At 37.2% G+C, this 57,671-nt stretch carries 57 protein-coding genes, 1 riboswitch and 1 other annotated feature (2 of these 59 running past the window's edge); of the genes, 7 read left to right on the forward strand and 50 right to left on the reverse strand.

Features of this window, described 5'->3' with window-relative positions; translation table 11 throughout:
* The 9 genes from ACQKIH_RS10575 to ACQKIH_RS10615 all read right to left on the reverse strand — a co-directional run.
* A protein-coding gene (locus tag ACQKIH_RS10575) for an NYN domain-containing protein (RefSeq protein ID WP_057986346.1) crosses the window boundary here: on the reverse strand, window positions 1–275 show its 5' portion. Its footprint begins 238 nt before the window's first position; only the first 275 of its 513 coding nucleotides appear in the window; the start codon lies at window positions 273–275; its stop codon lies beyond the left edge, outside the window.
* A gap of 4 nt (window positions 276–279) precedes the next feature.
* Window positions 280–1,032, reverse strand: coding sequence for a 23S rRNA (guanosine(2251)-2'-O)-methyltransferase RlmB (gene rlmB, locus ACQKIH_RS10580; protein WP_057986348.1), 753 nt, complete (start codon window positions 1,030–1,032; stop codon window positions 280–282).
* 1 nt (window position 1,033) lies between these two features.
* Window positions 1,034–1,450, reverse strand: a complete 417-nt coding sequence (locus ACQKIH_RS10585) for a Mini-ribonuclease 3 (protein WP_057986350.1) — start codon at window positions 1,448–1,450, stop codon at window positions 1,034–1,036.
* Entirely contained in the window at window positions 1,451–2,854 is a 1,404-nt protein-coding gene (cysS, locus tag ACQKIH_RS10590) for a cysteine--tRNA ligase (protein WP_427765771.1), read from the reverse strand. It lies immediately after the preceding gene.
* Between the two features lie 2 nt (window positions 2,855–2,856).
* The gene (gene cysE, locus ACQKIH_RS10595; protein WP_057986354.1) at window positions 2,857–3,501 is read right to left on the reverse strand and encodes a serine O-acetyltransferase; all 645 of its coding nucleotides are present in this window, start codon (window positions 3,499–3,501) and stop codon (window positions 2,857–2,859) included.
* 82 nt (window positions 3,502–3,583) lie between these two features.
* Window positions 3,584–3,809, reverse strand: a binding site (T-box leader).
* Window positions 3,810–3,868: 59 nt separating this feature from the next.
* A complete protein-coding gene (gene gltX, locus ACQKIH_RS10600; protein ID WP_427765774.1) occupies window positions 3,869–5,329 on the reverse strand; it encodes a glutamate--tRNA ligase in 1,461 nt (486 codons plus the stop codon).
* A 117-nt stretch (window positions 5,330–5,446) separates the two neighbouring features.
* Window positions 5,447–5,923 (reverse strand): 2-C-methyl-D-erythritol 2,4-cyclodiphosphate synthase, encoded by a 477-nt coding sequence (gene ispF / locus ACQKIH_RS10605; RefSeq protein ID WP_057986357.1) that lies wholly within the window; start codon window positions 5,921–5,923, stop codon window positions 5,447–5,449.
* A gap of 313 nt (window positions 5,924–6,236) precedes the next feature.
* Entirely contained in the window at window positions 6,237–6,920 is a 684-nt protein-coding gene (gene ispD, locus ACQKIH_RS10610) for a 2-C-methyl-D-erythritol 4-phosphate cytidylyltransferase (RefSeq protein WP_427765777.1), read from the reverse strand.
* A gap of 14 nt (window positions 6,921–6,934) precedes the next feature.
* A complete protein-coding gene (locus tag ACQKIH_RS10615; RefSeq protein WP_427765779.1) occupies window positions 6,935–8,011 on the reverse strand; it encodes a PIN/TRAM domain-containing protein in 1,077 nt (358 codons plus the stop codon).
* A 306-nt stretch (window positions 8,012–8,317) separates the two neighbouring features.
* On the opposite strand from ACQKIH_RS10615, the gene ACQKIH_RS10620 reads away from it, so the two are divergent.
* Window positions 8,318–8,965 (forward strand): acetate uptake transporter, encoded by a 648-nt coding sequence (locus ACQKIH_RS10620; protein WP_427765782.1) that lies wholly within the window; start codon window positions 8,318–8,320, stop codon window positions 8,963–8,965.
* A 46-nt stretch (window positions 8,966–9,011) separates the two neighbouring features.
* On the opposite strand, the gene radA is transcribed toward ACQKIH_RS10620, so the two are convergent.
* The 7 genes from radA to ACQKIH_RS10655 form a co-directional block, all read right to left on the reverse strand.
* A complete protein-coding gene (gene radA, locus ACQKIH_RS10625) occupies window positions 9,012–10,385 on the reverse strand; it encodes a DNA repair protein RadA (protein ID WP_057986364.1) in 1,374 nt (457 codons plus the stop codon).
* A 148-nt stretch (window positions 10,386–10,533) separates the two neighbouring features.
* On the reverse strand, window positions 10,534–12,981 hold the full coding sequence (locus ACQKIH_RS10630) for an ATP-dependent Clp protease ATP-binding subunit (protein ID WP_057986366.1): 2,448 nt from the start codon (window positions 12,979–12,981) through the stop codon (window positions 10,534–10,536).
* A complete protein-coding gene (gene mcsB, locus ACQKIH_RS10635) occupies window positions 12,978–14,075 on the reverse strand; it encodes a protein-arginine kinase McsB (protein ID WP_057986369.1) in 1,098 nt (365 codons plus the stop codon). Before mcsB ends, ACQKIH_RS10630 begins: the two co-directional genes overlap by 4 nt.
* Window positions 14,072–14,614, reverse strand: coding sequence for a UvrB/UvrC motif-containing protein (locus ACQKIH_RS10640; protein ID WP_057986372.1), 543 nt, complete (start codon window positions 14,612–14,614; stop codon window positions 14,072–14,074). Before ACQKIH_RS10640 ends, mcsB begins: the two co-directional genes overlap by 4 nt.
* 12 nt (window positions 14,615–14,626) lie before the next feature.
* Complete coding sequence (locus ACQKIH_RS10645) at window positions 14,627–15,091, reverse strand: CtsR family transcriptional regulator (RefSeq protein WP_057986374.1); 465 nt, start codon at window positions 15,089–15,091, stop codon at window positions 14,627–14,629.
* A gap of 263 nt (window positions 15,092–15,354) precedes the next feature.
* A complete protein-coding gene (locus ACQKIH_RS10650) occupies window positions 15,355–15,660 on the reverse strand; it encodes a magnetosome magnetite crystal formation protein family (protein ID WP_057986376.1) in 306 nt (101 codons plus the stop codon).
* Window positions 15,661–15,863: 203 nt separating this feature from the next.
* Complete coding sequence (locus ACQKIH_RS10655) at window positions 15,864–16,076, reverse strand: hypothetical protein (RefSeq protein ID WP_057986378.1); 213 nt, start codon at window positions 16,074–16,076, stop codon at window positions 15,864–15,866.
* Between the two features lie 176 nt (window positions 16,077–16,252).
* Here ACQKIH_RS10655 and ACQKIH_RS10660 point away from each other — a divergent pair, with 176 nt between their 5' ends.
* The gene (locus tag ACQKIH_RS10660; protein ID WP_427765789.1) at window positions 16,253–17,566 is read left to right on the forward strand and encodes a protoglobin domain-containing protein; all 1,314 of its coding nucleotides are present in this window, start codon (window positions 16,253–16,255) and stop codon (window positions 17,564–17,566) included.
* A 70-nt stretch (window positions 17,567–17,636) separates the two neighbouring features.
* Here ACQKIH_RS10660 and ACQKIH_RS10665 read toward each other — a convergent pair whose 3' ends face one another.
* From ACQKIH_RS10665 to adh, 4 genes are all read right to left on the reverse strand, one after another.
* Window positions 17,637–18,125, reverse strand: coding sequence for an acyl-CoA thioesterase (locus ACQKIH_RS10665; protein WP_057986383.1), 489 nt, complete (start codon window positions 18,123–18,125; stop codon window positions 17,637–17,639).
* Between the two features lie 66 nt (window positions 18,126–18,191).
* Complete coding sequence (locus tag ACQKIH_RS10670; RefSeq protein ID WP_427765794.1) at window positions 18,192–19,619, reverse strand: aldehyde dehydrogenase family protein; 1,428 nt, start codon at window positions 19,617–19,619, stop codon at window positions 18,192–18,194.
* Between the two features lie 240 nt (window positions 19,620–19,859).
* Window positions 19,860–20,216 carry a DUF779 domain-containing protein gene (locus ACQKIH_RS10675; RefSeq protein ID WP_427765797.1) on the reverse strand — a complete coding sequence of 119 codons (357 nt, stop codon included), beginning with the start codon at window positions 20,214–20,216 and terminating at the stop codon, window positions 19,860–19,862.
* 16 nt (window positions 20,217–20,232) lie between these two features.
* Window positions 20,233–21,777 (reverse strand): aldehyde dehydrogenase, encoded by a 1,545-nt coding sequence (gene adh, locus ACQKIH_RS10680; RefSeq protein ID WP_057986389.1) that lies wholly within the window; start codon window positions 21,775–21,777, stop codon window positions 20,233–20,235.
* Between the two features lie 441 nt (window positions 21,778–22,218).
* Between adh and rluF the strand changes: the two genes are divergently transcribed.
* Complete coding sequence (gene rluF / locus ACQKIH_RS10685; protein WP_427765799.1) at window positions 22,219–22,923, forward strand: 23S rRNA pseudouridine(2604) synthase RluF; 705 nt, start codon at window positions 22,219–22,221, stop codon at window positions 22,921–22,923.
* Between the two features lie 73 nt (window positions 22,924–22,996).
* Here the strand turns inward: rluF and ACQKIH_RS10690 are convergent, their stop codons facing one another.
* From ACQKIH_RS10690 to ACQKIH_RS10740, 11 genes are all read right to left on the reverse strand, one after another.
* A complete protein-coding gene (locus tag ACQKIH_RS10690) occupies window positions 22,997–23,704 on the reverse strand; it encodes an ABC transporter ATP-binding protein (RefSeq protein ID WP_057986393.1) in 708 nt (235 codons plus the stop codon).
* 1 nt (window position 23,705) lies between these two features.
* Window positions 23,706–24,479 carry an ABC transporter ATP-binding protein gene (locus ACQKIH_RS10695; protein WP_057986396.1) on the reverse strand — a complete coding sequence of 258 codons (774 nt, stop codon included), beginning with the start codon at window positions 24,477–24,479 and terminating at the stop codon, window positions 23,706–23,708.
* Window positions 24,476–25,414, reverse strand: a complete 939-nt coding sequence (locus ACQKIH_RS10700) for a branched-chain amino acid ABC transporter permease (RefSeq protein ID WP_057986398.1) — start codon at window positions 25,412–25,414, stop codon at window positions 24,476–24,478. The genes ACQKIH_RS10695 and ACQKIH_RS10700 overlap by 4 nt, the downstream gene beginning before the upstream one ends.
* Before the next feature lie 11 nt (window positions 25,415–25,425).
* Complete coding sequence (locus ACQKIH_RS10705; protein ID WP_057986400.1) at window positions 25,426–26,301, reverse strand: branched-chain amino acid ABC transporter permease; 876 nt, start codon at window positions 26,299–26,301, stop codon at window positions 25,426–25,428.
* A gap of 83 nt (window positions 26,302–26,384) precedes the next feature.
* On the reverse strand, window positions 26,385–27,596 hold the full coding sequence (locus ACQKIH_RS10710; RefSeq protein WP_057986402.1) for an ABC transporter substrate-binding protein: 1,212 nt from the start codon (window positions 27,594–27,596) through the stop codon (window positions 26,385–26,387).
* Window positions 27,597–27,855: 259 nt separating this feature from the next.
* A complete protein-coding gene (locus ACQKIH_RS10715) occupies window positions 27,856–28,455 on the reverse strand; it encodes a class I SAM-dependent methyltransferase (RefSeq protein ID WP_427765804.1) in 600 nt (199 codons plus the stop codon).
* Window positions 28,456–28,465: 10 nt separating this feature from the next.
* Window positions 28,466–28,939: a methylated-DNA--[protein]-cysteine S-methyltransferase gene (locus ACQKIH_RS10720; protein ID WP_427765806.1), complete on the reverse strand. Its 474-nt coding sequence runs from the start codon at window positions 28,937–28,939 to the stop codon at window positions 28,466–28,468.
* Window positions 28,940–29,103: 164 nt separating this feature from the next.
* On the reverse strand, window positions 29,104–30,588 hold the full coding sequence (locus ACQKIH_RS10725; protein ID WP_057986407.1) for a malate:quinone oxidoreductase: 1,485 nt from the start codon (window positions 30,586–30,588) through the stop codon (window positions 29,104–29,106).
* Between the two features lie 344 nt (window positions 30,589–30,932).
* Window positions 30,933–31,439 carry a cupin domain-containing protein gene (locus ACQKIH_RS10730; protein WP_427765809.1) on the reverse strand — a complete coding sequence of 169 codons (507 nt, stop codon included), beginning with the start codon at window positions 31,437–31,439 and terminating at the stop codon, window positions 30,933–30,935.
* Window positions 31,440–31,586: 147 nt separating this feature from the next.
* On the reverse strand, window positions 31,587–32,075 hold the full coding sequence (locus tag ACQKIH_RS10735) for an LURP-one-related/scramblase family protein (RefSeq protein WP_057986411.1): 489 nt from the start codon (window positions 32,073–32,075) through the stop codon (window positions 31,587–31,589).
* A 96-nt stretch (window positions 32,076–32,171) separates the two neighbouring features.
* Window positions 32,172–33,074 (reverse strand): ADP-ribosylglycohydrolase family protein, encoded by a 903-nt coding sequence (locus tag ACQKIH_RS10740; protein ID WP_057986413.1) that lies wholly within the window; start codon window positions 33,072–33,074, stop codon window positions 32,172–32,174.
* A 172-nt stretch (window positions 33,075–33,246) separates the two neighbouring features.
* Between ACQKIH_RS10740 and ACQKIH_RS10745 the strand changes: the two genes are divergently transcribed.
* On the forward strand, window positions 33,247–33,570 hold the full coding sequence (locus tag ACQKIH_RS10745; RefSeq protein ID WP_427765813.1) for a BRCT domain-containing protein: 324 nt from the start codon (window positions 33,247–33,249) through the stop codon (window positions 33,568–33,570).
* Between the two features lie 72 nt (window positions 33,571–33,642).
* Here the strand turns inward: ACQKIH_RS10745 and ACQKIH_RS10750 are convergent, their stop codons facing one another.
* From ACQKIH_RS10750 to ACQKIH_RS10780, 7 genes are all read right to left on the reverse strand, one after another.
* Window positions 33,643–33,813, reverse strand: a complete 171-nt coding sequence (locus ACQKIH_RS10750) for a hypothetical protein (RefSeq protein WP_427765816.1) — start codon at window positions 33,811–33,813, stop codon at window positions 33,643–33,645.
* Window positions 33,814–33,848: 35 nt separating this feature from the next.
* Complete coding sequence (locus tag ACQKIH_RS10755; RefSeq protein ID WP_057986421.1) at window positions 33,849–35,045, reverse strand: class I SAM-dependent rRNA methyltransferase; 1,197 nt, start codon at window positions 35,043–35,045, stop codon at window positions 33,849–33,851.
* Window positions 35,046–35,235: 190 nt separating this feature from the next.
* Window positions 35,236–36,123 (reverse strand): pyridoxal 5'-phosphate synthase lyase subunit PdxS, encoded by an 888-nt coding sequence (pdxS, locus tag ACQKIH_RS10760; protein WP_057986423.1) that lies wholly within the window; start codon window positions 36,121–36,123, stop codon window positions 35,236–35,238.
* A gap of 261 nt (window positions 36,124–36,384) precedes the next feature.
* Window positions 36,385–36,945, reverse strand: coding sequence for a GNAT family N-acetyltransferase (locus tag ACQKIH_RS10765; RefSeq protein ID WP_427765819.1), 561 nt, complete (start codon window positions 36,943–36,945; stop codon window positions 36,385–36,387).
* Between the two features lie 51 nt (window positions 36,946–36,996).
* Entirely contained in the window at window positions 36,997–38,706 is a 1,710-nt protein-coding gene (locus tag ACQKIH_RS10770) for an ABC transporter ATP-binding protein (RefSeq protein WP_427765821.1), read from the reverse strand.
* A complete protein-coding gene (locus ACQKIH_RS10775; RefSeq protein WP_427765918.1) occupies window positions 38,699–39,439 on the reverse strand; it encodes a MerR family transcriptional regulator in 741 nt (246 codons plus the stop codon). Before ACQKIH_RS10775 ends, ACQKIH_RS10770 begins: the two co-directional genes overlap by 8 nt.
* A 211-nt stretch (window positions 39,440–39,650) precedes the next feature.
* Window positions 39,651–40,613 carry a helix-turn-helix transcriptional regulator gene (locus ACQKIH_RS10780; protein WP_427765824.1) on the reverse strand — a complete coding sequence of 321 codons (963 nt, stop codon included), beginning with the start codon at window positions 40,611–40,613 and terminating at the stop codon, window positions 39,651–39,653.
* 110 nt (window positions 40,614–40,723) lie between these two features.
* On the opposite strand from ACQKIH_RS10780, the gene ACQKIH_RS10785 reads away from it, so the two are divergent.
* Window positions 40,724–41,203: a GyrI-like domain-containing protein gene (locus ACQKIH_RS10785; RefSeq protein ID WP_057986434.1), complete on the forward strand. Its 480-nt coding sequence runs from the start codon at window positions 40,724–40,726 to the stop codon at window positions 41,201–41,203.
* Window positions 41,204–41,313: 110 nt separating this feature from the next.
* Here ACQKIH_RS10785 and ACQKIH_RS10790 read toward each other — a convergent pair whose 3' ends face one another.
* Window positions 41,314–41,964 (reverse strand): hypothetical protein, encoded by a 651-nt coding sequence (locus tag ACQKIH_RS10790; RefSeq protein ID WP_427765828.1) that lies wholly within the window; start codon window positions 41,962–41,964, stop codon window positions 41,314–41,316.
* A 297-nt stretch (window positions 41,965–42,261) separates the two neighbouring features.
* Here ACQKIH_RS10790 and ACQKIH_RS10795 point away from each other — a divergent pair, with 297 nt between their 5' ends.
* Window positions 42,262–43,116, forward strand: coding sequence for a 5'-methylthioadenosine/S-adenosylhomocysteine nucleosidase (locus ACQKIH_RS10795; protein ID WP_427765831.1), 855 nt, complete (start codon window positions 42,262–42,264; stop codon window positions 43,114–43,116).
* 60 nt (window positions 43,117–43,176) lie between these two features.
* Here ACQKIH_RS10795 and ACQKIH_RS10800 read toward each other — a convergent pair whose 3' ends face one another.
* The 6 genes from ACQKIH_RS10800 to ACQKIH_RS10825 form a co-directional block, all read right to left on the reverse strand.
* Complete coding sequence (locus ACQKIH_RS10800) at window positions 43,177–44,607, reverse strand: alanine/glycine:cation symporter family protein (RefSeq protein WP_057986449.1); 1,431 nt, start codon at window positions 44,605–44,607, stop codon at window positions 43,177–43,179.
* A gap of 125 nt (window positions 44,608–44,732) precedes the next feature.
* Entirely contained in the window at window positions 44,733–45,599 is an 867-nt protein-coding gene (locus ACQKIH_RS10805; RefSeq protein WP_427765835.1) for a DMT family transporter, read from the reverse strand.
* Window positions 45,600–45,963: 364 nt separating this feature from the next.
* Window positions 45,964–48,015, reverse strand: a complete 2,052-nt coding sequence (locus ACQKIH_RS10810; RefSeq protein WP_427765838.1) for a HAMP domain-containing sensor histidine kinase — start codon at window positions 48,013–48,015, stop codon at window positions 45,964–45,966.
* Entirely contained in the window at window positions 48,002–48,688 is a 687-nt protein-coding gene (locus ACQKIH_RS10815) for a response regulator transcription factor (RefSeq protein WP_427765841.1), read from the reverse strand. The genes ACQKIH_RS10810 and ACQKIH_RS10815 overlap by 14 nt, the downstream gene beginning before the upstream one ends.
* Before the next feature lie 221 nt (window positions 48,689–48,909).
* A complete protein-coding gene (locus tag ACQKIH_RS10820; RefSeq protein ID WP_427765843.1) occupies window positions 48,910–50,961 on the reverse strand; it encodes a methyl-accepting chemotaxis protein in 2,052 nt (683 codons plus the stop codon).
* Window positions 50,962–51,163: 202 nt separating this feature from the next.
* Window positions 51,164–51,275: riboswitch (cyclic di-GMP riboswitch) on the reverse strand.
* A 433-nt stretch (window positions 51,276–51,708) separates the two neighbouring features.
* Complete coding sequence (locus tag ACQKIH_RS10825) at window positions 51,709–52,053, reverse strand: Na-translocating system protein MpsC family protein (protein ID WP_427765846.1); 345 nt, start codon at window positions 52,051–52,053, stop codon at window positions 51,709–51,711.
* Between the two features lie 315 nt (window positions 52,054–52,368).
* On the opposite strand from ACQKIH_RS10825, the gene ACQKIH_RS10830 reads away from it, so the two are divergent.
* A complete protein-coding gene (locus ACQKIH_RS10830) occupies window positions 52,369–53,052 on the forward strand; it encodes a trimeric intracellular cation channel family protein (protein ID WP_427765848.1) in 684 nt (227 codons plus the stop codon).
* Window positions 53,053–53,338: 286 nt separating this feature from the next.
* On the opposite strand, the gene deoD is transcribed toward ACQKIH_RS10830, so the two are convergent.
* From deoD to speE, 5 genes are all read right to left on the reverse strand, one after another.
* Window positions 53,339–54,058, reverse strand: a complete 720-nt coding sequence (gene deoD / locus ACQKIH_RS10835) for a purine-nucleoside phosphorylase (RefSeq protein WP_427765851.1) — start codon at window positions 54,056–54,058, stop codon at window positions 53,339–53,341.
* A 399-nt stretch (window positions 54,059–54,457) separates the two neighbouring features.
* The gene (locus ACQKIH_RS10840) at window positions 54,458–55,111 is read right to left on the reverse strand and encodes an SIMPL domain-containing protein (RefSeq protein ID WP_057986459.1); all 654 of its coding nucleotides are present in this window, start codon (window positions 55,109–55,111) and stop codon (window positions 54,458–54,460) included.
* A 164-nt stretch (window positions 55,112–55,275) separates the two neighbouring features.
* Window positions 55,276–55,494, reverse strand: a complete 219-nt coding sequence (locus ACQKIH_RS10845) for an RNA polymerase sigma factor (protein ID WP_152982963.1) — start codon at window positions 55,492–55,494, stop codon at window positions 55,276–55,278.
* A 909-nt stretch (window positions 55,495–56,403) separates the two neighbouring features.
* Window positions 56,404–57,261, reverse strand: a complete 858-nt coding sequence (gene speB / locus ACQKIH_RS10850) for an agmatinase (protein ID WP_427765920.1) — start codon at window positions 57,259–57,261, stop codon at window positions 56,404–56,406.
* A protein-coding gene (gene speE, locus ACQKIH_RS10855) for a polyamine aminopropyltransferase (RefSeq protein WP_427765855.1) crosses the window boundary here: on the reverse strand, window positions 57,254–57,671 show its end. Its footprint extends 437 nt past the window's final position; the window shows 418 of its 855 coding nt (coding positions 438–855); its start codon lies beyond the right edge, outside the window; its stop codon occupies window positions 57,254–57,256. Before speE ends, speB begins: the two co-directional genes overlap by 8 nt.

The raw sequence follows: 57,671 nt of genomic DNA on the forward strand, positions 1-57,671 counted from the left end.
AGCTCAGTCGATAACTTTTCAATGCGTTCGTCTGCTGTTTCATTTTTACGTGTATAAATAACCTCCACAGCATGACGCACGTATAGCTGTTCGGTACCTGGAACGAGATGTGCATCAAACACAACAATGACGCGCCATCCCGTGTGTGCTTTATATTCCGCCATGCGTTCAATTAAACGATTACGCGCATCCTCAAAATGCGGTTCACGCAACGGACGTAACTCACTCCACGCACCAATCATATTATAGCCGTCTACCAGCAATATATTTCGCATCACCTCATCCGTTAACTTCTTGTCGCTTGCGGTACACTTCGTACATAAGCAATGCCGCTGCTACCGAAGCATTTAAAGATGTTACATGTCCAACCATTGGTAAGTGGTATAAGAAATCACATTTATCTTTTAATAGACGACTCATTCCTTTTCCTTCGCTACCAATAATTAAAGCGAGCGGTAATGTAGCATCCATTTTTCGATAATCCGCCGAACCTTTTGCATCGGTTCCAGCAATCCAGACGCCACGTTCTTTTAACTCATCTATCGTTTGCGCTAAATTTGTAACACGCACAACTGGAACATGCTCAATGGCACCCGTTGATGCTTTCGCTACGACCGCAGTTAAACCAACCGCGCGACGTTTCGGTATAATGATGCCGTGCACGCCAATCGCATCGGCTGTACGCATAATTGACCCTAAGTTATGCGGGTCCTCTAACTCATCTAATACGATAAAGAACGGATCTTCCTTTTTTGCTTGCGCGGCATTGAATAAATCATCTAGCTCTGCATAATCATAAGCAGCAACCGATGCCACCACACCTTGGTGATTGGCATCCGTTAATTGATCTACTTTTTTCTTTGGTACGAATTGCACTAAAATACCGCGCTCTCGTGCTAAATCAAGCAATTCATTAATCCCTGTCTTTTTTACACCTTCAGCAATCCAAATTTTATTCATTTCGCGACCTGAGCGTAATGCTTCTAAAATCGGATTCTTTCCTGCAATCATTTCTCCAGTTTGTTCCGTCATGTTACGACACTCCTTTTGACTGTTCTACGATTTGAATTGCGTAGTCAATAATTTCATTGGCACGATCATGCTGTTTACTTAAAAATAGACTACCTAGTACCGCTTCAAAACCAGAACTATTTCGGTAAGTGCGCACATCGGTATTTTTTGGAACGGAGCCAGATTTGGCATTGCGCCCTCTGCGAAATACTGCCTGCTCCTCTTCTGTTAAAAATTGTTCTTCAATCATACGGTAAGCGATTATTGACTGCGCTTTTGCTGAGACATATTTCGTCGCTTCTTTATGGAGCGTATTCGGCTTTACTTTACCTAGTAATAGTAAATGCTCGCGAATTCTTTGCTCTAGCACGGCGTCTCCCATATAAGCTAACGCTAAAGCATTCAGTTGTTTTACATCTTGCTGTCTTAAATTATGCATTTACTGACCTCGTTTCCAGCGCGTCCCTTGACGAGTGTCTTCTAAAACGATATCCATGCTAAGCAACTGATCACGAATTTCATCAGAGCGTGCAAAGTCTCGGTTTTTACGCGCCGCAATACGTTCTTCTAATAACGCTTCAATTTCTTCGTCAAGTAAGCCTGCTTCTACTTTCACTTGAATGCCTAATACATCCCCGATAATTGTAAATGTATCTAAAATTGCTTGTAACACTTTCGAATCTGTATTCGTTTCTTTTAAATAGACGTTTGCAATACTTGAAAGTTCAAATAATGCTGAAACTGCATTAGCTGTATTGAAGTCATCATTCATTGCTTCTTCAAAATTCGTTTTCACTTGCGCAATTTCTCCGAGCCACTGTTCGCTTCCTTCCGCAAGTCCCGCCGTTGCTGTTAGGCGATGTGCGACATTGGCATAAGCTGTACGAATACGCTCCAGACCATTTTTCGCAGCTTCCACTAAATCTTGCGCAAAGTTAATCGGATGACGGTAATGAACCGATAACATAAAGAAACGTAATACTTGTGGGTCGATTTGTTGACGAATATCATGCACTAAAATAAAGTTCCCTAATGATTTCGACATTTTTTCGTTATCAATATTGATATACCCGTTATGCATCCAGTAATTTGCAAATGTTTTGTCGTTATGTGCTTCTGATTGTGCAATTTCATTTTCATGGTGTGGGAATGTTAAATCTTGCCCACCAGCATGAATATCAATTGTATCGCCCAAATGTTCACGAGCCATTACTGAACATTCAATATGCCAGCCTGGTCGACCCTCGCCCCATGGAGATTCCCATTTCACTTCTCCTGGTTTTGCTGCTTTCCAAAGTGCAAAGTCAAGTGGGTCTTCTTTCTTTTCACCCGTTTCGATACGTGCACCTATTTTTAAATCGTCCACAGATTGATGCGATAATTTTCCGTAGCCATCAAATTTACGTGTACGGTAATAAACATCTCCTTGTGATTCATACGCATATTCTTTATCAATTAATACTTTTATAAACTCAATAATGTCATCCATATGTTCCGTTACACGAGGGTGAGCATCTGCTTTTTGGCAACCTAATGCCGTAATATCTTCAAAATACGCCGCAATAAAACGCTCCGTTAAAGCAGTTGTTTCCTCGCCTAATTCATTGGCTGCTTTAATAATTTTATCGTCAACGTCGGTAAAGTTCGAAACAAACTTTACTTCATAGCCTGCATATTGGAAATAACGGCGAACTGTATCATACACAATTACAGGGCGTGAATTCCCAATGTGAATGTAGTTGTAAACAGTTGGACCACAAACATACATTTTTACCTTCCCTTCCTCGATTGGATGAAAGGGTTCTTTTTGTCTTGTAAATGAGTTGAAAATTTGAATCGTCATTATCATTGCTCCTTTTTCAAATTAGAAATTTCTTGTTGTAATTTTTGGATTGTTTTCTCTAATGAATCGCAACGATCTCCAACTGGGTCGGGAATATTTTGATGGTCTAATTTCTTCGCCCCCGTACGAATACCATCAATCATTACCACTTTCCCAGGAATCCCTACGACTGTTGCATTTGGTGGAACCTCTTTTAACACAACCGAGCCCGCGCCAATTTTACTATTTTCACCGACTGTAATCGAACCAAGCACTTTTGCACCGGTTGCAACGAGCACACCATCTTCTAATGTCGGATGGCGCTTTCCTTTTTCTTTCCCTGTACCGCCTAGTGTTACGCCTTGATAAATCGTTACGTCATTCCCTATTTCACATGTCTCGCCAACAACGACACCCATTCCATGATCAATAAAGAAACGGCGACCTATTTTTGCCCCTGGATGAATTTCAATTCCTGTAAAAAATCGACTTACTTGTGAAATGACACGAGCAAAGAAGAATAATTTTCTTTTGAAAAACCAATGTGCAATACGATGCGACCAAATCGCATGCAAACCAGAGTACGTTAAAACAACCTCAAATACGCTCCGTGCCGCTGGATCATTCTCAAAAATATTATCAATATCTTCTTTCATTCTTTTAAACATACAGTTCCCTCCCCCTTTTTAAAACCCCATTTATTTCTTTTTTTAGCCACTAAAAAAACGCCTCTATCACCCTAAATTAGGTGACAGAGACGCTTGTATCGCGCGGTTCCACTCTGGTTGAAGAAGTACATAGACTCTTCCGCTTAAAATTGCCCGATAACGTGGACAAAGCGATTTAGCCTACTACAACGTTCAACTAAATACTCGAAGGTGCATTTCAGTTTTGCCCTAACCTAGATCACTTTCAGCCGATGATGATCCTCTCTAATAGGCGTGCGCCACGTACTTCTCCTTCTCAACGCGTTATGTTATGTGTAATGTACATTCATTTTACATTTATTCTATGAAAAATCAATGTTTTTGATTACTACTGTGCAAATTTTTCTACGCGAGCAATCGCCTTTTCCTTACCAATTAAGCTAATTGCATCTGCTAGCTCAGGACCATGTGTTTGACCCGTTGTTACAACACGAACTGGCATGAATAAGTTTTTACCTTTTGCCCCCGTGTCTTTTTGAACCGCTTTAATTGCCGCTTTAATAGAAGGCGCATCAAATGCTTCTAATGCTTCTAATTGCAATTTAAATGAAGCCATTACTGCTGGCACCATTTCACCTGCTAATACTTCTTTTGCTGCTTCATCATATTCAATTTCTTCAGTGAAGAATAGGCTAGAAAGTTCTACGATTTCCGAACCAAAGCTCATTTGCTCATGGTAAAGACCGATTACTGCAGAAGCCCAAGCATGTTGCTCTTCTGTTAACGTTTCTGGTAGAACATTTGCTTTTTGTAAATGCGGTAGCGCAAGTGCCACTACTTCTTCATGAGATAACTTTTTAATGTACTGATTATTCATCCAAGTAAGTTTTGTTTTATCAAACATTGATGGTGATTTTGATAAACGTTTTTCATCGAATAATTGAACAAATTCATCATGCGTAAAGATTTCTTCTTCCCCTTCTGGAGACCATCCTAGTAAGCCGAAGAAATTGAACATAGCTTCCGGTAAATAACCCATGTCCTTATACTGTGTAACGAATTGAATAATTGACTCATCACGTTTTGATAACTTTTTACGGTCTTCGTTTACGATCAGCGTCATATGGCCGTATCGTGGATATTCCCAGCCAAATGCATCAAAAATCATCATTTGTTTTGGTGTGTTTGATAAATGCTCTTCTCCACGGAATACATGTGTAATATCCATGAAGTGATCATCTAATACAACCGCATAGTTATACGTTGGGATACCATTTGCTTTTACTAATACCCAGTCACCAATATCCTTCGATTCGAATGATACTTCTCCGCGAACTAAATCTGTGAATTTATACGTGACATTAGCTGGGATGCGCATACGAATTGTATGTGGAATGCCCGCTGCTTCTTTTTGTGCTACTTCTTCAGCTGATAAATGACGGCATTTCCCCTCATACATAGGTGCCGCTACACCATTTGCTTTTTGAGTTTCGCGAGCAGCCTCTAATTCTTCTGAAGAACAGAAACATTTGTAAGCTTGACCTGCAGTAAGCATTTTCTCTGCATGCTCTTTGTAAATATCTAAACGCTCCATTTGACGGTATGGTGCATAAGGTCCGCCAATATCAATTGACTCATCCGGTGTAATACCTAACCAGCGTAAGTTATCAAGCTGTGACGCTTCTCCACCTTCTACATTACGCTCAATGTCTGTATCTTCAATACGCACCACGAAAGTACCGTTATGATGTTTTGCATATAAATAGTTAAATAACGCTGTACGTGCCCCGCCGATGTGTAAAAACCCTGTTGGCGATGGTGCATAACGAACGCGAACTGTTTTAGTCATGATTGTGCCTCCTAAATTTGCTTCTATTCTTATTTTTAATCTTTCTCATTGTTCATTTTACCATTTGCAAATGCTAAATTAAAGTTGCTCTAGCCGAAATTTGGAGCACCTCGCATTTTATGCTTTGATTAATAAAATTGTTACCATTGCAGCAATGCCTTCTTCACGACCAACAAAGCCCAATTTCTCCGTTGTTGTCGCCTTTACATTCACTTGAGACGGCTCTGCATTTAATAATTCGGCAATGCGATTTTGCATCGGTACAATATACGGTGCCATTTTTGGACGTTGTGCCATAATCGTACAGTCAACATTCCCTAATTTGTAGCCGCGCTCCTCTACCATTTTCCAAATATACGCTAGTAATTTGGCTGAATCCGCATCTTTCCACTCTGGATCTGTATCTGGGAAGTGACGTCCAATATCCCCTTCTCCAATTGCCCCAAGCGCTGCATCTGTCACCGTATGTAAAAGTACATCTGCATCTGAATGCCCTAAAAGTCCACGTTCATGCGGGATTGTGATACCCCCAATAATTAATGGGCGACCTTCCGCAAATGCGTGTACATCAAATCCTTGTCCAATTCGAAACATATATCACACTAGCCTATCGAATGTAGATAAACTAGCCTTCACCTTCTTTCTAATTTTCTCTTTAACCTTAGTATAATCAACTTCCGATAAAAGCACTAATTTTTGTGCAATTTAACAAAAACGCTAGCGCATTTTTGGTGCACGACCCAAGTTGTATGATACGGTTGAATCATTTATTCGTTCCCTACTTATCACCGTTCTAATTGGTTTATTCCTCTTAACTACGGTAGGCTAAAATCTTAGACTTTCCGATAAAACCGAAATGAAAAAACACCTCGGAAGTTTAAATCCCTTCCAAGATGCTTATAGTTACTTACACTTTACGATGATTTAATATCGCTTCGCCAAAAATTAAATCTTCTTTCGTTGTCATTTTAACATTTTCATAATCGCTTTCCACAATATGAATTTCATGTCCTAAACGTTCAACGAGCATTGCCTCATCCGTCCCTAAAAAGCCTACTTTTTCTGCGACATCTTGCGCTTCAACAATTAAATCAAAACGAAATGCTTGAGGCGTTTGAATCATCCATAACGATTCCCGGTCTACCGTCTCTTTAATAAGCCCTTCCTTTACAATTTTCATCGTATCTTTCGCACGAACCCCCGCAATAGCCGCGCCCTTTTCAAACGCAACTTGTGCCAGCTTTGTAATCGTTGGTGTCGTAATGAATGGGCGGGCCGCATCGTGGACAAGTACAACTTCCACTGCTGTCATCTCTTTAATACAAGAGTGAACCGAATGCTGACGTTCCAAACCACCTGTTGGTAATCCCTTTACTTTGGTAATTTGATATTGTTCAAGCAATGTTTGAATAGATGCACGTTCTTCATCTTTTACGGCAAGCCAAATTCCTGTGCAATTTTCATCTTGCTCAAAAACCAATAATGTATGCACCAAAATAGGCTTCCCTGCTAATGGTAAAAATAATTTATTTTGCCCAGCTCCCATGCGCTTCCCACTACCAGCTGCTGGTAAAACGACTTCATAACGCAAAAATCTTCACTTCCCTAATCTTCTTTCGGCTTCGCAAAGATCATGCGCCCAGCCGACGTTTGGAGTACACTCGTTACTGTTACTGTAATCGCCTGCCCGATATAGCTACGACCACCTTCTACTACTATCATTGTACCGTCATCCAAATATGCAACGCCTTGATTATGCTCTTTCCCATCTTTAATGACGACAACTTGCATATTTTCACCCGGGATAACAACAGGTTTAACCGCATTCGCTAAGTCATTAATATTCAATACTTGAACACTGTGCAATTCACAAACTTTATTTAAATTGAAATCATTTGTTAAAATTTGCGCGTCCATTTTTTTCGCCAAACGCACTAATTTTAAATCAACTTCTGCTACATCGTCAAAATCAATTTCAGTAATCAAAACTTTTGAAGCACGTTCATCTTGGAGACGCTTTAAAATATCTAGCCCTCGACGACCACGTGTACGCTTTAATGTGTCTGAAGAATCCGCAATATGCTGTAATTCTGTTAGTACAAACTGTGGAACAACAAGTATCCCTTCAACAAATCCCGTTGTAGAAATATCTGCAATTCGACCGTCTATAATGACACTCGTATCAAGTAATTTATAACGCTCCCTTGCTTCCGTTGGAGGTGATTCTGCTGATCTTTTTTTGGAAGAAGCACTTCCCGTAAACATGTTCTGAAGCTCTTCTCGCTTACTAAAGCCAAATCGGAATCCTAAATACCCTAAAATAATCGATAAAATCACCGGAACAACTGCTGTCACCTCGAAAAGGTCCAATCGATTTATCCCGACTCCAATCAATGTTGCAACACTTAATCCAACAATCAAACCAAACGTACCGAATAATAAATCAGCAACAGGTAATTTAAACAATGTTTCCTCAGACCATGTAATGAGCCTCACAAAATAATCGGATAACACAAAGGACAACACAAATAACAAAGCAGCACCTATCGCAACCGAGATATATGGATTAGTAAGCCATGGACTAGATGATAAATTCATAAACTCGTATAATGGCGGTAAGAAATTAAGACCTAATACTCCCCCGATAAATAAAAAAGCTACTTGAATAATTCGCTTTAACATGCTATTCACCTCCTAAAAATAATTATACATGTATCATTCATTTGATGCGACGAACAAGTCCCAAATTTGTACTACAACAGTATTCGATATATTTCATTGATTTACAACAAAATGCGCTACCTTATCTTTATTATTCCTCAAAAATGAGCCTTTTAACGATATTTCCTTTGTTAAATTTGTATTATATTCATTCTTTAATGACACTCTTCCTTCAAAAATATACCATCTTGTAGTTGATTACATTATTTTAGTATATTATCCGTAATATAACAGTTTCGAATACATCATAAGTTAGGAGAATGCGTTTTGAATACAACAAAAGAAATAAAAATTTCGACTGCTGATCCGTCAGCCATAGGTTTATTTGGATTAGCAATCGTGACGTTTGTTGCGTCCACTCAAAAACTTGGATGGACAGACGGGTTAGGTTTAGTTCTTCCTTGGGCAATTTTCTTAGGCGGCATTGCTCAGTTTTATGCATCTGCATTAGATGCAAAACATAATAATACATTTGGTACAACAGCATTCGGTGCTTACGGCTTATTTTGGATGGGTGTTGGTACAAGCTGGTTAGTACAAGCTGGCGTGTTCGGTGAAGCATTACAAGTATCTGCTGATACGCGTCAGCTAGGTGTTGTTTATTTAGGTTACTTAATCTTTACCCTGTTCATGACGATTGGAGCAGCAGAAACGAATAAAGTTTTATTTGCCATTTTCGTTATGATTGATTTCCTATTCGTTGGTTTAGCTTTAAGTTCATTTGGCATTATGGAGAACGGCATGCACTTACTAGCTGCTTATTCAGAACTAATTATTGCCCTTCTATCATTTTATGGTGCTGGTGCAAATGTTTTAAATAAGCATTTAGGCTTTAAGTTTTTACCGATTGGCAAGCCATTTGGTATTTTCACAAGAGAAGCATTCGCGAAAAAAACTTCATCTGCAAAAGCTTAATATAAAGGGAAGTCGCCATTTTGGTGAACTTCCCCTTTTTATTTCTTTATAAATCTCGAAACGATGATTTTAAAGAGTCACTTATCGTTTCGACACCCACGACTTGAATTCCTTCTGGGAAATCCCAACCACCAATATTCGAAGCTGGAATAATTACTCGCTGAAAACCTAACTTCGCTGCTTCTTGTACACGTTGTTCGATACGGGAAACACGACGCACTTCACCTGTTAAGCCAACTTCACCAATAAAACAATCTGTCGGGCGAACTGCCTGGTCTTTAAAACTTGAAACAATACTTGTTAAAACCGCTAAATCAATTGCGGGTTCGTCTAATTTTACACCACCAGCTACTTTAATATACGCATCTTGGGCTTGTAGCATCATGCCCATACGTTTTTCTAACACAGCCATCAGCAATTGCACACGGTTTTGGTCTACACCCGTTGCCATACGCTTTGGGTAATTAAAGCTCGTGGGTGTGACCAGCGATTGAATTTCAACAAGAATCGGACGTGTTCCTTCCATCGAAGCAACAACCGTCGAACCAGGTGCGCCTTGTGAACGTTCCTGTAAAAAAAGCTCAGAAGGATTTAATACTTCCTTCAGTCCGCCCTGTAACATTTCAAAAATCGCAATTTCATTTGTTGATCCGAAACGGTTTTTTTGACTGCGCAAAATACGATGATTATGATGACGTTCTCCTTCGAAATAAAGTACGGTATCAACCATATGTTCTAAAATACGCGGCCCTGCAATTTGCCCTTCCTTCGTCACATGCCCGACTAAGAAAATGGCGATATTTTTTGTTTTCGCAATTCGCATCAATTCCGCCGTACATTCTCTTACTTGCGAAACACTTCCGGGTGCACTTGTCACTTCAGGATGATGCACTGTTTGAATGGAGTCGACAATCACAAACTTCGGCTGAACCTCTTCTATCGTTTGATTTAAAAATTCTAAATTGGTCTCCGAATAAATGTATAGCTCCGGCGACTTAACACCTAGACGCTCTGCACGTAGCTTTGTTTGACGAACAGACTCCTCACCAGAAATATATAATACGCGCTTTCCTTGATTGGAGAGCAATGCCGAAACCTGGAGCAGTAAAGTAGACTTCCCAATCCCTGGGTCTCCCCCAATTAACACTAATGAACCCGGTACAATACCGCCCCCAAGAACGCGGTTAAATTCATTCATTTGTGTTACAATACGCGTTTCTTCTGGTGTGTCTACATTAATGATAGGAATTGCTTTTGTCGTCGTTGAAGAATGCTGAAAAGCTCCTCGTGGTCCCTTTGAAATGACCTCGACTTCTTCATTCATCGTATTCCATTCACCACAACCAGGACAACGCCCCATCCATTTTGCCGCCTCGTAACCGCAGCTATTACACATAAATTTTGATTTTTTCTTTGCCATATATTAAACCTCCGAATGTTTGTTCTTATATTGTACATGAAACCATTCACAGCGCCTATTCTTTTCGCTAAAGTTTCTTTTTGAACAAAAAAACGAGGTAGAAAAATCCTACCCCGCAATTCATTTATAGTGTTATATTTTTGTGAAATTAGTTTGTAGCCACACTACTTTGCTGACTGTGTACCATAAATTCCTCATTTACGTAATCCAACACGATTTTTTGCGTCTTATCAATTTCGCCTTTTAATAGCTCCTCTGATAAGCGGTCCTCTACGTGTTTTTGGATTGCACGACGTAATGGGCGCGCTCCATATTGTGGATCATAGCCTTCCTCGACAATTTTTTGAAGGGCCGCTTCCGTTAGCTCCAATACGATATCCTGCTCTTTCAAACGATTTATTAAAGACTGTGCCATCAGCGTAACGATTTCTTTTAAGTGCTCTTTTTCTAATGAATGGAACACAATCATTTCATCAATACGGTTTAAGAATTCTGGACGGAATGCTTTTTTCAATTCTGCAAGCATCGTCCCTTTCATATCTTTATTTTTCGTTGTTGTATCGCCAACATTAAAGCCAACGTATTTTTGGAATTTAAGGGCATCTGCTCCAACGTTCGATGTCATAATAACCACTGTATTGCGGAAATCTACTGTACGACCTTTCGAATCTGTTAATCGGCCATCTTCCAGTACTTGCAATAAAATATTAAACACATCTGGATGCGCCTTTTCAATTTCATCTAAAAGCACAACAGAATATGGTTTACGACGAACTTTTTCTGTTAATTGACCACCATCATCAAACCCTACATAGCCTGGAGGTGAACCAACTAAGCGAGAAGTTGAGTGTTTTTCCATATACTCAGACATATCGACGCGAATCATCGAATCTTCATCACCGAACATGACCTCTGCTAAAGCGCGTGCTAGCTCTGTTTTACCAACACCTGTTGGACCAAGGAATACAAATGAACCAATCGGACGTTTCGGATCCTTTAACCCCGCTCGAGCACGACGGATTGCACGAGAGATTGCCTCTACTGCCTCACTTTGGCCAACTACACGTTTGTGTAATTCTTCTTCAAGATTCAATAGTTTTGCGGATTCTTCTTGAGCGATTTTTGAAACCGGAATTCCCGTCCACATCGCCACAACTTGCGCAATGTCATCCACATTTACTGTAGACTCTTCTTTCCCTTGTTTCTCTTTCCACTCTTTTTTCATTTGCTCTAATTTCGTTTTTTCCTTTTGTTCTGAGTCACGAAGCGCTGCAGCCTTTTCAAATTCTTGGCTCGATACAGCAGCATTCTTCTCAGACTTGATGCTCTCTAAACTATCTTCTAGCTCTTTTAAATTTGGCGGCACTGTGTAAGAACGTAAACGTACTTTTGAACCAGCCTCATCAATTAAATCGATTGCTTTGTCTGGTAGGAAACGATCTGAAATATAACGGTCTGATAATTTCGCTGCCGCTTCCACTGCTTCATCCGTAATTTTTACACGATGATGCGCTTCATAACGATCACGTAGCCCTTTAATAATTTGGATTGTTTCATCAACAGTCGGTTCATCTACTTTAATTGGTTGGAAGCGGCGTTCAAGTGCTGCATCCTTTTCAATATACTTACGGTACTCATCCAATGTCGTTGCACCAATACATTGCAATTCACCGCGCGCTAATGATGGCTTTAAAATATTCGATGCGTCAATCGCACCTTCTGCACCACCTGCACCAATTAATGTATGCAGCTCATCGATGAATAAAATAATATTACCTGCTTGACGTATTTCATCCATTACCTTCTTCAAACGATCCTCGAATTCACCACGATATTTTGTACCCGCTACAACAGTTCCCATATCTAAAGTCATAACGCGTTTGTCACGTAAAATTTCAGGTACTTCGTTGTTTACGATTTGCTGCGCTAACCCTTCTGCAATCGCTGTTTTACCAACACCTGGCTCACCGATTAATACGGGATTATTTTTCGTACGGCGAGATAAAACTTCAATCACACGAGTAATTTCCTTTGAACGGCCGATAACAGGGTCAAGGGAACCTTCACGTGCTACCACTGTTAAATCACGTGCTAGGCTATCCAATGTTGGTGTATTAACCGTTTGATTCATCGGCGTGCTACTTCCATTAGTTGAATCATTATTCCCTAAAAGTAATAGTACTTGCTGACGTGCCTTATTAATACTAACGCCTGTATTGGCTAATACACGTGCGGCAACGCCTTCTCCTTCACGAATTAACGCTAATAAAATATGTTCTGTCCCTACATAAGCATGACCGAGTTTACGTGATTCATCTAAAGATAATTCAATTACTTTTTTAGCTCGCGGTGTGTAATGAACAATCGGGCCAACTTCTTCTGTTCCTTTTCCTACAAGCTCTTCAATACCCGATTCAATCATTTGTGGGCTAATATTAATCGCCTCTAACGCTTTAGCGGCAATCCCACCACCTTCACGAATAAGGCCAAGTAAAATATGCTCTGTTCCAATTTCTTTATGCTTCCAACGAATTGCCTCTTCTTGAGCAAGTTGTAACACCTTTTGTGCGCGTTGTGTAAATCGATTAAACATCATATAGAATCCTCCCCTTTTTCCCCATTATTAACACTTTCATCTTGTTCACTTAGTTTATCTTGTAACAGCTTCGCACGATACATATCGCGTTCAGCTGGTTGCAACGTAGTACCGACATATTGCTGGATAAATCCCGGCTGAATTAATAACATACACTCATTCAATCGACTTTGAGAAATCGGTTCTAATAGCCCTAAACTCACTCCTAGCCGTACATTGGATAAGCAACTCGCCGCTTCCTCGCTCGTTAAAATTTTGGCATATTTTAAAGTGCCGAGTGACCGACTCAAACGGTCCTCTAATGTCGATGGTGCACGAATAAGTAATGCTTTTCGAGCACTTTTCTCTTTTCGTATCACTTGTTCAACAACATCACGTAACTCCTGCAAAATATCCAATTCAGATTTCCCTAGCGTTATTTGGTTTGAAATTTGGTAAACACTCCCCAAATTTTCACTACCTTCTCCATATATACCCCTTACAACCATTCCTAATCTTGTCATCATTTGAATTAATGCATTCATTTGTTTTGTAACGGTTAGGGCTGGTAAATGTAGCATAACCGAGGCGCGTAAACCTGTACCGACATTTGTTGGGCAGCTCGTTAAATAACCATATCTCTCCTGATAAGCATACGTAATATGTCGACTTAAATAACGGTCTATTTTGCGCGCTTTCTCAAATGCATCCTCAATGTGCATTCCGCAGGCTAAACATTGTATTCGGATATGGTCCTCTTCATTCACCATAATACTGAATGCTTCATCTTCTGTGATAAAAACGGAGCCAATTTTTTTACGTTTCGCTAAATTAGGGCTAATTAAATGTTTTTCAACTAAAATCTGACGTTGCAATTGCGGCATATCCTTTATAGGAAAGTAAGAAAAGTGATACGGGTTTTGTTCAATAGAAAATAACGCGTTCATCACCTGATCTTCTATTCCCTGTGCTTCCTCTTCAGTAAAGCTATTCGGAAATCGTGTCCCAGCAATATTACGAGCAAGTCGAATGCGCGTACTGATGACGATATCCGAACCATCTTCATTTTTCATCCAGCCCGGATTGGCATTCGTTAAAAAGTGCTCGATATTCATAATTGCCCCTCACCTCCCGAATATACTTTGCTCTCAAGCAAGCGTATTTCATCACGAATCTTGGCGGCATCTTCAAAGTATTCCGCCACAATGGCCTGCTGCAATTGTTCTCGTAGTGTTTCAATTTGGTGCTTTATCTTTTCTATTGATATCGTTTGTTCTTTAAAACCAACATGTTTAGTGCCCGCTTGAATGCGTTCAAGCAATTGTGGTAATTGCGCATTAAACGTTTCGTAACAATTTTCACATCCAAACTTACCTTGTTTTAAAAATTGGCGATACGTCAAACCACATGTTGGGCAATTTGTTGTTTTCTTCTCTGTCGCCTGTTTAATTTCTTTCGTAGTCGAAGCTGGTAAGAAATTCATCCAATTGGAAATAAATTGTTGAATTGAAACGGGCTCCTCACTTACCTCAAATTGAAATGGGTGAAATTGTGCGGCACATATTTCGCAATAATACCGTTCAACTTTTTGGTCATTTTGAACTTGTGTAACGGTCACATTGGCAGGTCTTTGCTTACAATGTCCACATATCATCTAACATCCCCCTCACTTCTCAAACGAAATTACTTTTAACATGGCACGCATAATATTCGCCCTTAGTTGATCGCGTAATGGCAACGGTAATTGCAAAGTCTCGCGTTCCATCGCCGCTCTCATAATCATTGCCTCACGCTCGGAAATAATCGCTTCTTCAAGCATTCGGTATATTATGCGATTGGCATTTATTTGCGCAATATCATCACCAATTTGTGTGTCCATTTCATCTAATAAATCTTTCTTGGAGTGAATGGTAACGCGCAAAATTCGAATATAGCCTCCACCTCCACGCTTACTTTCTACTAAGTAACCATGTTCAGCAGTAAATCGTGTATTAATGACGTAGTTAATTTGCGAAGGTACACATTGGAACTTATCGGCAAGTTCACTCCGTTTAATTTCAATATGTCCTTGTCCTTTTAATTCAATAACTTCTTTTAAATACCCTTCAATAATGTCAGATATATTCCTCATGCTGTCTCTCACCTCACAACCCACTGACTTTGACTATCTTTGACTTAAATATACAATAGACAAAAAACGAAATGCAAATCATAGCCCTTGCTTACGGTACAAAAGGAATTTGCTGAAACAAGTTAATTTCTCTCTTTACTTATGGGGTTTTTCTTGAAAAATTATACATTTATTATTTCGTTTGAGCGATATTTGTCCGTTCTATAGTACAAAACCACCATTCCAACAACAGTTGAAATAGTGGTTTATAGAAACGTTATTTGTTAAATCCAACGACCTACAATTGGATAATTCCAGTCCGAATCGGATAACGCTTTGATGATACCGATAACAGGGGCAATCCAGAAAATCGCTAAGAATACTAATAAGAATGGTAGACCGATTAGTATAAATGACAATACTCCCGCAATCGCAATTAAAATACCGAATATAACTTGGAATAATAATGCTTGCATCGAAATTCGTTTCACATCTTCTTCCGTACTTATTAAGAAAAATAGAATCGGGACTAAAAAAGGAGCAAAAAATGCGCTTGCATGAATAATTACTTTTGACCATTTAGATTCCATTTGTAATCAACCTCACTTTGTTTTAAATTATTTGGAACCGCATTAATAGGGTTCGTTATTTCTCCTACGTAGGAGTATTATCTTATTTACGTGCGAAGTTTTAAAAAGATTCATAAATATTAATGATACCTTTAATTATTATCTCCTTTTGAACATAAAAAAACTCGACACATTTAAGTCGAGTTTTTTTATGTATGACGCCATTATTTTGAATCTCGATCTTCGGGATGATCCCCGTCTTGAGGAAACAAGAAATATGAAATCACTGCCGTTAAAAGAGCTGCACCAATAACGATGTATATTCGATTTTGGTCTGGAACTTCTTGATAATTATTCACTAACATAATATTCGCGGCAATCGCAACACCAAGAGATAAAGGTAATACAAATTTTAAACGACTTTTATGAAACTGCATCATACAACGTCCTTTGCTTGGAAATATAAGTTATGTTTTCATCCTATATTTTACATTGTTTAAATTTAAAATACAAATGTCACTTTTTTCACGACAAATAGTAAAATAATACTGATTATCTTACATAAAAAGCGTATTATGTATATAAGACAGAAAATTATGAAACGAGGAAAACAATGGTTAATTGGTTCTCTAAGTCATCTAAAGCTTCAAATCAAACATTTTTTGATTCAGCAAAATATTCTAAGGAAGTTATTTTAGACATTTCCAAATACCCTGAATTAAATAAGCAGCTTCAATTATTAAAATTGACACGTGAAGATTTAGCAGTTCTTAAACAGCTTCAGCCCTATACAAATGACCTCATTCCAGTCATGGTTGAACAATTTTATGAAGCCATTAGTTTAAGCGTAGATTTAGTACAAATTATTAAAAATACTACGCAAATCGAGCGTTTAAAAGTGACATTACATAAACATTTAAAGGATATTTTTAATTGTCGTATTGATTCTGCTTACATCGAGGAACGAAAGATTATTGCGCATGTCCATGTACGAATCGGCTTACAATCCAAATGGTATATCGCCTCATTCCAATCATTGATGACAACATTTATTGATTTTATCCAAACAATCAATATGCCTTCACATGATATGGGACGCGCTATCAATGCCTTCTCTAAAGTAATTAACTTTGAGCAACAACTCGTTATTGAAGCGTACGAGCTTGAAGAACAGCGCATCCGAAATGAAGGGGAGCTCATTAAACAAAAGTTAATTGACCGTATTCAACGTACCGCAACGGAATTAAATAGTATTAGTGATGAAACAAATGCGTCCCTTCAAGAAATTGCAGGACAAACAGAAGACATCACCGGCGTTACAAAGGAAGGACTAAGTTTAGTCGCAGAAACTGAGGATAAATCCACAATCGGGACTGCCCATCTTGCTACCCAAACCGCTCTGATGGCAACTGTATTAGATGGCGTGGATATTTTAGAATCTTCCATGATTAATTTACGTCGTTCATCTCAAAAGATTTCTGAAATTGTTGGCCTTGTTACAGGAATTGCTGATCAAACGAATTTACTTGCCTTAAATGCCTCGATTGAAGCAGCGAGGGCTGGCGAGCATGGGAAAGGTTTTGCGGTTGTCGCAGATGAAGTACGAAAATTGGCGGAAGAAACGAAAAATGCCGTGCAAAATGTTTCGCACCTAATTCATGAAACCGAATCAAATATTGAACAAATGTCAACGTCCGTTACGAGCGTCGATGAGCAAATAAAAATGAGTGTCGAAACACAAAAGAGTTTATCTGATTCCTTTACATCTATTACCGAGGCAGTGTCAGGAATTAGATCAAAATATGAAGAAACGACAGAAGATATCCAATCCATTTCTACTGTTATAACAGGCTTAACGCAAACCACTACACTCGTATCCACTTCATCAGATTCTTTATTACGCATTGTGCATGAATTACACGATTAAAGTAAGTTTTTCAAAATCAAAATCCAGCATTTCGTTTTATAACGACATGCTGGATTTTTACGTCTATCCATTAACCTCTTCTATTTTTAGATAATGCACGTTTCGCTTTTCGATGCTCTTGACGAATCGGGCCTGTATCAAATAAATGTTTTTCAAACTCAGTATTTGGCTCAACAGCTGGGATTTCCCTTGGCTTACCTTGTTCATCAATGGCAACCATCGTTACAAATGATTCTGTCGTTAGTTTTTTAGAGCCATTTTTAATATTTCGAGTAACAACACGGACATACACTTCCATCGATGTACGTCCAGTGCCAGTTACTATTGCCTCCAACTCAATCATATCCCCCGCATACGCAGCAGAAACAAAATCAACCGAGTCAAAAGAAGCCGTCACCACTTCCCCTTGCGCGTGCTTCATCGCTGTAATGGCCGCGATTTCATCGATATAAGCTAATACTTTCCCACCAAAAATAGAATTATGATGATTTGTATCGGGTGGTAATACTAATCGTGTTTGAATTGTACGTGAAAAACTCATTGGTAATACAGCATTCATTGTAAAACATCCTCCTATTCACTTTTCCAGCTTAAGATTTCTCTAGTCAAATCATCCTAAGGGCATTTAAAAATTAAGTTTCATTGTAATGAATTTTAAATCTGTCATTTCTTCCACTGCATATTTAATTCCTTCTCTACCATAGCCACTCATTTTTACGCCTCCATATGGCATGTGGTCTATACGGAACGTTGGAATATCATTAATAATAACCGTACCCGCCTCCAATAAATCTGCGGCTTTCATAGCATCCGTTAAAACATTTGTATAAATAGCAGCATTTAGTCCTAATTGTGATTCATTGATATATCCAATGGCTTCATCCAGTGTTTCATAAGGGACAATCGAAACAATCGGTGCAAATGTTTCCTCACATACAATTTTCATATGGGGCTGTACATTCGTCATAACTGTCGGGGTACATGTACGCGCTGTAAACTCCGCACCTGTTTCGACAACCGCACCCTCATTTTTTGCCTGCTCAATCCACTTTTTAATACGCGCGACTTCATCAGGATGGATCATTGCACTTACATCCGTATTTTCGTGAAGTGGATCACCCACGACAAGCTTTTTCGTCTCTTCCACAAATAACTTCGTAAATTCCTCATAAATCGATTGCTGTACATAAATGCGTTGCAATGAAATACAAACTTGACCAGCAAAACCAAATGCCCCACTCACACAGCGTTTTATTATTTTTTCAAGTGGTGTTGAAGGTTCTACAATTAGGCCAGCATTTGAACCAAGCTCTAGCGTCATTTTGCGTAAGCCGACCTTTTCTTTCAGTTTTAAGCCGACTGCCCCACTCCCTGTAAACGTTACCTTTTTAACGAGAGGGTGGGTCACTAAACAATCACTTAATTCACTTCCGCTTCCTGTAACGATTTGTAACGCACCATCTGGTAATCCGGCTTCATTAAAAATTTCAGCCATAACAAGCGCACTTAATGGCGTTTGTGTAGCAGGTTTTAACACGACTGTATTGCCCACTGCAAAAGCAGGACCTAATTTATGTGCGACCAAGTTAAATGGGAAATTAAATGGCGTAATTGCTGTAACGACACCTAGAGGAATACGCTTTGTATACCCCATTCGATCCGTCGCACCTGGAGCTGCATCCATTGGTATCGTCTCCCCAGTTAATTGCTTCGCGGCTTCAGCAGCAAACTGATAAGTAGCAATTGTTCGTTCAACTTCCGCTAAACCTGTTGCAATTGGTTTGGCAGCTTCCATTGCTAAAATTTCAGCCAGCTCTTGTTTTCGTTCACGCATAATTGCAACAACTTTATATAAAATTTCAGCACGCTCATAGGCTGGGATTTTTTTAAATGACTGAAATACATCATGGGCACCTTCAATTGCACGCGCTACATCTGCTGGCGTCGCTTTTGCCACTTTTGCAATGATTTCTCCTGTATAAGGCGCATTTAAATGGTAGTATTCTTTTGTATGTTCCCAAGCACCATTAATCCATAATTTCGTTTCTTTCAATTTCATCGCTCCTTTATTGCTTCTATTTCTTTAACTTTAAGTTTGTAACTAAAATATGTTTCATCTTTTATCAGTAAAATTGTTCCACGTGAAAATAGAATTAACAAATTTGGAATGTTTCATTTTGCATTGCCTCATGTTCCTAAAAGTTATTATACGCTTAATTGATTGAAGTTAATGGTTTTCTTAACATCAAAAAAGCACGAAAAAGTTGAAGTTGCTACTTTTCCGTGCTCACTATTAACTTTTTAGTTGTTCGAGTTCCGCCTCATTAAATGCTCTGGAGCGTGATAAGAAGCGTTTCCCTTCGACTCCTTCAAGGGAAAACATGCCCCCACGCCCATCCACAACATCAATAATAATTTGCGTATGTTTCCAATAATCATATTGATTTTTGTGCATATAAAATGGACTCTCACCAATATAACCTAATAAAACATCCTGATTGCCGACGATTAAATCACCATCTGGATAACACATTGGCGAGGAACCGTCACAGCAACCACCTGATTGATGGAACATAACTGGACCGTGACGTACTTTCAACTTGTCGATTAACGCCAATGCTGCATCGGTTGCCACAACACGTTCAACCAATTTTGACCCTCCTCTCTTAGAAGAAGCCTAAGCGGTTTTCATCATAGCTTACAAGTAAGTTTTTCGTTTGTTGGTAGTGATTAAGCATCATTTTGTGATTTTCACGTCCGACACCTGACATTTTATAACCGCCAAACGCTGCATGTGCAGGATATGCATGATAACAGTTTGTCCATACACGTCCAGCTTGAATTCCGCGACCGAAGCGATACGCTGTATTCATATCGCGCGTCCACACACCTGAGCCTAAGCCGTATAATGTATCATTCGCAATTTCTAACGCTTCTTCCTTCGTTTTAAATGTCGTTACTGCTACAACAGGTCCGAAAATTTCCTCTTGGAAAATGCGCATTTTATTATGACCTTTAAATACAGTTGGTTTAATATAGTAACCTTCTGCATAGTCACCATCAAGCTCATTTCTTTCACCGCCGATTAAACACTCAGCGCCTTCTTCTTTACCAATTTGTAAATAAGATAGAATTTTTTCCATTTGCTCAGATGAAGCTTGCGCACCCATCATTGTGTTTGGATCTAGCGGGTTCCCTGTTTGAATCGCTTCAACACGCTTTAAAACGCGCTCCATAAATTTCTCATAAATCGACTCTTGAATAAGCGCACGAGATGGGCATGTACATACTTCTCCCTGATTAAGCGCAAATAATACAAAGCCTTCTACTGCCTTATCTAAAAATGCATCGTCTGCATCCATAATATCTTCAAAGAATATATTTGGTGACTTCCCACCAAGCTCTAGCGTCACAGGAATTAAATTTTGTGATGCGTATTGCATAATTAAGCGTCCCGTCGTCGTTTCACCTGTAAAGGCAATTTTACCGATACGCGGGCTTGATGCTAACGGCTTTCCTGCTTCTAAGCCAAAACCATTCACAATATTTAATACACCTGGAGGTAATAAATCTCCAATTAATTCAGCTAATACTAAAATAGAAGCCGGTGTTTGCTCAGCTGGCTTAAGAACAACACAGTTCCCAGCAGCAAGGGCCGGTGCTAGTTTCCATACCGCCATTAACAACGGGAAGTTCCAAGGAATGATTTGACCGACTACACCAATTGGTTCATGAAAATGATACGCAACTGTATTTTCATCGATTTGGCTAAGTGAACCATCTTGTGCTCTTAATGCACCAGCAAAATAACGGAAATGATCAACCGCAAGTGGTAAATCCGCATTTAATGTTTCACGCACTGCTTTACCATTGTCCCACGTTTCTGCAACAGCTAACATTTCTAAATTTTGTTCGATTCGATCCGCAATTTTAAGTAAAATATTGCTTCGCTCCGTAGCTGATGTTGCGCCCCAAGCGTCCTTAGCTGCATGAGCGGCATCTAATGCTAATTCAATATCCGCTTCTGTTGAACGTGCAATTTTTGTGAATACTTTACCTGTTACTGGTGTAATATTGTCAAAATACTCCCCATTTGTTGGTGCTACCCACTCACCATTAATAAAGTTGTCATAACTTTCCTTAAAATGTACAAGCGCACCTTCCGTATTTGGATTTGCATAAACGTTTGAAATTACATTAACCTCTGTCATTGAAAATTCTCCCCTTTGCAATAATATTTTGAGCAATACCTTCTGAATTATATAGAGACCGTCATTCACTTAAAAAAGCAAACTCTATAAAAAAGATATCTTCAATTACTATATTGTCAGAAAACTAGGAAGATTTCAATTTTAAACTTTGCTTTTTCGAAAAATGTTTTTTCTCATCTTTTATTACATCGTTTATCTACATTGAGCAGGAAATCCCTAACTCAATAAGTAGTGAGGGAAATGCAATATTCATCCTCTTTAATCGATGTTCAAACACGTTATGAACGCCGAAACTCTTACTAACATCCTTAATTAATTTCATTCAAAATTTGGACAAAAATTAGCCAAGGCAAAATTGATTCACTCACACAAAGCACAAACGAGGCGAATTTATGCGGCATGTATTGTATACTGAATGTATTCTAATAGTAGGTGAAAATTATGCGAATCAATAAATTTTTAGCAGAAACCGGCATCGTGTCACGTCGCGGTGCAGATAAGTGGATTGAAGAAGGACGTATTACAATTAATGGCGAACTTGCAACAATCGGCAGTCAAATTGAAGACGGCGATGATGTTCGCGTAGACGGGAAACCGGTCAAAAAAGAGGAGCAACTCGTTTATATTGTGCTGAACAAACCTGTTGGCATAACAAGTACAACGGAAAAGCATATCCAAGGGAATGTTGTCGATTTTGTGAATCACCCACTGCGCGTTTTTCATATCGGTCGCTTGGACAAAGATTCAGAGGGGTTATTATTACTTACAAATGATGGGGATGTTGTCAACGAGGTTCTTCGTGCAGAAAACCATCATGAAAAAGAATATGTTGTCCAAGTGGATCAGCCTATTACTGAAGACTTCCTTTATGAAATGAGTGCTGGTGTTGAAATTTTAGATACAAAAACTTTGCCCTGTCGTGTAGAAAAAGTCTCATCACATGTATTCAAAATTATTTTAGAGCAAGGGTTAAACCGTCAAATTCGCCGTATGTGTTCTACACTTGGCTATTCTGTAAGACGACTGCAACGTATACGCATCATGAATATTCAAATAGGTAATTTAAAAGTTGGACAATGGCGTGATTTAACGGATAAAGAAAGAGAAGAACTATTTACATTGCTAAACTATACACCAAGACAATAAGTGATTTTGAATATTAAAAAGCCAAAACGCGATTCATCCACGTTTTGGTTTTTTACTTTAGTATAACCCTATTTTATAAACCACCTAAATAAGCTGCTCTCACTTCATCACTTTCCTGTAGCTCTTTTGCTGTTCCTGAAAGAACAATTTTCCCTGTTTCCAATACGTAGGCACGGTGTGCAACCGATAATGCCATATTCGCATTTTGCTCGACAAGTAACACGGTCGTCCCTTCCTTGTTCACCATCTCAATAATATTAAAAATATTTTTCACCATAAGTGGTGCCAGACCCATTGACGGCTCATCCATAATGATTAACTTTGGCTTGGCCATCAGTGCGCGTCCCATCGCTACCATTTGCTGCTCACCACCAGATAATGTCCCGGATAGCTGCTTACGACGCTCCAGTAAACGAGGGAATAACTCGTAAACATGCGCCATATCTTTTTTAATGCCGTCACGATCATTTCGTAAATAAGCACCAAGCTCCAAGTTTTCCTCTACTGTCATATTCGCAAATACACGACGACCTTCTGGCACATGCGAAATTCCTGCTTTCACAATAGATTGTGCTGCCTTACCATCAATCGCTGAACCTAAATATTCAATCGACCCGCGCTTTGGCTTTAATAATCCAGAAATCGTTTTGAGTAATGTACTTTTCCCCGCACCATTCGCACCAATTAACGTGACAATTTCACCTTCATTTACTTCGAGGGAGATTCCTTTTAACGCTTGAATATTGCCATAATACACATCGATGTCATTCACTTTTAGCATGTTATTCTGTAACCTCCTCACCAAGATAAGCTTCAATTACCTTTGGATTTGAACGAATTTCAGCTGGTGTTCCATCCGCAATTAATTGCCCATGGTCTAACACATAAATCCGCTCACAAATCCCCATTACTAAGTTCATATCATGTTCAATCAGTAAAATTGTTAAGTTAAATTCCTTACGCACAAAGGAAATGAGTTCCATTAAATCATGCGTTTCTTGGGGGTTCATCCCTGCTGCTGGCTCATCTAGTAACAGCAGTTTTGGTCCTGCTGCAAGCGCACGGGCAATTTCTAAACGGCGCTGCATCCCGTACGGTAAGTTTTTAGCAAGCTCGTCACGGAAACCTTCTAGACCAAATATTTTTAAAAAAGCTAATGATTCCTCTTCCATTTTAACCTCACCTGAAAAATGGCTTGGCAGGCGAAAAATACTTGATAACACATTATGCTTTGCGAGTCCGTGGTTCGCTACTTTTACGTTATCTAACACGGATAACTCCTTAAACAGACGAATATTTTGGAATGTCCGGCTAATCCCTTGTCTTGTTACTTTATAAGGGTCTAATCCACCAATCGATTTCCCGTCAAAAAGCACTTTTCCTTCTGTCGGGGCATAAACACCTGTCAGCATGTTGAATGTTGTCGTTTTCCCAGCACCGTTCGGACCAATCAAACCAATTAGCTCTCCTTGATTCATTTGCAAATTGACATTTTGTACAGCCTTTAATCCACCAAATTGAATGCCTAAGTTTTCTACTTTAAGAAGTGCGCTCATATACGTGTTCCTCCTTTTTTACCAAACTTAAAGAGGTCCGTAATTTCTTTCGTTCCCATTAATCCTTTTGGACGGTAAAGCATAACTAAAATTAAAACTAATGAATAAATAATCATGCGCGTCTCTGGGAACCCTTGTAAGTAAGTCGAAATGGCTGTTAAGAAAATCGCTGCAATGACTGAACCGGATAAACTACCTAACCCACCTAATACGACGAAAATTAAAATATCAAATGATTTTAAGAAACCAAAAGCAGTTGGCTGAATAATGTAGAAGTTATGTGCATAAATAGCACCTGCAACGCCTGCAAAGAAAGAACCAATCGCAAAGGCAATGACTTTATAGTATGTTGTGTTAATCCCCATGGCATCAGCCGCGATTTCATCTTCACGTACCGCTATACAAGCGCGTCCATGACGGGATTTCGTAAAGTTGGAAATGACTAATATCGTAATAAATACACCAAAGAATGCATACGTCCAAGTCGATTGATGCGTCACTTGCATTCCAGCTGCTCCACCGACATAATCAATATTTAAAAAGACAATACGAATAATTTCAGCAAATCCTAACGTCGCAATTGCTAAATAGTCCCCTTTTAAACGTAAGGACGGGATCCCGACTAAAAGACCCGCAAGCGCTGCAACAACAGCACCTATTAAAATAGCTGTCACGAACGGCATCCCTAATTTCATTGTACATATTGCAGAAATATAAGCACCGACAGCTAAGAACCCTGCATGACCAATTGAGAACTGGCCTGTTATTCCAATTACAACATGTAAACTAACAGCTAACATAATATTAATACACATCGTAATTAACATGTTTTGGCTAGCATAACTCACCATATTACCGCTAATTAAAAATTGAACGACTGCATAGATTACTAGCGCTAGTGCAAGATAACTCCAAAAAACTTTTGATTTTTTCATACGCTATCCACCTACACTTTCTCTCGAGCATTTTTACCGAAAATACCCGATGGTCGTATAATTAAAATAAGAATTAAAATAACAAATGCGGCTGCATCGCGCCATAATGAGTAGCCTAATGCGGATACGATTGTTTCTACGACACCTAATACTAAACCGCCGACCATTGCACCTGGAATAATGCCAATTCCACCAAGTACAGCGGCAATGAACGCTTTAATCCCTGGTAATACGCCCATCAACGGGTCAATACGTGTGTAATAAATACCAAAAATGACGCCTGCCGCACCTGCTAATGCAGAACCAATTGCAAATGTTGCAGAAATGGTATTATCAACGTTAATACCCATTAATTTTGCTGCATCTGCATCATGAGATACCGCACGCATTGCTTTCCCGATTTTTGTTTTGTGAACGATAAATTGTAATAAAACCATTAAGAAAATAGATACAGATAAAATTAAAATAGATTGCGTACTAATTTTTACTCCTAAAATTTCAAAATTACTCGTTTCAAAAACAGTCGGATACGCAGCTGGTGATGCTCCTCTAAAGAAGATAACCGTATATTCGATAAGTAATGAAACCCCGATTGCTGTAATTAACGCTGCTATTCGCGTTGCATTTCTTAATCGCTTATACGCAACACGTTCTATAATAACGCCAATAATTGCACATAAAGCCATTGCTAAAATTAAGGCTAAAAAGACGTTCATTTCCCAACGTGCAATGGCAAAAAAGCCAATAAAGGCACCTAGCATAAATACGTCACCGTGTGCGAAGTTGATTAATTTAATAATCCCGTATACCATCGTATAGCCTAGTGCAATAAGCGCGTAGATACTACCGAGTGAAATACCATTAACAAGTTGTTGGATCCATTCCATAAATTTCACTCCTTTGTGTATGATGAAATATGACACTATAATAAAAAGGGAGGGCTAGTTCGCCCTCCCTTACTTGTACAGAATTAAGGATTAACTTTAGAGTTGAACTGTTGTTTGCCATCTACGAATTCCAGAACTGTAGCAGATTTTACTGGATTATGGAATTCATCTACTGTGAAGGTACCGGTAATTAAGCTTAAATCTTTCGTTGCAGCAAGTTGTTTTTGAATGGCTTCACCTGTAATATCTCCATCTACACGTTTAATGGCATCAACAATGAAATAAATTGAATCATAGCCTAGAGCGTGGAATGCATTTGGTGCTTCTTTATATTTTCCTTTGAATGCTTCAACGAATTTTTGAATGCTCGCATCAGGATCTTCAGAAGAATAATGATTTGTAATGTATGTGTTATTTAATGCTTTGGCACCTGCTAAATCAATTAACGTTGGTGAATCCCAACCATCTGCCCCCATTAATGGAACATCAATGCCAAGATCACGCGCTTGCTTAACAATTAAGCCAACCTCTTCGTAATAACCTGGAATGAACACGAAGTCGGGGTTTTTCCCTTTAATATTTGTTAATGTTGATTTGAAATCAACATCCTTTGCAACATATGCCTCTTCAGCAACGACTGTACCGCCATTTGCTAACACCGTTTCTTTAAATGAAGCAGCTAAGCCTTTTGCGTAATCCGATGCATTATCCGCATAAATTGCTACATTTTTCGCCCCTAAATCTTTCGTTGCAAAGTTTGCCGCTACTGTCCCTTGGAACGGATCGATGAAGCATGTACGGAACGCAAATTCATTTACCGAACCGTTGTCATTTACCGTTACATTTGGTGCAGTACCTGATCCTGTTACAATTGGAACCTTATATTTATTCGCAATTTCAACTGTCGCTAAAGCGTTACCCGAAGTAGCTGGTGCAAGCATTGCTACTACTTGTTCCTTTTCAGCTAAACGAATTGCGGCTGTCGTTGCTTCAGAGTTCTCTGATTTATTATCAACTGTAATTAATTCAAGTTGCTTACCATCAATACCGCCCGCTGCATTGATTTCTTCGATGGCAAGTTTGGCACCATCACCAATTGAAGAACCATAAGATGCTACACCACCTGATAGTTCTAAGTTTGCACCGATTTTAATAACATCACCTGATGCAGAATTACCGCTCCCACCTGAAGAACTCGTATCCTCATCCGTATTACATCCAGCTAGAGCACCTGTTAGTAAAGCAGTTGCCATAAATAGAGAGCCGTACTTTTTCATTTTGTTTTTCTGTGTCATTAAAATTCCCCCCGAATACTAGAGTTGTTAGATATTTCAGATAATTATACCTAATACTTACCATCTTAACAATCTATTTTTTAAATTTTCTGAACAAAAGAATCGTGACCTTTGACATCCATTTATTCTAACTTCTGTATTGTAATCGAAACTTTATTTTTAGTCTAGTGTGATTTTTCTGTATATTTAGTATTTTCTAACTAAAACTATTGTACTCTTACTATTCTTGCAGACTCCTTCATATATGACGGGCATTCATTTACGAAATTCGAAATACAATAATTCGTTCATTTTCATTTTTTTCATCCGCTAATTTAACTTCTACAAGGCAATTTAAGGCTAATTCTTGCTGCAAATAGAGCATGTATTCTGGAGCAGGATAATACAAAATAATATCAATCACTCGCTTTTTCCGTTCCAATGAATCCAAAATATGATTCATCACCTGCCGAAAAACATGAATCGAGAATGGATTAAAGAAAAAAAATACATTATCTTTATCAGCTATTTTATAAGTTTCTGCTAGTTGATTAATAAATTGAATCGATGCACCATTCTTTTTATTTTTCTTTAAATATTGCTCGCAGTTATGCTCGGCCTCTACAAAAAACTTTTGATCCATTTCAATTCCGACTACTGGTATTTGAAATTGGTCGTGCACGTAAATAGGTACACGTCCTTTTCCGCAGCCGATATCAACAAGACATGCATTTTCAGGTAATATGTAATGCTCAAATAATTGGTCCAATCCGCTATAAGGTGTTGGCTCATAGCGGTGGTACTGTGCTAATTTTGGAAAACCATACTGAAAGCCCGATGTATTAATATTTAATTGTTTTTCATATTGCTGCTCATTCATTTAACCAATCCTATTCTTTCGCCGTTTTTTTCTCATGTTCAAGCAGCCATTCTTTTCGCCATAGACCGCCTCCATAACCTGTTAGTTTACCATTCGCACCAATAATACGATGACATGGCACAATGATACTTATGGGATTTTTTCCATTCGTTGTTCCTACTGCACGTACAGCCTTTTCATTGCCTACTTTAATTGCAATATCTTTATAAGATTCGGTTTTGGCAAAAGGTACTGTCGTTAAAGCCTTCCAAACATTTTCCTGAAAGTCTGTGCCATTCATTTCATATAGAACGTTGAATTCCGTACGCTCACCGTTAAAATATTGTATTAGTTGATCATAGCAATCCTTTAATACAGCTGGTGTTTCACCCGTTTGTTCATAAATTGCTTGCTCTCGTTCGGCAAAAATTACCGATGTAATCGCGTTCTCTGTGCTCGTAATTTCAACTATGCCAAGTGGTGATGGAAAATCTAATTTGTACATATCTTTTCCTCCGTTTAAATACGTCTTATTTTAAGTATTTTACTAAATTTCAGTTCATTAATATACTGATTGTGCATTAGTGTGCTATACGATTCCTTCTTCAATACAAAAAAAGAACCTTTAATCTTATGTATGATTAAAGGTCCTCTCTATTTTATAACGAATTAGTTCTTGTGTAAGCCTAATGTTTCAGCTGTTGAAGCGTGAACTTGTTTAATCAGTTCTGGATTTTCAGCAAGTTTCTTACCATATGAAGGAATCATTTCTTTAAGCTTTGGTTCCCACTTCTTCATTTCCTCTGGGAAACATTGTTTGATTACCTTTATCATAACCGAAACTGCTGTTGAAGCACCCGGAGATGCACCAAGTAATGCTGCGATTGAGCCATCTTGTGCACTTACAACTTCTGTACCGAATTGTAATGTACCTTTACCAGCGTCTGTATCTTTAATTACTTGTACACGTTGACCAGCTACGATTACTTCCCAATCTTCACTCTTCGCTCCTGGAACGAAACTACGTAATTCTTCAACACGTTTTTCTTTTGATAATAATACTTGACCGATTAAATAGCTTGTTAAGTCCATATTTTTCGCACCGCAAGCTAATAATGTAACTAGGTTATGTGGCTTTACAGTTGCGATTAAATCCATGTTTGAACCTGTTTTTAAGAATTTAGGTGAGAATCCTGCAAATGGGCCAAATAATAATGACTTTTTACCATCGATATAACGTGTATCTAAGTGAGGTACTGACATTGGTGGTGCACCAACTGCCGCTTTACCATACACTTTTGCGTGATGTTGTTCAACGATTTCTTGATTGTTACATACTAAGAATAGACCACTAATAGGGAATCCACCGATATGCTTACTTTCAGGAATACCTGTTTTTTGTAGTAACTCTAAGCTACCACCACCAGCACCTAAGAATATAAACTTAGCTGAATGATACTCCATTTTATGCGTCTCTTTGTCATGTACTTTCACTTCCCAAGAACCGTCTGGCAAGCGTTTTATACCTTTAACGCTATGGTTATAATTCACATCTGCATCTTGGCTTTGTAAATTCGTGATTAACATACGCGTTAATGCACCGAAGTTTACATCCGTACCTGAATCGATTTTTGTAGCTGCAATCGGTTCGCTTGATTTACGATCGTTCATAATTAATGGAATCCATTGTTTTAATGTCGCTGCATCCTCTGAGTATTCCATTCCTTTAAATAGAGGGTTTGCAATCATTGTTTCATGACGCTTTTTTAAATACTCAACATTTTTTTCCCCTTGAACCATACTCATATGAGGTATTGGCATAATGAAATCTTGAGGATTTTTAATTTGTTCATTTTTCACAAGATGTGACCAAAATTGTAGTGAATCTTGGAATTGTTCATTTACTGCAATTGCTTTTGTAATATCAATAGAGCCATCTGACTTTTCACTTGTATAGTTAAGCTCACATAATGCAGCATGTCCTGTACCTGCATTGTTTAATTCGTGAGAGCTTTCCTCTCCTGCTTTACCTAACTGCTCAAATACTGTGATTTTCCATTCGGGTGCTAATTCTTTAAGCATTGTACCTAAAGTCGCACTCATAATACCGGCACCAATTAAAATAACGTCTGATTTAATATGCTTGTTACTCATATTTACCTTCCCTTATATATATATTACGATTTGCAGAAATAATGTAAGCGCTCACTTTAATGTTCGACTAAAAAAATAATTGCGCCTATTTTTTTCTGTATCATTTTTTAACTCATTGTAGTGTAACACAATTGTTAAAAGATTAAAATATATTCAGGTTGGCTTAGTACTAAGCTATTGAAAAGCTTACTAATTTCAAGAAATCTCTAGCAATTGTGAGCATTTTTTGTATTGGAAGAATACATGGAATTTATTTTCCGTTAAAAGTAAAAAACGGATTCGTTATAGCTTCTATTTTTTTCTATATCGATTTTCCTATATATTTTGAAAATCCTGCATAGCGATTATTCTTTTTCGCACGCTTCACAATCCATTTTAAAAATCCTGCGTTGTAGCCAAAACGGAATACCTACAATTAGCGTATTTTGCATCGATAATATTAACGCCGTATGTGCTATTTCCTTTGGGTTTCCCTTTTTATCGACTAATCCATTATCAATTAAGCCATAGTGAATTCGAACTGATTGCTCAAATTGACTGGGCGGTGTTAGACGCACACGAAAAACAACTGGTTCATCGTGATTATTTGTAAATGTATGCGGCGTTTTAAGGGCTGCTATACGACGATCGCCTGGCATTAAAACATGCTGCTCTTTCCCTAACGTAACTGTTAATCTACCTGAAATGACTTCAAACTCTTCTTCAAACTCATCATGTATATGTAGAGGTGGTCCGTCTCCTTGAGGTGGTAATGACACTTCAATATACAAGTAACGACCATTTGTTTCTTCTGCCGTTTCTAAAAATGTAATTTGTTCACCTGTCACTTTATTTTTTACTGTACGTTGCATATTTCCTCTCCCTTTTCCAAATAACTTTTATATTACTATTTGGTATATACGAAATAAAGATGATTACAAGGGCATTCAACATCTTTCTAACCTAAAAAAATCTGTACAGGCATTTGATTTCACCTGTACAGATTTTCAGAACATCCTTTAAGCCGAGGAAGAAGCCGCTTGGTCCGCTTTCACACAATCAATGGCCACAACAATCGCAATAATTATAGTCTCCATCTCATCATTTAAAATATCGACCTTATAGCTATCACCCCATGTGAACCATTCCTTGCTCACCTTGCCAATAACTTCTCCATGCTGCAGCACTTGAAAATTCATGTCCCACCAGTTCCCATTAATTTCGATGCCTGCTGCTTCAATCGTATAGCGTGCCTTGAAAAGTGAAAATTCCTTTTGGATTGTCAGCACTTCTCGACCATTTACCTCAACAAAAAACTTTGGTAAGAAGCTAAATACTTTTTTCGTAATGAGCGCGACTTCATCTCTCGTTGCATTGAAAATCGAAAACGTTTTTGGAATTTGCATGAAGCTGCCTTCCACGTAATATCGGTCATTTTCCTGCTGATCCTTTACCGTAAACTTACCACCAAGACTGAACACCTTTTGTTTAATATAAAGTTGCTTCATAAAATACGCCCCCTTCAATTTAACAAAACCGTCGTGCTTTACTTTCCCTTTATACAATTACGAGCGAACATATAAAAAGATTCAAAAATTTTACATTTAGAAAATAACTTTCACAAAACGATTAATGAGATGATCGATTTCTTCTTGCTTTGGAATGAGTGCCATCCAGTCATTTGGAATATTTAATTCCTCATAATAAATACCCGCAAGGCCACCTGTAATTGCAGCAATTGTATCCGTATCATTGCCTAAATGCACCGCTTTGAAAATGGCATCATAATAGCTTTCACTATTCAACAAACTCCAATAAACCGCTTCAAGTGTATGAATGACATAACCATTACTTTGAATATCCTCTCGTGATAACGCAGCAATATTCAAGATTCGTTCAAAATGGACCATTTCTTCAGGGTACTCATTCAATTTAATAAGTAGCTGTTCATTTGCACGTGCTAAGCTAGCTTCCAATGACAAGTCGTCCATTAACGCATGCACCATATATGTATAATGGAAACAACAAAGTGTCGAACGAATATGCCCGTGTGTTAATGTTGCATAATCCTTTACATAGCGATCCTCAATTGCACGTCCATAGCTATAAAGGGCAATTGGAAGAATGCGCATAAGAGCACCATTGCCATTGCATTGATCATCGTCTTTTGCTGCTTCAAAAAGTCCCTTTGTTTCCCATCTGCTAATAACTTCTGCAATCGTCATGCCAACATCAAATGCGGGTTCATCATTGTATGACCAGTGTCCACGATAGACCCAATTACAAAAAGCACGTTTTAAATCGGCAATGGATGTATCTTCAATTAAATGCTGTATCGTAATAAGCGTCATCGCACTATCATCCGACCATGTTCCAGCTGGTACATCCCAACATCCATAGCCAATCATGTCATGAATTTCAAAAGAATCTCGCTCCATAAACTCCATCGGTACACCATACGCATCACCGATAATAAATCCCCATAATGCTCGTTTTCGTTTATTCATATGTATGCACCTCCATTCATTACTCAAAAATATTGTATTGAGTATTCCGTTTATTTCTTTTGTGTTCATTTTACCAAAATTAGTATTTCAATACGATGCTTTTGTCAATGAATGATTGAAAATGTCATAATAGGTGTATCGGCAACATTAATGAAAGTTAGGGAGATTTAATATGCATAAAGATAACAACAACTTAGATGTCGTCTATCTTACAAATTCAAATGAACGCTTAAGACATCCTTTTTATAAGAAACAATTCGTTTTTACAGGGGCTCTTTCTACAATGACTCGGTCGGAAGCTGCAAAAAGAGTGAATGCCTACGGGGGAATTTTACAAGGTGCTGTTACAGCAGAAACCGATTTCGTTATACTCGGAAATAAACGTCGTGGTATAAGCACAAAACAGCAAAAAGCAGAACAACTAATTGATCTTGGCATTGATATTCAATTGCTTGTTGAAGATGATTTTCTGTGGTTACTTTCGATGGAAAATTAGTAAAGTTTGCCCAATGCTGTTTTTAAAATAGAAAAAAGCCGATTCTAACTATCCCGAATCGGCTAAATACAGTTATTTCTGTAGGCGTTCTAAATCTTGATAATCTCTAATATACGGACCATCGCTTGCAACAAATGAGTGGTACACTGCCTTAATTGCAAAGCTTTTTTCTAAGCCCATTTCTGCTTTTAATCTTTTTAGCTCGTCATGTAACTCACGATGCTCATTAATAAGTTTTAGCATAATTGTTTTATTATATTTCATAATTATTGATCCTTTTAGTTTATGACTTGAATGATTACAACTTTTAAATAGTTAAATTCCGGGAAGTTATGTGGTACAACAAAATCCTCTGGTAGCTGATGTTGTTCTATAATTTTATATTGTGTATCTGCATCTTTAAACGCTTTATCAATAAATGTTTTAAACTTTTTCATGTCAAAGCTCGCGTTATTCGTTGAAGCAATAATGATACCGTGATCATTTGTAATCGCAAGTGCATCTGTTAATAGCTTCGGATAATCTTTTGCTGTACTGAATGTCATTTTCTTTGTACGTGCAAAACTCGGTGGATCTAGTACGACAACATCAAACTTCAAATCATGACGCTTTGCATAACTAAAGTAATCAAATACATTCATTACCTTAATATCTTGTGATTCATAGTCAATTTCATTCACTGAAAATTGTTCAATTGTTTTAGACAAGCTGCGTTTCGCTAAATCAACACTCGTCGTACCTGATGCGCCACCTAGTGCTGCTGCTACCGAAAAGGCACCTGTATATGAGAATGTATTTAACACCGTTTTATCCATTGAGAATTGATTGCGTAGTGCTTTACGAACATTACGTTGATCTAGGAAAATACCAGTCATCGCCCCGTCGTTTAAATCAACCGCAAAGTTCATGCCATTTTCTAAAACGATTAATGGGAAGTCCCCTTTTTCACCAGATACATAATCATCTTGCTCCACATATTGGCCGTTTGTATTGAAGCGTAATTTTTCATAAATACCGCGCGTATTAAGTGCCTTATTTAATGCTTCATACACTACATCACGGAAAGCATAAATCCCTTCGCTATACCAACTCACCATATAAAACCCATTGAAGAAATCGATTGTTAAACCACCAACGCCATCACCTTCTCCGTTAAATACACGGAAAGCAGTCGTGTCTTCTGATGCAAAAAAATCTGCACGTTTTTCAGCCGCTTCACGAATCTTTTTCGTAAAGAAACGCACATCAATTACTTCTTTTTGTTTGCGGGATAGTACCCAACCAATGCCTTTATTTTGCTCACCATAATAGCCTGTCGCAATATAACCGCCTTGTGCATCGAGTAGTTGTACAATTGTTCCTTCTGCAATCGCCACTTCTGGCATATCAACCGCTTCTTTTAAAATAAGCGGATAACCATTCGTCATTTGCTTAATAAATTTTGGATTTACATATAATTCACGTATCTGTTCCATCGAGTCATCCTCACTGTTTCATAATCTATCTATTATGGCATGTTTTTCAGGGAAAAGCGAAATTGATTCTATTGAAAGTACATATGGCTATTATCATAAAACAGCTATCTTTTTTGTTGTACAAAAAAAGTGTACATCAAAGCGGAAGGACCGTTTTAATTTACACTTTTAACATACTATTTATTTATTATTACCAGCCGCGGTCCTGCATTCGCTCATGTTGTGCTAAACCCCGAATGTCAATTCCTTTCATCGGTGATCCGATTCCACGTGAAACATTATTTATTAATTCATAATCTTGATAATTGGTTGTCGCTTGAACGATAGCAGTGGCAAACTTTTCTGGGTTTTCTGCTTTAAAAATACCCGAACCAACGAATACACCATCCGCTCCTAATTCCATCATCAATGCTGCATCTGCAGGTGTTGATACACCACCAGCTGCAAAGTTCGAAACGGGTAGACGACCTGCTTGTTTAATCGCTAGTAATACTTCATACGGTGCACCTAAATTTTTTGCCTCTGTCATTAGTTCATCATCATTCATCGCAACAACGGCACGAACTTGTGCATTTACTTTTCGCATATGGCGCACTGCTTCGACGATATTCCCTGTACCTGGCTCACCTTTTGTTCGTAGCATTGCTGCACCTTCACCAATTCGGCGTGCTGCCTCGCCTAAATCACGACAGCCACATACAAATGGTACTGTATATTTACTCTTTAATAAATGATACTCCTCATCAGCAGGTGTTAATACTTCACTTTCATCGATAAAGTCAACACCCATTGCCTCCAACATACGTGCTTCAACGATATGACCAATACGCGCTTTTGCCATTACCGGAATAGATACTGCACGCATTACTTCTTCCATAATACGCGGATCTGCCATACGAGCTACCCCACCAGCTGCACGAATATCAGATGGTACACGTTCTAATGCCATAACAGCGACTGCCCCTGCTGCTTCAGCAATTTTCGCTTGCTCTGCGTTCATTACATCCATAATGACACCACCATTTTGGATAAGTGACATCCCTTTTCGCACTACATCTGACCCTAATGAAATTTTCATTTCTCAACATCTCCTTGTGGTTAGTATAGTTTTAGTATAGCTATATTTAACCCTTAATAAATAGCCAATTTACATAAAAATGGAAGGGTCAGATTTTTCAGTTATATCATTTCAACCATTGTTGAGAAGTTAAACTCCCAGAAGATGTCTTATGCAGTGCGGGTACACGATGAGTATTCATATAATATGGAATGAATTAAAAAAGCCCGAAAACCTAAAATGAAAATTAGTTTTCGAGCAGCTTTTATTGAATTAGAAACTTTACTTATTATTTGCCATTGCAAAATCTCGTTTTAGCAACGAATACATATACAGATCATCATATTTGCCACAAGTATATTCGTAACTTCTTAACAAGCCTTCCCTTACAAATCCGTGTCTTTCTACTAACATTTGAGATGCGGTATTTGCTGGTTCAATTAGTGCTTGTATTCTTTGTAGCTGTAATTGATTAAAACCATATGTAATAATTGGTTTTAGTGTTTCACTTGCGATCCCCTGACCCCAATACGTTTGATTTAGTTCAAAACCAATATCAGCCCTCGCATGTTGCGCATCCACATTTAAAAAACCACAGCTTCCGATTACTTCTAGTTGACCCTTTACTGTAATTCCCCAACGAATGCCTGTTTTATTACTCAATATTGATTGGTACCATGAAATTTCATCTATCGCATCTTTTACAGTTTGAAAAGGCTCTAATCCATAATATTTCATCACTTCTTTATCAGATAAATAGTTCAAAATACTTGGCGCGTCTTCTACAGTAATTTCCTTTAAAACTAAGCGCTCTGTTTCAAGCAACGGAAATGTTTGTTCCATTCGTATCAACCCCTTTTAAGTAATATTTTACCACACCCGTTTTATTTACGATTAATGAATCATCAGTTGAATTAGTTGCTGATAATAGGAATGTTTTTGAAGCAATTCACTATGTGTACCTGCACCAGTCACTCGTCCGTCTTCAAATACTAAAATTTGATCGGCATGTGTAATTGTAGACAAGCGGTGAGCAATAATTACCGTTGTACGCCCTATCATCACTTGTTCTAGCGCTTTTTGTACTTCACGTTCTGCATCATTATCTAAATTTGATGTTGCTTCATCTAGTAATAAAATGGCTGGATTTCTTAACAATGCGCGGGCAATGGCAATCCGCTGACGTTGCCCACCGGATAATTTAATACCGCCTTCACCAACTTCTGTTGCTAATCCCTGTTCCAGCTCGTTCACAAAATCCCATGCATTTGCATTTTTTAGCGCTTCCTCAATCTCCCCCTCTGAAACTTGCCCACTGCCATACGTTACATTGTCACGAATCGTCCCATTCATCAAAGGGGATTCCTGTGTTACATAGCCAAACAATCCACGCCATTTTGCTAAATCCATTTGATCAATTGGTTGCTGACCAAATCGAATTTCTCCACCTGTCGTATCATAAAAGCGCTCCATTAATGAAAACATCGTCGTTTTTCCGCCACCACTTGCACTAACAAAAGCCGTCGTTTTACCCATTGGAATTTCAAATGATACTTCCTCAAGGAGTGGCTTCTCATTGTATCCAAAAGCAACACGGTCAAATACGATCGATTCATTATTTTGTACCACGACAGCATTACCACCTGTCTCAATCGGTTGCTGCAAAATCTCCTGCACACGCTCCGTTGCACCCATGGCCTTTTGTAAGGCTGTAAAAAATGTTGCCATTTGTGTAAACGGAATAATAATTTGCACGAGGTAAATCATAATTGCGACAAGTTCACCAGCTGAAATCGCGCCCGTCGATACTTTTGCACCACCATAACCAAATAATAAAATTAACACCACCATCATAATAAGCGTCATTATTGGTGATAACACAGCCATAATACGCGCTTCCTTCAATCCAAATAAATAAAGCTTTTGAATTCTTTGTTCGCCATTTTGTTGCTCAAAGCTTTCTGTTTGTGCAGTTTTTACAAGACGAATATTCGTTAACACACGCCCTAAATGCCCGCTAAACTTTGCCAATTCATCTTGATTCGCCTTTGCAATTTTATTCATGCGTTGACCAAGTGGTAATGATACACCAATTGCTAATGGCACTGCTATTAACATAAGTAACGTCATCTTCCAATCAATCCAAATTAAGATCGCAACTGCACCGACAATCGCAAATAAGCCTGAAACAAAACTAATAAAATGATCTGTTATAAGCGCTTTAATGACATTCGTATCTTGCGTAATACGGCTCATCGTTTCGCCCGATTCATGTGCATCAAAGTAAGGTACTTTTAAACGTAACACATGCCCCCACACCGTACTACGTAAATTCGCAACAATACGCTCGCCCAATTTGCGCATCATATAAAACGTAACACCACCAAGTACCGCTTGAAAAATAAGAAATACACCAACGAGCAAAATAGCTTGCAATGAAAAACCGATAGTTGAAAAGTCATTAATCATGCGCATTGTAATGAGTGGTACACCGAGCCCGATTAATGTTTCAAAAATGCTTAATAGCAGCGTCCCAATCATAAGCCTTTTCAAAAGCTTACTATTTTGCACAAGCTGCCAAATTCCCTTGTAAGAACTATTCATCATCGTAACCCCCATATAATCCTAAACGCTCTGCCTGTTCTAGAAACCACTCCTCTTCATCTTGGGAAAATGGTGAAGGGAATAGCCACTCATCCATTTGTGTAAGATCACTATCCTTTAATGCTTCTGCAATTTCCATAGCTATTTCCTGAGGAATAATCATGGAATACTGTTCAATTAAAGACTGTAAATACTTATCTGGAACTGGCTCTATATAGGCTTGTTTTAGTTGATGTGTTAGCTGAATATATTGGTGATTCATCTCAATTAAATTCATTCCAAAATAATCATAAATTTTATCAACAAGCGCTTCCGGTAAATAAGATTGTAAATATTCCTTCTGCTCCTCTTCCTTCAGCAAATTATGAATGACTGACAAAAATAAAGTTGGCTCAATCGTCTCACTGCGCTCACCAATTGCAATGGCCTGATCTAAATATCCAATGACATTATCAAGTTGCTTTCTCTTTTTCTCTAACTGATTCCGCTGAAACTGTAACGATTCAATTAACCCGATTTCTCCTTTTGAAAATAACACCTCTATATCTTCAAGTGAATAATCCAAATACTTTAACGTCATTATTTTTTGTACTCGTACAATGCTTTCATCGTTATAAAAACGGTGTCCTGCTTCGGTTATATGACAAGGTTCAAGTAGTCCCTTATCCGAGTAAAATCGTAATGCCCGCACTGTTAATCCTGTTTTTTTCGCAAATTGCCCAATCGAATACATAAAATCCACTCCCTTTGCTCCATTATAAAATCTTACGTTACGTTAGATGCAAGTGGAAAGAAAAATCCCACTGAAAAGTAAATATCCACTTTTCAATGGGATTTTGAAGTTATTGTTTAAGTTAGATTATTTATTTCCATCATATAATGCCCTATACACCAATTAAACAAATGGAAAAATTTAGAGCCTTAAAAGTTTTAACTAACGCCAATTATGGACAGTATAAACATAGTCTTTCTTGTAAACCTGTTAAAATATCTGCTGGCATTTCCTTGATATTAATATCCCCACCCAAAAAGAGCAGCCAATTTATTATGTCCGTCAATTCCTCTGAATTATTTACATTAATAAAAGTTTTTACAATGGCTGTCGCTTGATAAGGGTTCGTATAGGAAATTGAAATATTTAGAGGGTGGTATTTTTTGAACTGGGCAATTGCCTTTGGACCGAGTTCAAGGACAAGATTAATTACTTCTTCCTGATTAGTTAGCTTTTCTAAAATCTTTTTCTTACTTATTCTTTTTTTCGTAGCGTATGGTTTAACATTGGTCAAATTGTCGACGGGGAAAATCCTTCTACTTTCATCGTTTAAGTTAAAGCCTTCAATGAACCAAACGCCTTTCTCATGATAGAGATACAAAAGATATATTGGATACGATTTGATTGCCCTATTCTCTTCAATAGTAATCAATAAATAACTATCCAAAAGGAGGATTTGAATAAGTTTTTCCAACATTGGATGTGGCAAGTCGGATAGCTCCAGCAGATCGGGATTAATAGGGTTCGTTCCTTCAAAAAGCAAGATTTGATTTAACAGGACAAGATCATCTTGCTGGTTTTCTGAAATGAGACCTAGTAACTTTTCAGCTAAAGATTGACGACTTTTTAAATATGGAAGTTGTTGATTTCTTGTGGCCATAAAGGCAATAAAAAGGGCTTTAATCTCATTGTCTGTAAAACGAACAGTTGGCAGGACAGAGTTGTTCATGACAAAATAACCGCCATCCCTTCCAACTTCAGCGACAAGTGGCATTCCCATAGCTTCAATTTCTCGAATATCTCGAATAGCTGTCGAACGAGAAATGTTAAAGTCCCGCATGATTTCAGAAATTGTAAAGTGGGCGCGGTTGTTGATATACCGCATGATCGTATTAATTCGTTCAACTTTTTTCATCTTAGTCTCCTAAAAGGTATCATTTTTTGACATGATTTAAAGTTATTATAATCTTATCAAGTGAAAAGAAAAATCATTTGAATAATTTAACAAAGAGGATGGTTTTGAATATGGCAAATTATACGTTAGAAAAGAAAGACGGCTTTACAGTTTTAGGTATTGGGGTTGAACTGAAGAGTGATTACACAGACTTTGCTGGCATAAACAAAGAAAAAAATGATTTTTGGTCAGCGATTGCACAAGATGGACGACTTGATGCTTTAAAAGCGATTGCAACAAATAACTATATTTTTTCCGTGAATGAAGCCGTTAATAATAAAATGATGCATTATGCTGGGGTTATGGCTGAATCATCTATACAAGAAGTATCAAGAATTATTGAATTTCCTACGGGCGAATACCTCGTTGTTAAAGGGGAAGCGAAAACTGCTACTGAATTGAGTAATACACTTACTGGTCTTGCTTTCGGTAAAGCTTTACCAGAAGTAAAGGACTTCGCCTATGTTGGTGGGCCAAATACAGTAGTTGAAATGGGGCAGCGAGACGGCTTAGTATTTGGTGAAATGTGGATTCCTGTTATTAAAAAGTAACTGGAAAAAGGCTCTCTTTTATCCGTTTTCTTTCTTCATTTAGCTTTCCAATTAAAAGAACAGCATCTCATCAAAGTTAGAGATGCTGTTCTTTTTCCCTTGAAATTTTATTAATCTACCTCAAGTATTTTATATACCTTTTTGACTCTTTTTAATTGGGGTGCTGTAAGTTCATTTTCTCTATTTTTTAACACAGCTAAAAATTGTTCTTTATTATCACCTGTTACGGCAATGATGGTACTTTCAGAATGCTGAGGAATTTCCTTTGATCTACATGTTGCTAAATGGGTGAGTAAGAACGGAAAAATCCGCTCATTGTTTTGTTTGTTTACGGATGCTAACTTGCCTAGAGTTAAGACTCCTTTATCAACAGTAATAACTGAGCCGGTTTTCACTGTTGAAAATAAAAGTTCAATATGGTCCATAATAGTCTCAGATGCTACTAGGGCAATGTTACATAATGCGGTCATCGCTCCCCAAACTAAACGATTATTACGACTTTTTAGAAGGTCTATGAAAATTAACGCATACTCACTTATCAGTTCAGGTTTCATTTCTCCAATTTCATATGCTACTTTCATACAATCCTGCTGAATTCCTTTATCCTTATTAAATAAATTTTGAATTACTTCTTCAATACCTTCATGATCATTTTTGTTAACTAATTCATGTGCTAGCTCAATATTCGGTTCTTCATCCCTACGATTAAGCTGTGTTGCTAACTTGTTTATTATCGTTATAACAATCCCTCCTATACCCATTTAATCTTTCAATTTTACTTAATAATTCTCCTTTATTATTTAAAGTAAACTTAATAATATTTCATTTAACTTGATTCAATGGAGGTTCAAACCCCAGCGGATGTCACAGATTTTTTAGGGGTGTTTTTCGAGCGAGCTCGAAAAAATCTTCACTATCAATTAGATTTTATAAGTTTTATTTAAAATTCTCCCTTGTTAAAGTTTTTCTAATATAGTATACTCCTAAATGCAAACTATCATAACGTTAAACCGGTTAATGTTCGTGTTTAACCAAATGTCGCGGAGGAAATAGAAATAATGAACAAGATTTTTAAGTTATTTACGAATATTGCTATCTTACTTTTATTGTTAGTCGGATGTTCAGCTAATGAAGAAAAGTCTACTGAACTAGACAAGCAACAGACAAAAGAACAACCAATTGCTGTTCAAGGAGCAATGGCAGTTGAAGTTTCAGAGTTTTTAAAAGCAATGGGTGATTATAAAGAGGAGAAACACGGTAATTTCTCATTTTATATAGGTGAAATTGAAGGTATTCCGGTTGTAGTATCTCAAACAGAAGTGGGAATGGTTAATGCAGCGGCATCAACTACTTTACTAATTGAAAAATATAATCCTAAAGTAGTAATCAATCAAGGTACAGCTGGTGGACATGATCCGGATATTCACGTATTCGATACAGTAATTGCTACAGAAGTTATCAATATCGGAAGCTTCCGTTCTGAACGTATGGAAGATGGGCAAGGGATGAAACCAGAAAACTGGATTCATATGGCAACAGAACTTAAAAATGAAAATGGAGAGACACAAAACTATTCTTCATTACCAAGTGATCCAAAACTTGTTGAAGCCGCTAAAAATGTAGCTGACAAATATAAACATGGGAACGTTGTAGAGGGAGTTATCGGAAGTGGTGACTGGTGGAATCGAGAAATTGACCGTATTCAGTGGTTCCACGAAAACTTTGGAACTAGCGGTGAAGAAATGGAAGCATTTGCTGTTGCTCAAGTTACTCATTTACTAGATGTTCCATTCCTTTCATTACGAACAATTTCTAACTCTGAAGTAACAGATGACAATATTGAAGACTTAGAAAAAGCTGGTCATTACGGGGCAGAATTTACAATCGATGTTGTAAAGGAAATTGCAAAGTAAATCTAAATTAAACAATACTAAAAAGAGAGTGCCCCGTAAAAAATGGGCACTCTCTTTCATTTAACGATTTTTTTCTATTTCCTCATCTTCTCCCCAACATTCAACTTCTCCAATATTAGGTATGTTTTTCTTATAGAAAATAGGATTTTTTCCTTGTTTACGTTGTTTTAAATAATCATCAATAACCGGTTTGGCCACTTTCCAAAGTAACAGAATAGCAATTAAATTGATGATAGCCATAATGCCCATAAATAGATCTGCTAAATCCCATACAACTTGTACCTTTGCAATTGAGCCAAACATAACAAAGCATACGACAAATATACGGAATACTAATAAACCCATTTTTGACTCTTTAATAAATCGAATATTCGATTCACCATAGTAGTAATTACCAATAACTGTACTGAAGGCAAACATAAATACAATGATTGCTAAGAAACTCCCTGCCCAATCACCTAAGTTTCCAACTAAAGAAGCTTGAGTTAAATTGACTGAAGTAGCGTCAGATTGAAGATATGCATCACCTAGTAATACGATTGCAGCAGTTGCAGTACATACTACTAATGTGTCAATAAATACACCAAGTGCTTGAATCAAACCTTGCTTTACTGGATGGGAAACAGATGCAGTTGCTGCTGCATTCGGTGCAGAACCCATCCCTGCTTCATTGGAGAATAAACCACGTTTAATCCCATTCATAATGGCTGCTCCTATCATTCCGGCAAAAGCTTCTTCCAAACCGAAGGCAGATTTAATAATTAGGACAAACACATTCGGAAGTTCAGAAATATTTAAGACTACAACAATGAGTGCAAGTACAATATACAAAATTGCCATGACCGGAACAACTACTTGTGTAAAGCTTACAATTCTCTTTAACCCACCAAAGACAATAATTGCTGTTAAAACCGCTAGTATTAAACCTACAACAACACGATTTATACCAAAACTATCTTCAAAAGCAATGGAAATCGTATTTGCCTGTACTGCATTAAAAATAAAACCGTAAGTGATTGTAATCGCGATGGCAAAAAGAATACCCATCCATCTTTTATTTAAACCCTTCTCCATATAATAGGCAGGGCCACCACGGAACAATCCAGTATTTTTGTCTTTCACTTTATATACTTGTGCTAATGTACTTTCAATTAATGCAGATGCCGCCCCAATTAGCGCAATCATCCACATCCAAAATATCGCACCAGGACCACCTAGAGCAATTGCCGTCGCAACACCCGCTATATTCCCAGTTCCAATACGAGATGCCGCAGATATTGTAAAGGCTTGGAAAGAAGATATTCCTTTTTTCCCTGACTTATCTGTTGGTGCTGCTTCTGTAATGAGTTTAAACATTTCTGGAATTAATCTAAATTGAATAAACTTTGTTTTAAAGGTTACAAATATACCCGTTCCTACTAACAATATAATTAATACATATGAATATAATAATGTATTTATTTCATTCAATATATTGCCAAACCAATCCATAGATTCACTTCCTTCATTTAAGAGTATCTAGTTGCCATTGAAATAAATTAGTATACATTTACAACAAAATAAATTATAACATGCTAATTATTATATTAACATATTTATCAAATTTTTAACTTACCTCACCTTTTCCGTTGATATGTAGATAAAACGACTCCTCCAACAATAAATAGTGAACCTAATATTTCCGCTCCTGTTATTGGTTTATATAGCAAGATTAATCCCATAACCATTGCTACAAAAGGCTCTAGATTGGATAATATCGAAGCCTTTGAAGCGTCGACATGTCTAATATTATGATTCCAAATTAATGTTGCGATACCATGCACAACAACGGCCGTTCCAATGAGAAATAGCCAATCTGACAGCTGTGTGCTTACATGTAAAGGCTTGTCCAATGTAAAAGCAAAAGGAATAGACACAATGAAACCGACAACATTTGAATATAACGTAATCGTAAGTGGATCTATTCTATGAGAAAGGAGCCTCGTCATAATAATCATAATAGCGAATGTTATCATCGTTAGAACAATCCAAAATAGACCTTTATCAATATGCAAAGAAGATATATCTCCTTTTGCTACAACGAAATAAATACCGAGGAGTGCTACAATGGATCCCAAAAACATACGAATCGTTAATTTTTCTTTCAAGAAAATAGCTGCTAATACACCCGTTAAAATGGGAGTAGTTGCCAAAATTAATGCAGAAGTTGTTGGATCAGCTGTTTGTAACCCCACAAAAAAAGACCATTGATTAATAAAAACACCAATAACCCCTAGTAAAATAACGATGAGTAAATCCGATTTATTCACTCGTTTAAAGTGTTTTTTATATAATGATATTCCCATTAAAAATAGTACAATAAATAGCAGTCTAAGCATCGTTAATAACGTTGGAGAAAAGTCTTGTACTAACATCTTCCCAAATACAAAGTTGCTTCCCCATACCATCACACAAACTGTTAGCCAAGCATATGCTTTGAACATATTGATCACCCTCTCTACACCAAATGCTAACTGTCCTATTCTATACTTACTCGGGTTTATAGTATACATTTTTGATTGGATGTGTGAACTATATTTAACAAGTTTATCCCTTTTTACAAAGAGATAAACCGATTAAAAATACTCCACAAACTTGTAATATAGTTGTCCCTTACTTGTCGAATTGCAGTTTTAATATTCGATTAAACACAAAAAAAGAATAGGACATACTCACATCCTATTCCTCCATATCAATTACGCCTCGGCGTAATTGCGTCCAGATTTTTTCGAGCTCGCTCGAAAAACTTCCCTTAAAAATCTGTGACATCCGCCGGGGCTTAACTTGATTCTGCTGAATCAAGTTAAATTATTCTTTTGTAAACTTCGGTAAATAAATCATCGCTTTGAATAAATCGCCATCAACTTGAACGATGAACTTGCCGCGCTGAATATTAATTAGGCTTTCGGCAATCGATAACCCTAACCCGCTACCTTGGCTCGTTCTTGATTCATCTCCGCGCGTAAAGCGTTCCATTAGCTCATCCGCTGAAATATTTAATTCATATGCTGAAATGTTTTTAAAGGTTACACTTATTTCATTTTCTAAATCTTCTACATCAATATACACCCTTGATGCAGGCTGTGCGTATTTAAAAATATTCGAGAATAAATTTTCGATAGAGCGCCATAGCAGTTTGCCATCAGCCTCCACATACACCTTTTCTGTTGGGTGAGCTAACTTAAAATCTAATGCCGACGCTTCAATTTTTTCATCCATCTCTCCTATGCCTTGCGTTAATAATGATACGATATCAATTCGTTCTAACTGAACAGGCATACTACCACTTGAAGCTTTCGCCGCTTCGAATAAATCATCCGTTAAACTTTTAAGTCTTTTCGATTTTTGATCTAACACATCGATATACTCAGCAATTTTTTCAGGATTATTTTCGATTTTTAATAAATCGACATACGTAATAATGGACGTCAATGGTGTTCTGATATCATGAGAAACATTTGTAATGAGCTCTGTTTTTAAACGCTCGCTCTTAATCCCACTATCCACTGACTTATTTAATCCCTCGGTAATACGATTAATATTCGTTGCAAGCCCGCTAAACTCACCTTTACCACCCACTTCAATTCGGTGATGAAGCTCGCCATTTTTAATTTGCTCTACGCCTTCTTTAATGCGGTTAAACGACTTCACTTTCTTTAGTGCAAGCCAAGCTGCAAGACCAATCGTAATTGGGAAAATGAAAAATGTTGCCGCAACTAATACTGGATAGCCGATGACAAGCAGTACAACTTTCACACCAGTACTCCCACTATCAAAGACATGTTTTACAGCAAGAAATGCCTTTTTAAGCAGTTGATAAATGAGTGTATGTGAAAGTATTGATCTATTTTTGATATGCTTAACGAGTGATAAAATCAGCAGTAAGGCTATGCTAAAAATAGGTACTGTAAGAAGCATATATATATCGTGGAACCCTTCAATAACTAACGCGATCGACATCGAAACTAAACTAATGACGATTACAATATTGAGATCATTATATAGTTTATCCATAACATTCAAATGAACTTCTTTATCTTTAAATGATGTTCTGCCAATCACTATAATTAAATAAACAAAAGTTAAAATTAATCCTGCTACATATACAAGGAATTCATTAAGTAAGCGTTTAGAAATTGCTTTATTACTTTCCCACTCTTGTATTTTTTGTTGTAAGTAAGGTTCTTTATACGCCATGTAAATGACATCTGTTTGTGGATTCAGCCTATCAATTTCATGCGTAAAGTAATCAAAATATCGACTTTCTTTCGCTTCATTTGGGACCATCTTTTGTTGATAATCCTCAAATAGCATATACGTATTATACGCCTCAAATTGTTCTTTCTTATTAAATCCACTATTAGAAAATACTTGCTCACCGTTACTCGCATAATAGATGATCCCTTTATTTGCTTCTAAAGTGCTGAGTAACCGGTAAAATTCCCTTACCTGCTCTCTCATGCTTTCGTCTTTTTTACGATTGATGTCATCAGCATATATTTCTTTAAATATGCGATGATTTTCCTTTTCACTCAAATTGTCATTATATTCGTATGGATAACTTAAATTCATTACTAAATTTCTTTCAATTTCTCTAATCTCTTCTTCAGTTAGTGTCTTACCACTTAAAATATGTTCTTCACTTTTATATTTACCGATTAATTGCGCTAAAGGGGAAATTATACCGTAACTCTCATCCGCAAATGCTCGGCTTTCAAAATAATTATCTTGATTAATACTACTAAGATGAACCTCATTTACTTCCATATTAACAATCGTCTTCACTGTCCCCGTTATACAAACGACCGCAAGTAAAAACACAATCACTTTCGTAATAAGCGCATGACTAATATTTCTCAATTTTATACCCCACTCCCCACACAACTTTTAAATATTTTGGCTCTTTCGGATTAATTTCAATTTTTTCACGAATTTTACGAATGTGAACCGCCACTGTATTTTCTGGATTAACAGCCCTTTCATTCCATACCCTTTCGTAAATTTCTTCAATTGTGAATACTCTCCCCGCATTTGCTGTGAGAAGCTTTACGATTTTATACTGCACTGGTGTTAAATGAACTTCAGCATGATCAACGGAAATGACCTTTTGTTCATCATCAATCGTAAGCCCTCCCGTTTGAAATACGTGATTACTCACCTCAAGACTGCCAAATGTCGTATACCGTCTTAGCTGCGATTTCACTCTGGCCATCAGTTCCAATGGATTAAACGGCTTGGCCATATAATCATCTGCCCCAATATTTAACCCGAGTATCTTATCATGATCCTCCGACTTAGCAGAAAGCATAATTAACGGAATCATATTTTCTTGCCGAATTTTCATCGTCGCCGTAATCCCGTCCATTTTTGGCATCATAATATCCATAATAATGAGGTGAATCACATGTTCTTGAACAAGCTCAATTGCCTCAATCCCGTCGTACGCTTTGAATACTTGATATCCTTCATTTTCTAAATAAATGCTAATCGCTCTTACAATTTCTTTATCATCATCACAAATCAAAATGTTCAATTCCATTCACTCCTCCAACTCTTTAGGTTCCCGCAATCACCCCTATAGGATTCGTATAAGGTTATGATACTAATTAAATCTTAACAAACACACACATTAATTCTTAAGACTTTCTTAGTGTTTTGCCCATTTTAATGGGAAGAGACACATAAAAAAGGCTTGTCATAAGTATAGAACACTTACAACAAGCCTAAATCATTTATATATTTTATTGCCGTAAATTACAATTTAAATTGCTGCACGGCCATTTCCAATTCACTTGACATTCGAGCTAACTCTTGAGAAACTGCTGAAACCTCTTCCATTGAAGCACTCATTTCTTCAGAAGATGCCGCGACGTTTTGTGAATAATTATTTACTTCTATACTCGTCTTTGAAACTTTTTCTATGTGAACTACTACTTCAGCTATATGATTTTTCATGTTTTCCATTGCTATGCTAGCCTCAGTAATTTTTGTTGTACCCGCGAGAATGGAATCTTTAATTTCTCCAAACGCTTTCCCGCTTTCATTCACAAGCTTCATACCTTCTTTTGCTGAATTTACCCCTAGATTGACAAGGCCCATTGAATCTTCAATACCTTTTCCGATATCTTGAATAATTTCATTGATTTGCAATGCGGAGTTGCTAGATTGCTCGGCAAGTTTTCGAACTTCATCTGCTACTACTGCAAATCCTTTTCCATGTTCACCCGCTCTTGCCGCTTCAATTGCAGCATTCAAAGCTAGTAAATTCGTTTGCTCTGAAATAGACTGTATCATCAAGCTAATTTGTCTAACTTCATTGGATTTTTCGTTTAACATGCTAATTTTTTCAGCAGATGAGCTCACATTTTTATCAATTTCACTCATCTGATTTACCGTTTGTTCAACGACATCACTACCTTGCTTGGCCGTTTCCGTTGAATAATGAATCGAATCTTTTACGTTGCCCATACTCACTGTCACATCATCTACATGCTTAATCACTTCATTGATAATACCTACTGCGTTTTTCATAGCGGCATCCTGTTCATCCGCTCCAGTAGCAACAAGTTGAATCGATTCAGATATTTCATTAGAAGCTGTTTGATTTTGGATTGAAGATGCTGCCAGCTCTTCGGATGTAGCGGATAATTGTTGAGATTCATGCGCAATTTTTTGCATCGTTTCTTTTAAACTGTTTGACATCGTATTGAAATTCTTGCCCATATCCCCAATTTCATCATTTACCTTTACCGTGACTTGTTGAGTTAAATCACCTTTAGACATCGCTAAAGATACATCACTAATACTATTAATTCTCTTCGTTATACGTAAACTCATAATAATAGAAGCGATTACAGCAAGAATGGCAATAACTCCACCTATTACGAAAAGCATTGTTCGTATGAAAGTCGCTGTACTTAATATTTCAGCTTTCTTGATGACAGCAATATACTTCCACCCTTCAATTTCAGAAGAAATTGTATTTAACATATAGTCTTCGCCATCTAATTCAGTTTCAAATAAGCCATCTTCCTCGAAAAAATCTAATGATGGGATATTTAATGAAGAAATTGGTTGGAAATTCAATTCAGAATTTTTTGGATGTGCAAGGATTGTTCCATCTTCTTGTGCAAGAATTACATAACCATCTTTACCTATATTGATTTCCTTAATTATATCTGTTAAGCCATCCAAACTTACATCTAAACCTAACACACCAGTTTGTTTTCCATCTTTTTCAATTGAAACGACATTACTTACGATAATTCCCTCTATCCCCGTTGCTGCATAGGCACTTGTTAATTTTACTTTCCCTGGTTCTTCAATACCTGCGCTGTACCAAGGGCGGTCTCGAGGATCAAAACCAGCTGGCACGGGACCTTCTGGATATTGGACATAGCCACCATCCGATGTACCCATATAAATATAAGGAGCTTTAGGATGACTATCACTAAAACGAGAAAACACATCGAAAATAGCTTTCTCCTTCTCCCCATTTGCTGAAGGGGTCATATCGATTGAACCTTCTCCTGCAATATCTTTATAGGAAGTAATCGTTGAATCGGCATCTACAACGAAACGGTCATTCGCCAATAAATTAACATTTTCCCTAATCGTTTCAAAATAGAGCGCAATTCCATTGTCCACCTGTTTAATTTCTTTCTCGCTGAAACTAATGTAATCATCCTTAGTTTTTTCGCTAACTATTTTATTAACTGTAACGCCAATAAGAACTATCGGTACTAATGATAGTAATAAAGAGAGAACTAATAATTTTGCCTTGAACGAAAATCTTTTCTTATCCATTTCTACAATCCTCTCCTTTTAATTAATAGTAGCTTAAGCTTAGACTGCTATTGCTTTAAAGCTTTTAAATCGGTAATTTTTAGAATCTCTTAATTCTTTCTAGCTATGACTTTTCCCTATTGCCAGGTAGTTTTAAACACTCAAAAAGGCTAATCTATTTAATATAGAGTAGCCAAGGAATTTATATATAGTAACTCATAAATTCGGTAACCAGGCGATCATTGTTTATGATTAAAGGACTTTTGATAGTCCTCTAAACTTTAGATCCTAGGCTTTGCGTCCTGCCCTTTCGGAACAGTTTGCCTTTAACTTCTATAGCTTTAGTTTAAAATCACACCCACTTATAATCTCATGTTGCTCTACAAAATTCAAGGAAATTTAACAAATACTAGCCATTAATCTGTGATATATGACGTATAAGTATAGTCCAAAAGTATTGTGGTGGTGGTTTTTATTCGCTATATATAGAGGTTTAAATTACAAGCAAACTTCTTTAGTGGGATCTTCATTTTGTACAACTAAATAACAAACGTATCTTGATAGTATAATGTCCTCTATTTCACGTTCTGCATTAGAACCAAGTCGGACCATTTTGTTGACATTAACAAAATGGTCACTAACTAGATACTAATAACATTCATAAAAAACGCACTTACTTGTAATACAGTTCTCCATAACACAGCTAAATGAAGCCCTCGCATTCTCACTTTTTTACAAAAACTTCAGTTGCGTAAAATTCAAAAGTTTCTATACGATTGGCTTTTCAAATATAAAGACCGATACAGCCATATCCTCTTCAACCTTTATATCAGAAAATAAATGAAGTAGCTTTGAATCGACAAGCTCTTCCATTCCTTCAGGGACTTGCACCTTATACACTTCTTGAATCATTTGAGTTCTAGCATTATGAATTACTTTTTTACCTTCTTCAGCTTGTATGATAAATTTTTCAGTTGGTGTTAGAATGCCATACATAGTAGTGACAGCCATATTCTCCACGAAATGAGTGTGGATTCTCTCCGGTCCTTTTCCATAGATTTCTTTACGAACCTTTCGTACAATTTCATTAAATGCCGTTTCCCTTTTCTTCATGTTTTCGCCCCCTGTTTATTCAAAACTATACATCAAAATTGTAGGAAAATTAAATTACCCTCTATGTTCTTTTTAAACAGAATAGTATAATGGAAGAAATGCACATAATTTAGCCACTCTTTTAAATGGAATTCTAATAATTTTTTTGTTAGAACGCTATTTTGGTTTTTCAATAATGGATTGATTCATTAGTAGGTATTGCTAATTGATTACTCCACTACAAGGTCTTTTTACAAGACTTCTTGTGGTGGAGTTTTTTTGTGTAGAAATTTAACTTGCACTTCCTTCTAAAAATAATAAGGGGGTTTTTAAAGTATGTCTTGGATTGTCCTACATTATATCGGCATTATTTCTTATGCAGCAACTGGAGCATTCATTGCTCTTGAAACGAGATTTTCTTTTATCGGGGTATACGCATTAGGCTTTATTACAGCTTTTGGGGGAGGACTGATTCGAAATGTAATTATTGGGGTTCCTGCTACGGAACTTTGGGAGCATTCTGCTATTTTAACGGTGTTAATCACATTGACAATCATCGTATTAATCCCACTAAAGTGGATTGATCATTGGAGACGCTGGGGATTATTTTTTGATTCCATTGGACTTGCTTCCTTCGCTCTTCAAGGAGCAATGCTAGCCAGCGAAGTTTTTTCCAATGATTTAGGCGTGATGATTTTAGCAGCGTTATTTACTGGTGTGGGTGGCGGAATGATTCGGGACGTTATCGCAGGTCGAAAACCACTGGCATTGAAGGAAGAAATTCATGCCATTTTAACAATTTTATGTGCACTCTCTATTTGGCTTGGATGGGATTCTCCCCTTGAGCTCACACTTACCGTCCTTATTGTAATCATAATCCGGATGTCTGCCATTCACTATAATTGGAGGCTTCCCCTGCCCTGTCATAATGATGAGAGAAGTGAATTTCGGATGCCTTTAAACTTCAGATTACTTTTTAAGAAAGCTGTTGGAAAGTCTAGCTATAAAAATGGGAAGTAATCGTTTAAGCGCCAATTCCTTTCGAGATTCGATTTTCTATATACTATTTTTTGTCCAGTGCGTTATCTCACTGAACTATCGTTTTGTACTCGGTTCAACTAGCCAAATACAGAAGGGTGTTCGGATTTTAGGGAATAACCAAAATCCCTCCATTCCATAATTAACGATATTACAGTAATCCCTTTATATAAAATTGAAAAAAGAAGTATCAAGGTTGTTTTGATACTTCTTTAATAAAGTAGACTATGTGCTTTCTATAAGTAATAACTCATATGACTCCTATTACTTATACTAAATCTAACGCTATTTCCATCATCTTTGTAAATGAAGTTTGTCTCTCTTCTTGTGTTGTTTGTTCATGTGTAATCATATGGTCACTTACTGTTAAAATTGTTAATGCTTTAACTCCAGCACTAGCAGCATTTAAATATAAACTTGTCGTTTCCATTTCTTCCGCTAATATTCCCATCTTAGCCCACTTTTCTGTTACGGTTTCATCAGCATTATAAAAAACATCACTAGATAGTACATTCCCTACATGAACCTTATAATTCTTTTCATCAGCTATTTTCTTAGCTTTCTCTAATAATTCATAAGATGCTGTAATTGGTAATTGACCTGGAAGATTGAATTGATGTGCATAATTAGAATTTGTTGCTGCTCCCATAGCAAGTATAATATCATATAACTTAATATCATTTTGCATAGCCCCACATGAACCGATACGAATTAAATTTTTAACTCCAAAAACATTGATTAGTTCCCATGAATAGATCGCCATGCTTGGTGCGCCCATACCGGTGCCCATAACAGAAACTTTCTTTCCTTTATATTCGCCTGTGTACCCAAGCATACCTCTAACTTCATTAAAAAGAACAGGTTTTTCTAAAAAGTTTTCAGCTATAAACTTTGCACGAAGTGGATCTCCTGGTAAAAGTATAGTTTCTGCTATTTCTACCCCATTTGGCTTAATATGTGGTGTTTCTTTTAATTCATTGTTTTTCATTTGATTCTCTCCTTAATATTATTATTAAGCTATGTCTTTTGTAATAGAGGTTTTTTCTATCAAGTGAGACTTACCTTTAATAAAATTTTTGGTCTACTTATAGTATTTATTATAACCGGAAATATCAAGCATAAACTTTTCAAAATTGATAGCTTTCTGCTCTAATTCACAACTTTTTCAAGTATATATTTAATTCCCATACAATGTTCACTACCTATCACTTTATATATGCATTACTTACAGTACGGTTCTCCATAGAACAAATTAATACTATAACACTCGGTTCACTAAGAATTATGGATCATAAAAAACTCCATTCATTTTACGTAAAATAACGATTAACAGTATCCCCCTCTACCAAATCACGGTCAAAGGGGGATTAGTTTAGAATATGCTACATTAAAATCGAAATTTAACTCGAACAGAGGCATTAATAGAGATTCTTCCCTGTTCAATAGGTGTTATAAATTCCTGATTACTCATTTGAACCGCCTTATAAGAAACAGGTGTAACATTATGGGTCTCTTCAATAATCTCAATTGGTATTAGTTGCAATGGAATATGCATCGTTTCAGCCATGGATTTGGCTTTCCCCATTGCATTAACTAGTGCTAAATTAAGAGCTTGTTGATAATAAGCATCTGAATCTTCAATTTTAAACTGAATAGCTGAAACATGATTTGCCCCATTTTGTATAGCTGTATCAATAACCATACCCGCTTGACTAATCTCCGTTATTTTAACAGTAATTGCATTTTGCACCTCAAAGCCCCTGAACACCTGTCTTCCCTCAATATAATCGTAGTTAGGAGAAATTGTATAGACAGTTGTTTGGATCTCCTCTCTTGGAATATTTAACGCCACGAGTGAATCAATGACGCGATTCATAATTATGGCATTTTCTTGTTGAGCTAGACTGACATCCTTTCCTTCTGTACGTACTTCTATCTGAATTTGAACATACTCAGGCTGCGCTACTATTTCTCCATTCCCTATCACGGTCATTTCACGTGAAACATTAGATGGTTGAAATTGAAATTGTGGATGATACAATGGATTCCGCCTTTCGTGTAATTGTTATTCAATATACTATGCGCTTTGACTAGGTAATTGTTCGTATCAATATTTACTTTTTTACCCTTGCTTGTTAAAGAGTTAATGGAGGAAGTATTTAGATTTATTCAATATTACAGTGTTGCTATGTATAAAAACTATGCTCATGTGAATTTATTAATTATGCGTAAAATATGTATTTTTGTGATTGTAAACAGCCATGCTCGTATATCTTTTTTGCCGTCAAATTGGTGAATGGACTTTAGTGCCTTAAAAAATGTTTCTTGTGTAATTTCTTTTGCAATATTTTCATCTGACTCCAGTGATCTCATATAAAAATAAAAATCATGAAAATATGCTTGATAGATTTCCTCAAAGTCCATATCTTCCCCTCTTTACTTAAATAACTAGCTAGATGTTAAAGCACTTCAAATTTTGCAAAAAAATAGACTTATTCATTTTATCTGAATAGGTCTAGCTAATGATTAATAATATATGCGCTTGCTCAAGAACATGCCGATAATATCGCACTTACTTATGTTACGGTTCTTCGTAATAGGCTTAAGTGCGATTTTTATACAACGCTTAAACATAAATCGAATGTGTCTTCAATTTTATGTATTCTGTGTAACGTATACACGGAATACATAATTAATTATTATTTCACAGATTGCTATGCTATACTAATTAAGTAGTAAACAACAAGTATTGACACTGAATAATGGTAATTTCAGATTAAACAAATTAGCATTATTGGGTGCCAAACCCATTAGAGTTCTTCAGGAACAAAGAATTCTACCGCAACATCTCCTTGTGAGATGTTGCATTTTTTTGTTTCCATGAAATTTTTAGGGGCTATCAATTAAAACCATGAACAAAAGCGCTTTGCCATAAACGTAAATAATAGCATTTTCAATGTTACCTTTTGCGAAATTTTATATTTTCTTACTCAATAAATTAAAACCGCACTTACTTATGATACGGTTCGCCAGATCATAGGTAGCAAATTTATATTGTCACGCGTCGTCAAAGTTTAGTCCTAAATAACGTATTTCGATATATGTGGTTAATTTCACTCCCATATTTGAAAAATGCACTCATCTACCCATAATATCCCAACAAGTAAATCCCCCTAAGTCGCAAATTCCGACCTAGGGGGATTTCAATTATTTCTGCCAATTACTCAATTCCTTCAGCAATTCCGGCAGTTGTAGTTTTTTACGTCAATCGCCAAAAAATATTGCCAGATGCGCATTAAAAGTTTATCACTTCGAATGCTTAGTTATTTATACTTATTTAGCTAAAGTCAGCAGCATTTCACGAATTGTTTTACACGCTACCGCTGTTGATGCGCCAGATGGATCGTATTGAGGCGATAATTCTACCACATCTGCTGCCACAATATTATTTAATTTTTGAAAGTACCCGATTGCATTTAATAATTCTCGGTACGTAATCCCCCCTGGCTCAGGAGTACCTGTACCCGGTAAAACGCTTGGATCTAAAACGTCTAAATCAATTGTAATGTATACGGGTACATCACGAAGTTTCTCAACGATATCTTTTACAGTATTTAAATAGAATGGCTCTAAGTACGTATGTTCATTTGCCCAATCAAATTCTTGTTCAGTTCCAGAACGAATACCAAATTGGAAAATGCGTCCGTCTCCTAAGAAATCATGACACCGACGAATAACTGCTGCATGTGAAAGTTTTTCACCTAAAAATTCATCGCGTAAATCTGTATGGGCATCGATATGAATTACGTGTAAATCTGGATATTTTTCATATGCTGCTTGGATTGTCGGGAAACTTACTAAGTGCTCGCCACCAACCATTAAGAATTTTTTATTATCTTGAATTAAACCACGTGTATATTCTAAAATCGTCTCCATCGCTTTTTGCGTATTTCCTAATGGCATTTCTAAATCGCCACCATCGTAAATCGTACAATTTTCAAGATCTTTCTTTAAATATGGAGAGTAAGTTTCTAATCCGTATGAATCCGGACGAATTGCTTGCATTGCAAAGCGAGTTCCCGGACGAAAACTAGTTGTTCCGTCGAAAGGAATACCGAATAATACGATTTCTGAATTAGAGTAGTCACTTTCACAACCAATAAAAGTGCTAACGTTTAAAGGTTTATTCATCACGATCAAGCGCCTCTTTCACAAATGTAGGTAGTGCGAATGCACCAACATGTAAATCTGTATTGTAATAGTTCGTTTTAAGCCCAAATTTGTCCCAGGCTTCTACTTGAATATCTTTTATTGGATGTAATGCTTTAGAAGCAAATCCGAATAGCCAGTGCCCTGATGGATAAGTTGGCATATGGAATTGATATACACTTGCGATTGGGAAAATCCCTTTAATCTTTTTATGTGCTTTACGCATGTTTTCTGCATACTCAGCAAAGTATGGTGATTCGTGTTGGTTAATTAAAATTCCCTTTTCATTTAATACACGGTAGCACTCTTTATAGAAAGCTGTTGTAAATAAACCTTCACCGACTGAAATTGGATCAGTTGAATCTACTAATATTAAATCGAATGAGTGATCA

The organism is Solibacillus cecembensis (genome assembly GCF_050272495.1).
Classification (GTDB): domain Bacteria; phylum Bacillota; class Bacilli; order Bacillales_A; family Planococcaceae; genus Solibacillus; species Solibacillus cecembensis.

Bases quoted from the DNA above. Each gene is read 5' to 3' on its own strand.
- ACQKIH_RS10765 (WP_427765819.1), bottom strand. From the start codon at position 36,945: ATGGAACAAACATTTCCGTTGCTTGAAACAGAGCGCTTAGTTTTAAAG.
- ACQKIH_RS10615 (WP_427765779.1), bottom strand. From the start codon at position 8,011: ATGTTAAAGCGAATTATTCAAGTAGCTTTTTTATTTATCGGGGGAGTA.
- ACQKIH_RS10805 (WP_427765835.1), bottom strand. From the start codon at position 45,599: ATGTTCAAAGCATATGCTTGGCTAACAGTTTGTGTGATGGTATGGGGA.
- deoD (WP_427765851.1), bottom strand. From the start codon at position 54,058: ATGAAAAACAATGAATTAAAAGAAACACCACATATTAAGCCAAATGGG.
- ACQKIH_RS10735 (WP_057986411.1), bottom strand. From the start codon at position 32,075: ATGAAGCAACTTTATATTAAACAAAAGGTGTTCAGTCTTGGTGGTAAG.
- ACQKIH_RS10725 (WP_057986407.1), bottom strand. From the start codon at position 30,588: ATGAGTAACAAGCATATTAAATCAGACGTTATTTTAATTGGTGCCGGT.
- ACQKIH_RS10740 (WP_057986413.1), bottom strand. From the start codon at position 33,074: ATGAATAAACGAAAACGAGCATTATGGGGATTTATTATCGGTGATGCG.
- ACQKIH_RS10775 (WP_427765918.1), bottom strand. From the start codon at position 39,439: ATGTATTCGATTGGGCAATTTGCGAAAAAAACAGGATTAACAGTGCGG.
- adh (WP_057986389.1), bottom strand. From the start codon at position 21,777: ATGACAGAGGTTAATGTAATTTCAAACGTTTATGCAAATCCAAATACG.
- ispF (WP_057986357.1), bottom strand. From the start codon at position 5,923: ATGTTTCGAATTGGACAAGGATTTGATGTACACGCATTTGCGGAAGGT.
- ACQKIH_RS10700 (WP_057986398.1), bottom strand. From the start codon at position 25,414: ATGAAAAAATCAAAAGTTTTTTGGAGTTATCTTGCACTAGCGCTAGTA.
- ACQKIH_RS10715 (WP_427765804.1), bottom strand. From the start codon at position 28,455: ATGAATGAGCAGCAATATGAAAAACAATTAAATATTAATACATCGGGC.
- mcsB (WP_057986369.1), bottom strand. From the start codon at position 14,075: ATGAATATCGAGCACTTTTTAACGAATGCCAATCCGGGCTGGATGAAA.
- ACQKIH_RS10845 (WP_152982963.1), bottom strand. From the start codon at position 55,494: ATGGACTTTGAGGAAATCTATCAAGCATATTTTCATGATTTTTATTTT.
- cysS (WP_427765771.1), bottom strand. From the start codon at position 2,854: ATGACGATTCAAATTTTCAACTCATTTACAAGACAAAAAGAACCCTTT.
- ACQKIH_RS10690 (WP_057986393.1), bottom strand. From the start codon at position 23,704: ATGCTAAAAGTGAATGACATCGATGTGTATTATGGCAATATTCAAGCG.
- ACQKIH_RS10770 (WP_427765821.1), bottom strand. From the start codon at position 38,706: ATGAATAGTTCTTACAAGGGAATTTGGCAGCTTGTGCAAAATAGTAAG.
- radA (WP_057986364.1), bottom strand. From the start codon at position 10,385: ATGGCAAAGAAAAAATCAAAATTTATGTGTAATAGCTGCGGTTACGAG.
- ACQKIH_RS10800 (WP_057986449.1), bottom strand. From the start codon at position 44,607: ATGGATTGGTTTGGCAATATATTGAATGAAATAAATACATTATTATAT.
- ACQKIH_RS10655 (WP_057986378.1), bottom strand. From the start codon at position 16,076: ATGCAGTTTCATAAAAGTCGTTTAAAATTTGTATTACCTTTATCTCTT.
- ACQKIH_RS10665 (WP_057986383.1), bottom strand. From the start codon at position 18,125: ATGAATGCTGTATTACCAATGAGTTTTTCACGTACAATTCAAACACGA.
- ACQKIH_RS10695 (WP_057986396.1), bottom strand. From the start codon at position 24,479: ATGAGCGCACTTCTTAAAGTAGAAAACTTAGGCATTCAATTTGGTGGA.
- ACQKIH_RS10630 (WP_057986366.1), bottom strand. From the start codon at position 12,981: ATGATGTTTAATCGATTTACACAACGCGCACAAAAGGTGTTACAACTT.
- speB (WP_427765920.1), bottom strand. From the start codon at position 57,261: ATGAATAAACCTTTAAACGTTAGCACTTTTATTGGTTGTGAAAGTGAC.
- ACQKIH_RS10640 (WP_057986372.1), bottom strand. From the start codon at position 14,614: ATGATATGTGGACATTGTAAGCAAAGACCTGCCAATGTGACCGTTACA.
- pdxS (WP_057986423.1), bottom strand. From the start codon at position 36,123: ATGAAAATTTCATTAGGGTCAGATGTAGTGCGAAAAGGGATGTCACTT.
- ACQKIH_RS10660 (WP_427765789.1), top strand. From the start codon at position 16,253: ATGGTTAATTGGTTCTCTAAGTCATCTAAAGCTTCAAATCAAACATTT.
- gltX (WP_427765774.1), bottom strand. From the start codon at position 5,329: ATGACTAAAACAGTTCGCGTTCGTTATGCACCATCGCCAACAGGGTTT.
- ACQKIH_RS10795 (WP_427765831.1), top strand. From the start codon at position 42,262: ATGAACAAGATTTTTAAGTTATTTACGAATATTGCTATCTTACTTTTA.
- ACQKIH_RS10820 (WP_427765843.1), bottom strand. From the start codon at position 50,961: ATGGATAAGAAAAGATTTTCGTTCAAGGCAAAATTATTAGTTCTCTCT.
- rlmB (WP_057986348.1), bottom strand. From the start codon at position 1,032: ATGACGGAACAAACTGGAGAAATGATTGCAGGAAAGAATCCGATTTTA.
- ACQKIH_RS10585 (WP_057986350.1), bottom strand. From the start codon at position 1,450: ATGCATAATTTAAGACAGCAAGATGTAAAACAACTGAATGCTTTAGCG.
- ACQKIH_RS10745 (WP_427765813.1), top strand. From the start codon at position 33,247: ATGCATAAAGATAACAACAACTTAGATGTCGTCTATCTTACAAATTCA.
- ACQKIH_RS10830 (WP_427765848.1), top strand. From the start codon at position 52,369: ATGTCTTGGATTGTCCTACATTATATCGGCATTATTTCTTATGCAGCA.
- ACQKIH_RS10750 (WP_427765816.1), bottom strand. From the start codon at position 33,813: ATGCTAAAACTTATTAATGAGCATCGTGAGTTACATGACGAGCTAAAA.
- ACQKIH_RS10645 (WP_057986374.1), bottom strand. From the start codon at position 15,091: ATGAGGAATATATCTGACATTATTGAAGGGTATTTAAAAGAAGTTATT.
- ACQKIH_RS10790 (WP_427765828.1), bottom strand. From the start codon at position 41,964: ATGGGTATAGGAGGGATTGTTATAACGATAATAAACAAGTTAGCAACA.
- rluF (WP_427765799.1), top strand. From the start codon at position 22,219: ATGCGAATCAATAAATTTTTAGCAGAAACCGGCATCGTGTCACGTCGC.
- ACQKIH_RS10730 (WP_427765809.1), bottom strand. From the start codon at position 31,439: ATGCAACGTACAGTAAAAAATAAAGTGACAGGTGAACAAATTACATTT.
- ACQKIH_RS10785 (WP_057986434.1), top strand. From the start codon at position 40,724: ATGGCAAATTATACGTTAGAAAAGAAAGACGGCTTTACAGTTTTAGGT.
- cysE (WP_057986354.1), bottom strand. From the start codon at position 3,501: ATGTTTAAAAGAATGAAAGAAGATATTGATAATATTTTTGAGAATGAT.
- ACQKIH_RS10780 (WP_427765824.1), bottom strand. From the start codon at position 40,613: ATGAAAAAAGTTGAACGAATTAATACGATCATGCGGTATATCAACAAC.
- ACQKIH_RS10720 (WP_427765806.1), bottom strand. From the start codon at position 28,939: ATGTACAAATTAGATTTTCCATCACCACTTGGCATAGTTGAAATTACG.
- ACQKIH_RS10825 (WP_427765846.1), bottom strand. From the start codon at position 52,053: ATGAAGAAAAGGGAAACGGCATTTAATGAAATTGTACGAAAGGTTCGT.
- ACQKIH_RS10650 (WP_057986376.1), bottom strand. From the start codon at position 15,660: ATGGAATCTAAATGGTCAAAAGTAATTATTCATGCAAGCGCATTTTTT.
- ACQKIH_RS10710 (WP_057986402.1), bottom strand. From the start codon at position 27,596: ATGACACAGAAAAACAAAATGAAAAAGTACGGCTCTCTATTTATGGCA.
- ACQKIH_RS10705 (WP_057986400.1), bottom strand. From the start codon at position 26,301: ATGGAATGGATCCAACAACTTGTTAATGGTATTTCACTCGGTAGTATC.
- ACQKIH_RS10755 (WP_057986421.1), bottom strand. From the start codon at position 35,045: ATGGAACAGATACGTGAATTATATGTAAATCCAAAATTTATTAAGCAA.